This is a genomic window from Psychrobacter muriicola 2pS (assembly GCF_904846535.1).
Lineage (GTDB): Bacteria > Pseudomonadota > Gammaproteobacteria > Pseudomonadales > Moraxellaceae > Psychrobacter > Psychrobacter aquimaris.
The window spans coordinates 230,686-288,356 of the sequence record NZ_CAJHBC010000001.1; the positions used below are offsets into that span (position 1 = coordinate 230,686).

The 57,671-nt window shown below is 42.9% G+C and carries 47 protein-coding genes (2 of these 47 only partly in view); 26 read left to right on the top strand and 21 right to left on the bottom strand.

Annotated elements, in window-relative coordinates; all coding sequences use genetic code 11:
- The 5 genes from tolQ to JMX93_RS00985 all read left to right on the top strand — a co-directional run.
- A protein-coding gene (tolQ, locus tag JMX93_RS00965) for a protein TolQ (RefSeq protein ID WP_193012418.1) crosses the window boundary here: on the top strand, nt 1-124 show its 3' end. Its footprint begins 617 nt before the window's first position; the window shows 124 of its 741 coding nt (coding positions 618-741); the start codon falls outside the window, past its left edge; the stop codon is at nt 122-124.
- Nucleotides 125-128: 4 nt separating this feature from the next.
- A complete protein-coding gene (gene tolR, locus JMX93_RS00970) occupies nt 129-587 on the top strand; it encodes a protein TolR (protein WP_198331959.1) in 459 nt (152 codons plus the stop codon).
- 75 nt (nt 588-662) lie between these two features.
- Entirely contained in the window at nt 663-1,643 is a 981-nt protein-coding gene (locus JMX93_RS00975) for a cell envelope integrity TolA family protein (protein WP_443215753.1), read from the top strand.
- Nucleotides 1,644-1,685: 42 nt separating this feature from the next.
- Complete coding sequence (locus JMX93_RS00980; protein WP_443215752.1) at nt 1,686-2,069, top strand: cell envelope integrity TolA family protein; 384 nt, start codon at nt 1,686-1,688, stop codon at nt 2,067-2,069.
- 89 nt (nt 2,070-2,158) lie between these two features.
- A complete protein-coding gene (locus JMX93_RS00985; protein ID WP_193012422.1) occupies nt 2,159-3,466 on the top strand; it encodes a PD40 domain-containing protein in 1,308 nt (435 codons plus the stop codon).
- A 167-nt stretch (nt 3,467-3,633) separates the two neighbouring features.
- On the opposite strand, the gene JMX93_RS00990 is transcribed toward JMX93_RS00985, so the two are convergent.
- The 3 genes from JMX93_RS00990 to JMX93_RS01000 all read right to left on the bottom strand — a co-directional run bounded on the left by JMX93_RS00990 (nt 3,634) and on the right by JMX93_RS01000 (nt 7,643).
- Nucleotides 3,634-4,266 (bottom strand): c-type cytochrome, encoded by a 633-nt coding sequence (locus tag JMX93_RS00990; RefSeq protein ID WP_193012426.1) that lies wholly within the window; start codon nt 4,264-4,266, stop codon nt 3,634-3,636.
- Between the two features lie 89 nt (nt 4,267-4,355).
- Nucleotides 4,356-5,957, bottom strand: a complete 1,602-nt coding sequence (locus JMX93_RS00995; RefSeq protein ID WP_499203585.1) for a flavin monoamine oxidase family protein — start codon at nt 5,955-5,957, stop codon at nt 4,356-4,358.
- Nucleotides 5,958-6,173: 216 nt separating this feature from the next.
- Nucleotides 6,174-7,643 (bottom strand): c-type cytochrome, encoded by a 1,470-nt coding sequence (locus JMX93_RS01000; protein ID WP_499203586.1) that lies wholly within the window; start codon nt 7,641-7,643, stop codon nt 6,174-6,176.
- Between the two features lie 640 nt (nt 7,644-8,283).
- Here JMX93_RS01000 and JMX93_RS01005 point away from each other — a divergent pair.
- The gene (locus tag JMX93_RS01005; RefSeq protein ID WP_198331965.1) at nt 8,284-8,469 is read left to right on the top strand and encodes a hypothetical protein; all 186 of its coding nucleotides are present in this window, start codon (nt 8,284-8,286) and stop codon (nt 8,467-8,469) included.
- Between the two features lie 86 nt (nt 8,470-8,555).
- Here the strand turns inward: JMX93_RS01005 and JMX93_RS01010 are convergent, their stop codons facing one another.
- From JMX93_RS01010 to JMX93_RS01020, 3 genes are all read right to left on the bottom strand, one after another.
- On the bottom strand, nt 8,556-9,170 hold the full coding sequence (locus tag JMX93_RS01010; RefSeq protein ID WP_499203587.1) for a flavodoxin family protein: 615 nt from the start codon (nt 9,168-9,170) through the stop codon (nt 8,556-8,558).
- Between the two features lie 86 nt (nt 9,171-9,256).
- Nucleotides 9,257-10,222: a purine nucleoside phosphorylase YfiH/LACC1 family protein gene (locus tag JMX93_RS01015; RefSeq protein ID WP_443509869.1), complete on the bottom strand. Its 966-nt coding sequence runs from the start codon at nt 10,220-10,222 to the stop codon at nt 9,257-9,259.
- 106 nt (nt 10,223-10,328) lie between these two features.
- A complete protein-coding gene (locus tag JMX93_RS01020) occupies nt 10,329-11,582 on the bottom strand; it encodes an RluA family pseudouridine synthase (RefSeq protein WP_193011003.1) in 1,254 nt (417 codons plus the stop codon).
- A gap of 786 nt (nt 11,583-12,368) precedes the next feature.
- On the opposite strand from JMX93_RS01020, the gene JMX93_RS01025 reads away from it, so the two are divergent.
- The 12 genes from JMX93_RS01025 (at nt 12,369) to yfaE (ending at nt 28,440) form a co-directional block, all read left to right on the top strand.
- Nucleotides 12,369-13,568 carry an outer membrane protein assembly factor BamD gene (locus JMX93_RS01025; RefSeq protein WP_193011004.1) on the top strand — a complete coding sequence of 400 codons (1,200 nt, stop codon included), beginning with the start codon at nt 12,369-12,371 and terminating at the stop codon, nt 13,566-13,568.
- Between the two features lie 206 nt (nt 13,569-13,774).
- On the top strand, nt 13,775-15,937 hold the full coding sequence (locus tag JMX93_RS01030; RefSeq protein ID WP_499203588.1) for a DNA primase: 2,163 nt from the start codon (nt 13,775-13,777) through the stop codon (nt 15,935-15,937).
- A gap of 531 nt (nt 15,938-16,468) precedes the next feature.
- Entirely contained in the window at nt 16,469-18,385 is a 1,917-nt protein-coding gene (rpoD, locus tag JMX93_RS01035) for an RNA polymerase sigma factor RpoD (RefSeq protein ID WP_198331970.1), read from the top strand.
- Nucleotides 18,386-18,563: 178 nt separating this feature from the next.
- The gene (locus JMX93_RS01040; protein WP_496190539.1) at nt 18,564-18,770 is read left to right on the top strand and encodes a TA system antitoxin ParD family protein; all 207 of its coding nucleotides are present in this window, start codon (nt 18,564-18,566) and stop codon (nt 18,768-18,770) included.
- The gene (gene map, locus JMX93_RS01045; protein ID WP_499203589.1) at nt 18,763-19,536 is read left to right on the top strand and encodes a type I methionyl aminopeptidase; all 774 of its coding nucleotides are present in this window, start codon (nt 18,763-18,765) and stop codon (nt 19,534-19,536) included. The genes JMX93_RS01040 and map overlap by 8 nt, the downstream gene beginning before the upstream one ends.
- A gap of 189 nt (nt 19,537-19,725) precedes the next feature.
- The gene (locus JMX93_RS01050; RefSeq protein ID WP_198331973.1) at nt 19,726-20,652 is read left to right on the top strand and encodes a bestrophin family protein; all 927 of its coding nucleotides are present in this window, start codon (nt 19,726-19,728) and stop codon (nt 20,650-20,652) included.
- Nucleotides 20,653-21,286: 634 nt separating this feature from the next.
- The gene (locus JMX93_RS01055; RefSeq protein ID WP_319021046.1) at nt 21,287-21,607 is read left to right on the top strand and encodes a YbeD family protein; all 321 of its coding nucleotides are present in this window, start codon (nt 21,287-21,289) and stop codon (nt 21,605-21,607) included.
- A 506-nt stretch (nt 21,608-22,113) separates the two neighbouring features.
- Entirely contained in the window at nt 22,114-24,390 is a 2,277-nt protein-coding gene (gene nrdA, locus JMX93_RS01060) for a class 1a ribonucleoside-diphosphate reductase subunit alpha (RefSeq protein ID WP_198331975.1), read from the top strand.
- 173 nt (nt 24,391-24,563) lie between these two features.
- Nucleotides 24,564-26,162, top strand: coding sequence for a hypothetical protein (locus tag JMX93_RS01065; RefSeq protein ID WP_499203590.1), 1,599 nt, complete (start codon nt 24,564-24,566; stop codon nt 26,160-26,162).
- A 269-nt stretch (nt 26,163-26,431) separates the two neighbouring features.
- Nucleotides 26,432-26,803, top strand: a complete 372-nt coding sequence (locus JMX93_RS01070; protein ID WP_499203591.1) for a hypothetical protein — start codon at nt 26,432-26,434, stop codon at nt 26,801-26,803.
- A gap of 97 nt (nt 26,804-26,900) precedes the next feature.
- On the top strand, nt 26,901-28,034 hold the full coding sequence (gene nrdB, locus JMX93_RS01075) for a class Ia ribonucleoside-diphosphate reductase subunit beta (protein WP_499203592.1): 1,134 nt from the start codon (nt 26,901-26,903) through the stop codon (nt 28,032-28,034).
- A gap of 139 nt (nt 28,035-28,173) precedes the next feature.
- Complete coding sequence (gene yfaE / locus JMX93_RS01080) at nt 28,174-28,440, top strand: class I ribonucleotide reductase maintenance protein YfaE (RefSeq protein WP_198331980.1); 267 nt, start codon at nt 28,174-28,176, stop codon at nt 28,438-28,440.
- A 105-nt stretch (nt 28,441-28,545) separates the two neighbouring features.
- Here yfaE and JMX93_RS01085 read toward each other — a convergent pair whose 3' ends face one another.
- A complete protein-coding gene (locus JMX93_RS01085) occupies nt 28,546-29,874 on the bottom strand; it encodes a S1C family serine protease (RefSeq protein ID WP_443557060.1) in 1,329 nt (442 codons plus the stop codon).
- Between the two features lie 314 nt (nt 29,875-30,188).
- Between JMX93_RS01085 and JMX93_RS01090 the strand changes: the two genes are divergently transcribed.
- Nucleotides 30,189-31,022, top strand: coding sequence for a Nif3-like dinuclear metal center hexameric protein (locus JMX93_RS01090; RefSeq protein ID WP_499203593.1), 834 nt, complete (start codon nt 30,189-30,191; stop codon nt 31,020-31,022).
- A gap of 1,048 nt (nt 31,023-32,070) precedes the next feature.
- The gene (locus tag JMX93_RS01095) at nt 32,071-33,279 is read left to right on the top strand and encodes a transglycosylase SLT domain-containing protein (RefSeq protein ID WP_193011018.1); all 1,209 of its coding nucleotides are present in this window, start codon (nt 32,071-32,073) and stop codon (nt 33,277-33,279) included.
- Between the two features lie 139 nt (nt 33,280-33,418).
- On the opposite strand, the gene JMX93_RS01100 is transcribed toward JMX93_RS01095, so the two are convergent.
- The 3 genes from JMX93_RS01100 to JMX93_RS01110 all read right to left on the bottom strand — a co-directional run bounded on the left by JMX93_RS01100 (nt 33,419) and on the right by JMX93_RS01110 (nt 39,081).
- The gene (locus JMX93_RS01100; RefSeq protein ID WP_193011019.1) at nt 33,419-36,418 is read right to left on the bottom strand and encodes a LysM peptidoglycan-binding domain-containing protein; all 3,000 of its coding nucleotides are present in this window, start codon (nt 36,416-36,418) and stop codon (nt 33,419-33,421) included.
- A gap of 319 nt (nt 36,419-36,737) precedes the next feature.
- Nucleotides 36,738-37,232 (bottom strand): nuclear transport factor 2 family protein, encoded by a 495-nt coding sequence (locus JMX93_RS01105; RefSeq protein ID WP_193011020.1) that lies wholly within the window; start codon nt 37,230-37,232, stop codon nt 36,738-36,740.
- A 544-nt stretch (nt 37,233-37,776) separates the two neighbouring features.
- The gene (locus tag JMX93_RS01110; protein ID WP_443215303.1) at nt 37,777-39,081 is read right to left on the bottom strand and encodes a hemolysin family protein; all 1,305 of its coding nucleotides are present in this window, start codon (nt 39,079-39,081) and stop codon (nt 37,777-37,779) included.
- A 545-nt stretch (nt 39,082-39,626) separates the two neighbouring features.
- On the opposite strand from JMX93_RS01110, the gene yajC reads away from it, so the two are divergent.
- The 6 genes from yajC (at nt 39,627) to JMX93_RS01140 (ending at nt 46,537) form a co-directional block, all read left to right on the top strand.
- On the top strand, nt 39,627-39,953 hold the full coding sequence (gene yajC, locus JMX93_RS01115; RefSeq protein ID WP_193011021.1) for a preprotein translocase subunit YajC: 327 nt from the start codon (nt 39,627-39,629) through the stop codon (nt 39,951-39,953).
- A 400-nt stretch (nt 39,954-40,353) separates the two neighbouring features.
- Complete coding sequence (gene secD / locus JMX93_RS01120) at nt 40,354-42,231, top strand: protein translocase subunit SecD (RefSeq protein WP_499203594.1); 1,878 nt, start codon at nt 40,354-40,356, stop codon at nt 42,229-42,231.
- A gap of 9 nt (nt 42,232-42,240) precedes the next feature.
- On the top strand, nt 42,241-43,482 hold the full coding sequence (gene secF, locus JMX93_RS01125) for a protein translocase subunit SecF (RefSeq protein WP_193011023.1): 1,242 nt from the start codon (nt 42,241-42,243) through the stop codon (nt 43,480-43,482).
- Nucleotides 43,483-43,885: 403 nt separating this feature from the next.
- The gene (locus JMX93_RS01130) at nt 43,886-45,307 is read left to right on the top strand and encodes an MATE family efflux transporter (RefSeq protein ID WP_499203595.1); all 1,422 of its coding nucleotides are present in this window, start codon (nt 43,886-43,888) and stop codon (nt 45,305-45,307) included.
- A gap of 143 nt (nt 45,308-45,450) precedes the next feature.
- Nucleotides 45,451-46,182: an AzlC family ABC transporter permease gene (locus JMX93_RS01135; RefSeq protein WP_499203596.1), complete on the top strand. Its 732-nt coding sequence runs from the start codon at nt 45,451-45,453 to the stop codon at nt 46,180-46,182.
- Nucleotides 46,172-46,537, top strand: a complete 366-nt coding sequence (locus tag JMX93_RS01140) for an AzlD domain-containing protein (protein WP_198331986.1) — start codon at nt 46,172-46,174, stop codon at nt 46,535-46,537. Before JMX93_RS01135 ends, JMX93_RS01140 begins: the two co-directional genes overlap by 11 nt.
- A 146-nt stretch (nt 46,538-46,683) precedes the next feature.
- Here the strand turns inward: JMX93_RS01140 and purF are convergent, their stop codons facing one another.
- From purF to JMX93_RS01195, 11 genes are all read right to left on the bottom strand, one after another.
- Nucleotides 46,684-48,219 (bottom strand): amidophosphoribosyltransferase, encoded by a 1,536-nt coding sequence (gene purF, locus JMX93_RS01145; protein WP_198331987.1) that lies wholly within the window; start codon nt 48,217-48,219, stop codon nt 46,684-46,686.
- A gap of 304 nt (nt 48,220-48,523) precedes the next feature.
- Nucleotides 48,524-49,021: a CvpA family protein gene (locus tag JMX93_RS01150; protein ID WP_443509884.1), complete on the bottom strand. Its 498-nt coding sequence runs from the start codon at nt 49,019-49,021 to the stop codon at nt 48,524-48,526.
- Between the two features lie 136 nt (nt 49,022-49,157).
- Complete coding sequence (locus JMX93_RS01155) at nt 49,158-50,192, bottom strand: quinone-dependent dihydroorotate dehydrogenase (protein ID WP_499203597.1); 1,035 nt, start codon at nt 50,190-50,192, stop codon at nt 49,158-49,160.
- Between the two features lie 277 nt (nt 50,193-50,469).
- The gene (locus tag JMX93_RS01160; protein WP_443509885.1) at nt 50,470-51,015 is read right to left on the bottom strand and encodes a DUF4870 family protein; all 546 of its coding nucleotides are present in this window, start codon (nt 51,013-51,015) and stop codon (nt 50,470-50,472) included.
- Nucleotides 51,016-51,180: 165 nt separating this feature from the next.
- Nucleotides 51,181-51,747: a type II secretion system protein M gene (locus tag JMX93_RS01165; protein WP_198331990.1), complete on the bottom strand. Its 567-nt coding sequence runs from the start codon at nt 51,745-51,747 to the stop codon at nt 51,181-51,183.
- Nucleotides 51,748-51,795: 48 nt separating this feature from the next.
- Nucleotides 51,796-53,049 carry a type II secretion system protein GspL gene (gspL, locus tag JMX93_RS01170; RefSeq protein WP_443215283.1) on the bottom strand — a complete coding sequence of 418 codons (1,254 nt, stop codon included), beginning with the start codon at nt 53,047-53,049 and terminating at the stop codon, nt 51,796-51,798.
- A gap of 225 nt (nt 53,050-53,274) precedes the next feature.
- Nucleotides 53,275-53,733, bottom strand: a complete 459-nt coding sequence (locus JMX93_RS01175) for a SixA phosphatase family protein (protein WP_499203598.1) — start codon at nt 53,731-53,733, stop codon at nt 53,275-53,277.
- A 39-nt stretch (nt 53,734-53,772) separates the two neighbouring features.
- A complete protein-coding gene (locus tag JMX93_RS01180) occupies nt 53,773-55,065 on the bottom strand; it encodes an NAD(P)H-dependent glycerol-3-phosphate dehydrogenase (protein ID WP_443215281.1) in 1,293 nt (430 codons plus the stop codon).
- A 162-nt stretch (nt 55,066-55,227) separates the two neighbouring features.
- A complete protein-coding gene (locus tag JMX93_RS01185; protein ID WP_499203740.1) occupies nt 55,228-55,815 on the bottom strand; it encodes a nitroreductase family protein in 588 nt (195 codons plus the stop codon).
- A gap of 279 nt (nt 55,816-56,094) precedes the next feature.
- The gene (zapE, locus tag JMX93_RS01190) at nt 56,095-57,195 is read right to left on the bottom strand and encodes a cell division protein ZapE (protein ID WP_198331995.1); all 1,101 of its coding nucleotides are present in this window, start codon (nt 57,193-57,195) and stop codon (nt 56,095-56,097) included.
- Nucleotides 57,196-57,323: 128 nt separating this feature from the next.
- Nucleotides 57,324-57,671 carry the 3' portion of an alpha/beta hydrolase gene (locus JMX93_RS01195; protein ID WP_499203599.1) on the bottom strand. Its footprint extends 312 nt past the window's final position, so only the last 348 of its 660 coding nucleotides appear in the window; its start codon lies off the right edge, out of view — the gene reads right to left on this strand; the stop codon is at nt 57,324-57,326.

Sequence of the window (57,671 nt, forward strand, 5' to 3'; positions counted from 1 at the left end):
TTTATTTTGTGATGAAATGACGGGCATGCTCCAGCGCGAGACCAGTGCAGAAAGCACTGTTGGTAGAGACAGTATCGCTACGAGAGAAACGCCATCTACTGCCACTCAGGCACAAGGACTATGAAATCATGAAACAAAGTCCCTATCGCCGTGAAAAAAAAGCGCTCAATGCGGAGATGAATGTCGTTCCTTATATCGACGTGATGTTGGTGCTGCTCGTCATATTTATGGTCACAGCGCCCATGCTGATTACGGGCGTCGATGTTGACTTGCCAAAAGAGCAAACCAATACTATGAGCCAAAGCCAACTACCGGTCATTGTGTCCTTGACCGATAGTGGCGAGATTTTTATCAGTTATGAAAACAATGTCGACCTGCCGATTAGTGAACCAGAGCTGATTGACACTCTATCCAATTTACAAAATCAAAGTAGCGATGCTGGGGCGCAGCCTTTACAAGTCATGATTAATGCCGATCAAAACAATCAATATGGCGCTATCATGACACTCATGGCCACCTTACAACAAGCAGGCATCCAAAAGGTGGGATTATTAACAGGCGCACCCTTACCCACACCATCATTATAATAAATCCTATTCAGCACTCAGCTTGCTATAATAAAGTAGATAATTTGATGAACCTCGTCCTTGAGTATCTTTACCATGCATAAAGCTCCTGTCGTTTATGTACCGACCCAACCTGAAGGCAATGGGCTAACGTTGCCTACGTTACTTAGCGTGCTGGCACATGGGCTTGTGATTGGGATACTCGTTTATACTTATCAACATACTAACACCGACACTGTGGAAAGTATTGAGACGGTCATGGTCTCACCTGAGCAATTGGCTGCAATGCAAGGTCAAATCCTTGCCAATCGTGCAGCGGCAGCTAGCGCGATGCAAGCTGAAACTGGTGCAAGCAGTGCATCGAGCACCTCATCATCAGAAAGTTTTAGCGATAGCACCAGCCAGCCAAACTCTCAGCGCGTGCCTGTCTTTACGCGCTCTAACGATCCTGCCAGTCAACCAATGCTGATGAGTGAAGAGCAGCATCAACGCTTACTTGAGCAAAATCAAGACTACGAACGTCGAATGGCAGAGTGGGCAGCACAATTAGATGAGTCGGTGACAGAAGAACATAGTCAGGTGGAGCAAAACAAAAAAGAACAACTAATAGAAGAACAAAAACAGCTGGGCGATTTCCGTAATAAACAAAATAACCCGCCTAAGATTACACGCCCCACTGCTACCGATCGAAACCTGAAAATTGATACAGGTGGTTCAGGTAGCGCAGGCCAGACGCTTAGCTTACGAGATGACGGACAGTCAACTGCATCAGGAAGCGCCTCTACTAATCAATCTAGTGATAGTAGTGGCAAACCTTCGATAGGTGACTTTAAGCGTGCTATCGCTGATAAAATAGAACAAAACCTTAATGCCCCAACTGAAACTCAAGGGCTGACTGCTAAAGTAAGGCTTAAATTAGATTCAAGAGGCAATGTAATATCTGCCGATGCTAGTGGTTCTAATTCAAAGGTCAATAAGGCAGCAGAAGTAGCGGCATTTGCTTCTAGTCCATTGCCCATTGATTTAGAAAATTCTTCTAGTTTTTCAGATCTTATAATCAATGTCACCGTCAATTAGCATATCAATCATAATTGTTTCATAAATACTCTGGTTTTTTCTATGAAATATAATCCTACAAACTTATCTCTAATGCTTTCTTTGCTATTATGTTCCACTCCTACCTCAGCTACCATACCTGAGAAAGCTAAACTAGAATCTCATAATGACATTATAAAAGCTCACTCTATAAATGACTTTCAATTACTTATAATAAATAAGATAAGTCGTAACCTAGACTTACCGATGGAAACTCAAGGTACAAGTGTGAAGCTGCGACTTAGGTTAGACCAAGTCGGTAATATAATATATGCTAAAGCTGATAGTTCAAATGTACTTGTTAATCAAGCAGTAGAAAGAGCAGCTATTGAATCTAACCCTTTACCGATTGATTTAAACCGTTCTGAAATGTTTGAACGTATTATCATGAACATCAAAATAAAATAACTGGGGCAAGAGTAGCTTACATCACAGAGTTAACTTACTATAAGTAATATTTATACCCATATAACAGCTTTCTTTTTAGAGTATTTTTTATGAAACAAAGTACCTCATTTATCATGCGTAGTATTTCAAATATATTATTATTTTCACCCCTACTTTTAGTACCAACCTATGCATCTACCGCGGCTCCCATAGAAATTGATGTTTCTACTACAGCGCCAAGACAACAAAACCAAGTCGCGTTTGTACCGTTTGCTGGTGATTCTGTGTTGTCACCCATTATAGTCAATGACTTAAGCAAAGAAGGTCTAAAAATTACTAGCCAAAACCTACCGCAGCAGCCACGCAGTAGTAGCGAGCTGGCGGGTACTTTGCCAGTATGGCAAAATTTAGGTATTCCGTACTTAGTAATCGGTAGCACGCGTACTAACCGAGGTAAAATTATCACAGATTATGAAGTCATTGATGTCAAATCGGGGCGAATTCTTGAGGGCAAGCAAACTTCGACAACAAATAAAGATCCTGACAGTATGCGTCGTGCTGGACACGTCATTGCCAATAAAATCTACGCATTGATTACTGGTAATCCAGGTGACTTTTCAGGGCGTATTGCTTATATCGAAGAAGTGGGTGCTGGAAAAAATAAAAAATCGCTACTTAAAGTTATCGATGCTGATGGCGAAAATGCCAGAACCATTACTGAAGTAACTGGTTCTATCTTTTCTCCAACATGGTCGCCAGATGGCAATCGCATCGCTTATTCCGTACAACGCGATAAATCTTATCCCGTTATTTATGTACAAAGTGTGAGCGGTGGCGGTGCAACCCCGTTAACCCCCTTCCCTGGCAGCAATCTCAGTCCATCATTTTCACCAGATGGCAACAAGATATTATTTTCTAGCAGCTTTGAAGGCAGTGCCCATATTTATGAGATGAGCGCCAGTGGTGGTCAACCGAGAAAACTGACCAATTGGCCCAGCAGCGAAGTACAACCAAACTATGCACCCGATGGTAAATCCTTTGTTTTCGTCAGTGACCGCGCAGGATTTAACAAACCACAAATTTATCGTTATGAGTTTGGTTCAGGACGTACTACTAAGGTCTCAAGTAGCGGTTATGCCACTAGCCCGCAATTTAGTAGCGATGGCTCACAAATTGCCTTTTTAAATGGTCGCTCAGCGGCTATTATGAATAGCGGCGGCGCGGTCACTGCTAATTTGGGCAATACGGGTATCGATGAAGCGCCAAGCTTTTCACCCAGTGGCAGAAATGTAGTTTATGCCTCAAAACAAGGCGGCAAAGGTAAATTAACAATTAAATCTTTGAGTAGTGGCCAATCATTTGACATACCTGTACAAGGCATTGCTCGCTCACCAATTTGGTCATCTAGCCCTAAATAAACCATATTTATCATTATCTTTCTTAATTCATAAAGTCTTGCTTATAAAAAAGCGCCTAATAAATAATTAGGCGCTTTTTTACTTTTACCTTGCGGGGAATGGTTAAGCAATGTTTGTACGAACCATTTTGCTTAAAAAACTATTAGCTAAAAATTTAAATAATGGTGTTATTCATCACTCGGATCACCCGCTGATGGATTGGCATGCCGCAGTTTTGCCACATCTTCAGCAGTAACGGTATCGGTAAAACCATTTAGGTCACTGACCACATATTGAGTAACCGCAGCCATCTGCGCATCGTTCATCATACCATGGAATGACGGCATACCACGAAAGCCATTAATCAAGATATCGATGATGTAATACTTTGATTGCATCTTACTGTTATTCGCCAGTGGCGGATAATAGCCTGCCCCGTAAGCACCCTCGCCTTTATGCATGTGGCAAGCCGCACAAGAGTCGTGATACAGCTTTTTGCCATCTGTCGTCACAAAGGCATTTGTGCCTTCAAACTTTGCGTCCCACTCAGTAATGCTTGGGTCATCTTCCATATTGGGCAATGAGCTGTCGTCGACAATATTGATAGCAGGTGCAGTAAGCTCCTCACGGCTCATATAAACGCCGCCCCACGCACCCGTATTTCGGCTTGCTTGATAGTCATTGGTTGTTAGGGAATCCTGATCTTGTACACTGGAAACCGTCACTTCATCATCTGACTGTTGACTACAGCCCAACAGTGCTGTACTACTTATCCCACTCAGCAGCATCACCGTCAGCAGTTTGAGTGTCATATTTTTCATGACTTTTTTCTTCAAGATTGCCTTCTTCGCGATTGCATTGTCCATGATAGCCTCTGAATCTTATAGTTATTCATATTAACCAAGCGTTATTAAACAAGCATTTTTGCTTTTTTATGTAGGCGCTTTGCGGCATCCATACCAGATAAAATAGCACCTTCTTGCCATGCCGGAATGTGTGAGCAATGCTCGCCCGCTAGTACAATACGATTATCAATACTGCACAAGGTGTCGTAATGCTGACGACGGGTCGACTCATTCCAAATACCATAACAGCCAAGCGTCCATGGAATACGGTGCCAGACAACTGATGTCCCTGCGCGGAATTCTTTTGGATACTGAGGATGGATGTATTTACCATAAGCAAGCGCGACATTAATACGTTCTTGCGGCGTTAAGGTATTAAACTTATAAGACGTTGGACCATAACCATAAGCGCCAAGTAGCACGCCAGTACCATCTTTAAACATATTTTGTGAAGGATAGGCAATCTGCGCAATGGGCATATCGGTATAAGTCAGACCACCAAATATCCACTCGTCTTCTTCCCAAAAGCGGCGGTTGAACTCTAGACCAACTTTATAAGAAGTTTCATAAGGTACAGCGGCCATCGCCTGCTTCATCGGTTTTGAGACATTGATATCAAGCTGCGTCAGTACAGTAAGCGGAATATTGCACACGCACCAATCTGCACGAATGGTTTTGGTGGCACCATTTGGACTGTTGCTGTCTACATAATCGACCGTTACGCCACTGTCATCTTGATGGATTTTAGTGACTTTAGCATTAAACTCAATCAGATCACGGCATTCACGAGTGAACGCATCACCGATTTTCCCCATACCACCTACTGGCTGAAACATCGTCGGTTGATGAGCATACGTCATATGGTTGCCATAAATATCTGCCCACATACCCGAATCTAATATCTCACTGATCGGCAAAGGTTTTGATGGTGTCGCATCAGGCATCAAGCCACCGCCCGGAAACACACTAAAACCGCGATGTTTACTGGTCTCATTACTGGCGCGATAGCGATAATCTTTATCAAGCACACCCCAACCTTTTAAACCTTCTAATAGCTTTTCTTTATCCTCAGTATTGATCGAGCGATCAAGACCACCGACGTTGACTGATTTCGATAGCAGCTCCGCGACATGACCTTGGATATCGTTTTTCACATCGCCCAAACGCTGAGGTACGCCGTTGAAATGAGTACTTCGATGCAAATAAGCACGATCATTGGTTTGAATAAAGGGCTGCATTTCAACACCGAACTGTTTGCAATAATGGAAGACGGCATAATGATGGCTTGGCAGACGCCACGGTCCACCATTAAAGTAATTGCCCTCTTCAAAATCACAGGTGACTTCTTCGCCGCCAAGCTCGGTATATTTATCACCGCTGTTCAATGTCCAGCTACGACCGCCGCCACGATTTTGATATTCGAGCACTTTGACATCGTAGCCCGCTTTACGTAACTCATAAGCCGCGGTCAGCCCGCCAAGACCCGCACCAAGAATGACGATACTAGCGCCCGGAGGTGCACCCTTAAGATCCATGGTCTCTTTAAAACTTGACTCTGACGCAAATCCTAATGTCGTCATCGCCTGATACATCGCGGTCGCGCCTGCTGTTTTACCAATCATCGAGAGCAGTTGGCGCCGCGTTGGTGATTGAAGCATATCTTTCATAATAATGTCCTTAAAGTAGACGTTCGTGCAAGACGGTAGGTGCTCTTTTTATTAATAACGACTCAATTTCATTAATCTACTTGGCTTAGTTTTATCTATATTTGCCAATTTATAGCACTCTACCTTGCTGCCCTTCGTCCTTGTTTGATAATAACCATGCGAAATGTATTTATAATGTTCGTTACTGCACTGTGTTATTAAATATAAACATTCAAATTAACGACGGCGCCTAGACCGCAAGATTGCTCGTATAATAAATACAATGATAATAATAGCCACGATGATGCCGATTACTGCCAGTAAGCCCGCATATTTGATTAAAAAGGGCTTGTTAGCACTCGTCGTTGCGATACGATCAACATCACTAGCACTCACATCACTACTGGTAAGACCACCAAAATTCACACGTACATAATTGGTGATACCAGCGATTTGCTCACTATTTAGCTCGTCTGAAAACCCTGGCATGATGGGCGACGTATTAGTCGCTCCCTCTACCCCATGAAGGATCATATTGACCAGCGCATCAGGTTTTTCGCGGCGAATGCTGCTGAGTCCAACGATAGGGGCGTAACGCGCATCAGGCTGACCATAACCATCAACGCCGTGACAACTACCACAAGCTGCCAAATATAGCGATTCTGGTGAATTGCTTCCATTACTCACCTGTTCTTTGGCTTGGGCTAAATAATCTTTTTGCGCCAGTAAATCATGAGTGATAGATTCGCTAATGGGTGTTGGTAAACGCGAGACATCAACGGCTGCGACCTTATCATCTGTTTGGATAGCAGGTACCGCTTTTAGATAAGAAGCAATGGCAGTCAAATCTTCATTTTTTAGGTAGCGCGTACTATGCGCAACGGCCTCACCCATAGGACCACCCGCATAGGCGCGCTGGTCAAGCTCACCAGTACGCAGATAAGTGACAATATCTTGTTCACTCCAACTACCGATACCGCTCGACTCGTCAGGCGTGATATTTGGTGCATGCCAATGACCAAGCTGAGCACCTGAAAGATACATTTTTTTATCAAAACCCATGGTGCTATTACGCGGAGTATGGCAAGTACCGCAGTGCTCTAAGTTATTGACAATATATTCACCACGTTGCTGCGTCTCGGTGAGACCATCACGGTTTTCAGTAGACGGGACATTGAGAAAATTCCAGCCAATCATTAAGCTGCGAATGTTAAAGGGAAATGGCAAGTCTGTTTTATATTTTGGGGCTTCATCGACAGCAGGTACGGTTTGCAGATAAGCAAACAACGCACTGATATCTTCTTCTTTCATACCACTATAAGAAGGATATGGCATGGCAGGGTAAAGCATATGGCTTGGCGTACGACCTTTTTGCAACGCGTTCTTTAAATCCGTTTCGGTATAATTACCGATACCGTAACGTTTAGACGGGGTAATGTTGGTTGAATAGATATCCCCCATCGGCGTTTCGATCGCTGTACCGCCAGTATAATCTTCGCCGTGACATGCCATACAGTCAGCAGCACGGGCAATGTAGGCACCGCGGTTGACAAGCTCGCTATTGGCTGGACTAATATTAGGTAGACTGGCATTAGGCAAGCTAGCATTGGCTAGGCTCGTATTAACGACGCTTGCGCTTTCAGCCATCACAGCGCTGGAGGTCATACCAATGACGAGCATCAATAACATCACAGAAAGTGGCTTCATAATATCCTCATATAGCTGGCACCTAGGGTGTTGTAATTATTATTAGGACGAATTATTGAGACGAGACATTTGATATGGAGCAAGTCTTTATGACAGATTGATTGTTAGACTCAACTGATAATCCATTAAATGAGGTAGCAAATCATCCAGTAAATGCTTAATAAAATAGCGTGATAAAAACAACTCCAGAAAAATACTTGCTAGAGAATGTCTACTCACTCTACTAATGTAAGACTATTTCGCTACTATTACTTATGGAGTAACTTATTGGTCTCAAATTTTTACAAAACTTAAAGAACTACCTCATCGCTATCATTTTTTGATAATGTAGTATATTTTTTTATATTATAATAATAGACAATTTAAATAATATCTTTAAAATCAGCAATTAAAGCCCTATTTTTTGGTCGTATACCTTTTATAAAAGAGCTGTCATTGTAAGTAACTTTCACAAATGCGCTTCATTTTTTGTCATCACTGGTTTTAGCGGTACATAATAGATACATAGGCTTAAGTCAGAACTCGCTTTTTTTACCCGTCATATTGTGATGATGCTATGAAACAAGCTATTGCACCGCATCATATTTTGTTTATGATAGGCGCTATTTCCACGTTGCCGATCGCCGCCTGAGACACCACTATGAAGTTATCAATACTCGCTTATATATTTACATCAGCTCTATTACTGACAGGCTGTCAATCGTTTCAGTTTGTCGACAGCCCTATTCCTGTTAATGCCACCCCTATCAATAGCATACTGGTCAAAAATGCGCCTACCACCACTGTACAAAATCAAAATACTACCAGTACAAAAAATCAAAATTAGTGCCATCACACTCATAAAATAAACAAAAAAAGGCAGATATCGGTTTGATATCTGCCTTTAATATTTAATAAATGACTTTTAATGACTCAATAGCTACTCATTTCAGCGGCTGGCTGATGCTTGATAATTGTCTTGGCCAAATGATCGCCGAACCAAATAGCCGTATCAATATCTCCGGCTCCTGGTGTTTCCTCAGGTGGACCATCAAGTGACTGGGTCATCAAGCCCAAAAAGCTGGATAGACGGTTTAAATCATGAGCTTCATGGCCTGTCGGCATCAGCGGTAATCCAATCCAGTTCATACCGTGCTGCATCGCATATAAAGAGATCTGCTGCAATACCGCCAGTTTATCACCGCTCAGCCCACCAGAGTTGGCAAAAGCTGCTGCCCACTTGCCTTCCCATTTACGATGATACCAGCGCTTTGAGGTTTCATCCATAAACGTCTTAAATTCAGCAGTAACACTACCCATATATACGGCACTACCGAAAACCAGCAAATCAGCTTGATCTAAATAATCCCAGTCAACCTTGTGGACATCAACGGTTTTGGCCTGTGCTTCTGGCAATTGCTGGCGTGCCCCTTTGACGATCGCTTCAGCGACGCGCTTGGTATGACCGTAATTGCTATGATAAATAACGGCAATAGATACAGTCGGTATGCTATCAGTAGTTAAAGACGATTTGGCAGGTGTATTCATACAAACTCTAATAATGGCTATAAATGGTTAGATAAAAACAATATAAGTTCAACAGTTAATCGCATGCAACAGCAAATAGCGTAATCCTACGCAGTTCCACGTACAATGACCAACGCCATCCGCCCTGTAGCAGGCTGCTGCAGATGCGTTTGACGCCGATAAGAGTAATAGTGGTCATCAGCATAACTACAGCTGCTAGATAAGGTGTCATCTACTATAACATCCAAAGTGTTTAGCTGATCCGCTGCCAACTTTGGTAAGTTCAGCTTGATCTTACCCGAATCAACTGTAGCACAGCTTGACGGTTTATCAACCGTATTATGTAAATCCTGAGTGTTGCTATCGCCTTTAATAGCAGCCACAGAATCTATGACGTATAACGAATCAAAATGTTCAATGTTTGCTGTATTCAATAACTTATTTTCTGTGCAACCTTTTAGCAATTGGTTGCGGACTTGAGCGCCAACTTCATAGCTGTCTTGACTGATACAAACGCCAATCCAAGCTTTGACTTGTCCCGATTCCGTAAAGCGTTGAACAGTCGCTTGAATAACCCCGCAAGCCAGACCTTGCCAACCAGCATGAATCGCTGCCATTTGACCACTGGCTGGCTGATATAAGACTATCGGCACACAGTCAGCCGTCATTATCGCCAGCCCAAGGCCTTGTTGCCGACTGACCATCGCGTCAGCAGACATTGGCGTCATACATAGCGCTGTGCCATCAATATCATGAATTTGCTTGCCGTGAACTTGGTTAACCCAGTGCAAGCGTTTGATGGGTACATGTTTAGGGTCTTTCGACGATAAGGGTACAAGCTGCTCATTGATGGCAGATAATAAGCGCATGCGATTGCTCAGCACTTTTGCAGCATCGTCATTGACATGCAAACCTAAATTTAGCTCACCGTAATTCGCTTGACGTTGCTGTCGTACCATCTGTTCTGTGGGTTGGTCTTGTGAGTCAACATCATCGCTCGCAAAGGCGGCTGTTTGAAAAACAGCCACATCATCAATCTGTGCAAGCAATGTCATAGGAAAGTTATGAGTCATGGCTGATTTACCGTCTTAATGGGTAGTTTCTACGTCACGGATCGCTATTTACTTAGGCTCTCTGTTTTTTACAAGCGTATTTACACTCCTATTTACACAGAGCGGTCTATTCATCATCATAGCCGTCACTTAGCACAGCCATTAATTTCTGCATGTCTTCAGGCAGTGGTGTGGTAACTTCAATGTCTTCCCCTGTCGTTGGATGCACGAAACCCAGTGTATAAGCGTGCAAGGCTTGACGCGGAAAATTATTAATCGCTTGACGTTGCGCTTCTGTCAGTCCTGAGCGCAGTTGACGACGACCACCATAAACGCGATCACCCACTATCGGATAAGTAATGTGACTTAAATGCACCCGAATTTGGTGCGTGCGGCCCGTTTCAAGACCCACATCCAACAAGCAATAATTACCATTGAGGGCAGTCACATTTAATAAGTGGGTGACTGCTTCACGACCTGCCGTCATTACCGTCATTTTCGTACGCTGATTACGGTGACGACCGATTGGCGCGTCAATACGGCGGTGACGCAGTAAGCTTGCTGCATCGCCTGCCACCACACACTGATAATGACGATACACAGACTTATCTTTTAGCTGCTCCATAAGCGCCATTTGTGCTGGCTTGGTCTTACCAATCAGCAACAGCCCAGAGGTGTCTTTATCAATTCTATGTACCAGACCTGCACGCGGCAAATGGTGCTGCTGTGGATAGTGATACAGTAGTGCATTGACCAAGGTACCAGTTTGGTTACCCGCACCAGGATGCACCACCATACCAACAGGTTTATTGATGACCAACACTTCATCATCTTCATAGACCACATCGATGTCTATATCCTCTGGCTGATCTTCACCATGCTGCTCTAATGTCGTCGATAACTGCAGAACATCACCCGCTTTGACACGAATTTTTGGTTTCTGTACGCTACCGTTATACAGCAAGCTACCATCACTAATCCAACCTTGTAATTGGACACGTGAGAAATCGGTAAATATTTTTGAAGCCAGTTTATCAATACGTAAACCAGCTTCATCTTCTATAACAGTATGCGTCATATCTATAACTACTGGCACTACTTGACCGGCGACTGACGCTTCATCATCGTCGCTATCATCAATGTCGTCACCATCTTCATCGCTGCTATCTATCATATCGTCGTCAAGCATATCACTATCTTTTAACATAGCTTTTTCTGACACAGCATCTTCTAAAACATTATCGCCATGGCTTTGCTCATCAAGGACTGGCTGATTATCGTCAGGTAATTCACTATTATTTAAAACGTCATTTGGCATCGGTGACTCTTGTGCTGATGAATCAGTCTGTTGTGATTGATTCGGTGGTAAATGGGTAGTCATAGCATTATTATTCATAGCAGATTTATATATGGCAAAGCCCCTGACATGGTTCTGAAAGGCAGCTTTTGAGAAAATTTCTAATAAAATGTAAAGTGTTAAGCGTAACGCTATAAAAAAAAGGCCATTCGCTATCAATCGCTTATCATAAAAGCGATTGTCGTCGAAAAAAGCGGAGGCAATACCGTGCTAGTGTATCATGCCAAGCGCCTAAGCCCTATAGAAGCTGTGCGTTATCTGTCATTTTTTGATTATAACGCTATGCACCATACAGCTGTGCTTAACTCTCTAAAATATGACATTGCTGTAATTTACTGTATATTTGTCGGTGTCAGCGACATTCGATATCGCTCGTGACAGCAGCTCATGTTAAAATGCCAAACTGACATGCGCTGGTGTACAGATCATTGCGAGCAGCAGCATATCGCACCTGTGTTGCAGTAGACTAATAACTGTACGATACTGACTCAAATTCGATAAGTACAATTGGGTCAAGTACAATATAGATGGCGAAAAAATAGACGAAGCAAACGTTATTCTATAAAGTATAGCCATATTTTGCTGTATGCTATGCCACTGTATGCTTATCGAATTTTTTATTAAAAGCATTTGGTTTGATATAAACCCTATGCCATCAAGCGTTTTTTAATAACGATAACTGGTATGTCCGATGATTGACATAGTAGATGGCAGACCACTATTGATGCCTATGCATCGTTTTTTATCATTAACCTAATATCTAGTATGATAGCGTCGCTGCTATTATACGTCTTGTGTCGGAGAAGAAGTATGCAAGCTGTTGGCAATACGTTTATCAAACTGTCCTCAATAACCCTACTTGCGCTAAGCGTAAACTTAGTGGGCTGTCAGACTTTCAAAAACCTGACTGGCGGTAAAGACGTCGATGCGGTAGAAACTGCCGAAAAATCAGAGCAGAACTATTATAACGATGCCATTACCCAGATTGATAAAGGCCGCTATACACAAGCCATCGAAGATTTGACCAATCTGCGTACTTTTTATCCTACTGGACAGTACGCTGAGCAAGCATTACTCGACATGATGTATGCACAATATGCCAGTGGTAAGTATGAAATGGCAGCCGCCAGCGCTGAGCAATTTATTAGCCTATATCCTTCTAACCCGCAAGTCAGCTACGCTTACTATGTGCGCGGTGTGGCCAATATGCAAGGCTCATCAGAAGGTTTGAAACTGTTTAAGCTAAATCAAGCTGAGCGTGATACCGCCTATTTACGTATTGCCTTCGCTAACTTTCAAGAGCTTATTAACAAGTACCCTAACAGCCCTTACGCACCAGATGCCGCTCAGCGCATGACCTTCATCTACAATCAGTTTGCTGAAAGTGAGATGAGTGCGGCCAATTGGTATATCGAGCGTGAAGCTTATGTCGCTGCTGTTAACCGTGCTAAATGGGTGTTTCAATACTATCCACTTAGTGAATCGATCCCAGAAGCCATCGCGGTCTTAGCTTATAGCTATGACAAATTGGGTATGTCTGATTTGGCAAACGAATACAAAACCCTATTGCAGATTAATTATCCAAACATGTTAAGCGCTGATGGACGCGTTAAGCTCAACACCAAACGTGAGCGTTCTTTCATTAATAAATTGACTTTTGGACAGCTGAGTCGTTTTAACAAAGATACTTCAGTTGCGACAGGCGATTACAACGGTGCCACCAAAACCCAAATCATTCGTAATGCAAACCAATTAAGACTGCCTAGTGAAAACACTGCCACCGCCAATGCACCGGTAGCCAACACTGCTCCTACGCGTGGTAGTGGCATTAATGTGGGCTTAGGTCTGCCTGAAGCATCAACTGAGCGAGTTACTAGCCAATCGAGCACTGGCTCTACCGCTCGAGAAGCGAACGTTGATCCACAAAATATCAACCAAACGCGCCGTACCACGCTACCTAATCAAGGTGTTGATATCATGCCAGCAGATGTCGATATGAATGATGAATAAATGCGCTAGATTTGAGGCAGCGTCTCTCTTTTAATTCAAAGAACGTCTCTTCTTCTTAGTAAATCAACGCACATCATGAAAAATAAGGTCAACGATAGAGTTGGCCTTATTTTTTCTGTTTCTGTTCCATTATCTATGCCTGATATTGTTTGTGCCCAATATTGTCTATGCTTAAGATAATGCACCTATGGTAAACTGTTTTTTGCATGAGTATCCCAAATCATATTCTCGACCAATTAAATAGCCAAGCTGACTTAATCAGTATCATTGGGCGTCATACGACGCTTAAACGTGCTGGTAGTGAGTTTAAAGGCTGCTGTCCGTTTCATGGCGAAAAGTCGCCCTCTTTTTATGTCAATCCACAAAAAAACATCTATCACTGCTTTGGCTGTAGTGTCGGCGGTAATGCCATTAGCTTTTTACGCGATTATGAAAACTTAACTTTCATTGAAGCGGTTAATGAGCTATCAAAGCAGACGGGCATCGAAGTCCCAAAAGAAGAGCAACAAAACGTCAGCTACCAGCGCCGTGCACCCAAACCGATTGCACCACCCTCAATACCTAGTCCGGCTGTCAACGCTAAAAGTTCTGCTCAAACGGTGGACGCGCCTTCTATTAACGCAGCTTCGACTATTCAGCAACAAAGCCAGTACGGTGATATCGAGCAGCCCGCCTATCACGACAGTAGCAACAGCTACGATGATTATCCACCGTTAGATGCCTACGAATCAGTGCCTTATCCAGCAGATTCTTATGGCGCAGACTACCAAGATGATAATAGCTATCCGCTAGCATGGTTGACAGGTGCTGATACTGACGCTGCTGCATTGTACGATGATCATAGCGTTTCAGATAAAGACGGTAACCTGTATGAGCTGTTAGAGCAAATCCAGCAGTTTTATCAGCACAATCTCACCATTCATCCGCATGCCAAGCACTATTTTTTATCGCGTGGTATCACAGAAGACATCTTTGAGACCTTTGGCTTAGGCTATGCACCCTTTGGTTGGCAGCATCTTGAGCATCAGTTTCCACAAGATATTGAAGGATTAAAGGCGCTTGGTTTGGTGCGCCAATCAGAGTCAGGGCGCGATTATGATTTACTCCGTGATCGGGTTATTTTTCCGATTCGAGACAATCAAGGACGCACCATTGGTTTTGGTGGGCGGGCGCTCGATGATGAAGTCAAACCTAAATACATCAACTCATCTGACTCACCAGTGTTTCATAAACAGCATGTGCTGTATGGCTATTACGAATCACGCCAACAACGTGCCGACAGCTGGCTGGTGGTCGAAGGCTATATGGATGTGATTGCACTTTACCAAGCGGGTATCTATGGCGCTATTGCTTCCATGGGTACGGCGATCAATGAAAGCCAAATCTCGCGACTTTTAACATTGAATCCTACCCTGACGTTGAGCTTTGATGGCGATAGCGCGGGACAAAAAGCGGCTTGGCGTACGCTTGAAGTTGCCCTGCCGGTACTTGCCGATGACAAAGAGTTGCGGTTTTTGACCCTGCCCAACAATCATGACCCTGATACTTTTATTAAGAGTCAGGGCGGCGATGCCATGCGTGAGCAAATCGCTAATGCCATGCCACTATCACAGTATATTTTTGCCTATTTAAGCGAGCGCTACGATTTAACCTTGGCAGAAGGTAAAGCCAAGCTGATGTCGCAAGTACGCGCCTTGACCACTGCATTACCCAAAGGCAGTAGCTTTCGCTATTTGCTTAACAATGATGTCTATCAAAAACTGGGTGGTAAGCGTAGCCAAAATATCGAAGCAAAAGATGCGCTGCTAGATTTTGATGGTGATATGACCATCAGTCAGCAATTGCAGCTTTGTTTTTTGTTTCAGCCACGAGCCTTAATTGAAGACTCTATCGAAGCCATTTGGCAACAGGCAGGTATTAATGATTTACAGCTGCCAGCACACATCAAACAAAGAGCCGCGCCTGACATCTTGCGTCCGCTTGCTTGGGAAGATTTGCAAGATACCGCCTTGCTGGATATTGTCAGTACCATCAAACGCTGTCTGAAGCATTTACCCAAAGATGCCAACGCCGCCGCACACTTTATATTATCTAATGTCAAACCAATCACCCAAGAGACACTTAGCCGTAGCTGGGGCGGATTTTATAAAACGTTAACCGCCAGAAATATTTTGAGCTTGGATGAATTGATCGAAAACTTAGTGATGCAGTTGCTCAAATTACATCTGCAAAAAAAGATGCAAGAGCTGATAAAAAATCCTGATCATATCAAGCTGGCGATTGTCCGTAAGCAGTCGCAATTATTAAATGATTGGTTACGCGCGCAGCAAGCTGAGCAGTCAGCACAAATGGTTACCGTCCAATCTTAACGTTTGCCATTATTTTTGCTAAAAAAATTCGAACCCTTTAAAAGTATAGCGGCTGCCCCCACTACTAATGATTATACCCAGTAGCATGTATTGCCATTTAATCATTTGGCTAATAGAAAATAATCAGTAAAAAACGGTCGTAGATATCACTACCTCGTGCTTGATTACGGTGGTCTGTGTTAAACTATGTCGCTGTATATTGACAGCACTGCTTTCTAAATGATGATAAGCGGGCATCGTTAAACACAAATTTTAGATATTATTTTTAAGTATCCGTTTTTAGGTACTGTTATTTTTATATATTATTTTTTAGAGAATGTTATTTTGAAGATTTTTTAGCGTTACTAATTTTTAGCAGTTTTTTAGCATTGTAATTGTAGTATTTTGAGCCTTTATTCATATCAACTCATTTTTGATATTACTGACAACCTTTACGCCATATTTTGATGAATCGATTGATTATATCAACGCACTGAGCGAGCGATAGCGCGTCACAATATAAAAATGTCCGATGCAAGTAAGCGAGTATTTATGAACGATAAGTCAGTTTCTAAGTCCACATCTCAACTGGCCACCTTAATCCAAATGGGTAAAGAGCAAGGGTATCTCACCTATGCTGAGGTGAATGACCAACTGCCCGACTCTATTACAGAAAGCGATCAGATCGAAGATATTGTGCAAATGCTGACCGATGTTGGTATCAAAATCTTTGAATCTGCCCCTGATGCCGATGACATCTTGATGAACGACGATTCAAGTGATGATGACATGGCAGCGGATGAGGCAGCGGCGGTATTAGCCTCTGTTGAGACTGAGCCGGGTCGCACCACTGACCCTGTGCGTATGTATATGCGTGAAATGGGTACGGTTGATCTCTTGACCCGTGAAGGTGAGATTGCTATTGCCAAGCGTATCGAAGAAGGTATTCGTGACGTACAGCATGCGATGTCTTATTGGCCGGGCACTGTACAGTTCGTCCTTGATGAATATCAAAAAGTACAAGATGGCGAGAAGAAGCTTTCTGACGTCATTACTGGCTTTTTAGATCCTGAGACCGAAGAAGACAAAATCGCAGCCCAAGAAGCAAAAGAGGCGGCAAAAGAAGAACGTGAGCGCATTAAAGAAGAAAAAGAAAATCCACCTGTGATCAAAGCCAAAGCCAAAGCAGCGGCGCTTGATGATGATGACGAGGATGAAGACGACGTCGAAGAGGAAGCTGAAGAAGAAACCAGCGGCATCGATCCTGAAGAAGTACGTCTGCGTTTAGAAGAAATCGAACATTTATTTATCAAAGCCAAACAAGCCTTGCTAGATTATGGCCGTGGTAGCACAGAAGCAGACGCCGCTTATGCCCTACTTGCTGAACGCTTTATGATGCTAAAGTTGAACAATCGCTTGTCAGACCAAGTGATGGCTATCATGCATGATGTCTATGATGATGTGCGTAAGCAAGAACGTCAAATCATGCGTTTGGTCATTCGTCGTGGTCGTATGCCGCGCGAAGAGTTCCGTAAAACCTTCCCTAGCAATGAAACCAACGTCGATTGGCTGATTGAGCGCATAAAAGGCAAACCTGCATTTGCTGGTACGCTAGAAAAAGTCACTGATGATGTTATTTTATTGCAACGTCGCATTCGTGACTACGAGCAACAGCTCGATATGAAAATCCACGATATGAAAGACGTAGCGCGTCGTATGGCAGTCGGTGAAGCAAAAGCTCGCCGCGCCAAAAAAGAAATGGTCGAAGCTAACCTACGTCTGGTTATTTCTATCGCGAAGAAATATACCAACCGCGGTCTACAATTCTTGGATCTGATCCAAGAAGGTAATATCGGTCTGATGAAAGCGGTTGATAAATTTGAATACCGCCGTGGTTATAAGTTCTCGACTTATGCTACATGGTGGATTCGTCAGGCAATTACTCGCTCTATCGCTGACCAAGCGCGTACCATCCGTATTCCTGTGCACATGATTGAGACTATTAACAAAATCAACCGTGTTTCTCGTCAGTTGCTACAAGAAATGGGACGCGAGCCGACACCTGAGGAATTAGGCGAACGCTTAGAGATGGACGAAGTTAAAGTCCGTAAAGTACTAAAAATCGCCAAAGAACCTATCTCTATGGAGACACCAATCGGTGATGATGAAGACTCGCATCTAGGCGATTTCATCGAAGATGGTACTATCTCAAGCCCTGTTGATGATGCAACAGCGGCAGGTCTGCGTGAAGCGACTCGTGATGTCTTGGGTAATCTGACTGAGCGTGAAGCGCGCGTGCTAAAAATGCGCTTTGGTATCGACATGCCAACCGACCATACCTTGGAAGAAGTGGGTAAGCAGTTTGACGTAACACGTGAACGTATTCGTCAGATTGAGGCAAAAGCACTGCGTAAATTGCGTCATCCGTCACGCTCTGAGCACTTGCGCTCTTTCCTTGAAAATGACTAATAATAAAGCAAACTAAGCACCAATAAAAAAGCCGAGTTTATCTCGGCTTTTTTGTGTCATCGATTTGATGGCTCGAGTGCTATCACTACATATCTGCATCAAGGAATACAAGAACGAGCTTGCAATGGCACTATACAATATATATGATTTGTATACATTTCATATACTAGGCAAAGCAATGGGTATTGTTAAAATTGATGACACACTACACGAAGAGCTTCGTAAAGCCAGTGCGGTAATGGTACGTTCGATTAACGCACAGGCAGAGTATTGGATAAAGATAGGTATGTTAGCCGAGGCCAATCCTCACAGGTCTTATACCGATATCATCAGCGAGCAGTTAAAACGAGCAGATGTTAATACGGGAAACCTCATCGATGGCTAAAATCTCGCTAAAAACTACTGAAGAATTGGCCATCATGCGTGAGTCTGGACGCTTATTGGCATCGGTTTTTGCTTACCTAGATACGCACATGGTCGCTGGCATCTCCACAATGACTGTCAATGATTTGGCCGAGCGCTATATTGTAGATGTTTTACAATCACGACCTGCCAGCAAAGGTCAATACGGCTACCAATACGTGCTCAACACGTCTGTCAATCAAGTGGTTTGTCATGGTGTACCCTCAAGCAATCAAGTCCTAAAATCAGGCGACATCATAAATGTAGACATTACTTTAGAAAAAGGCGGCTTTATTGCTGACTCTAGCAAAATGTATATGATTGGCGATGTTATGCCCTTAACAAAACGCCTCGTAGATAACACTTATGAGGCCATGTGGGCAGGTATCCGTGTGGTTAAGCCCGGCACAACGCTTGGTGATGTCGGGCATGCCATTCAAAGCCATGCCGAACAGTACGGTTACTCTGTCGTTAGAGAATACTGCGGGCATGGTATCGGTCGCGAAATGCACGAACAGCCTGAAGTTTTACATTATGGGCGCGCAGGTGCAGGCTTGATTTTAGAACAAGGCATGACCTTTACTATTGAGCCAATGATTAATCAAGGCAAAGCCAAAGTAAAAATAAAAAAAGACGGCTGGACGGTGGTGACTGCAGACAAAAAGCTTTCTGCCCAATGGGAACATACCATCGCGGTGACTGCCGATGGTTATGAAGTGCTGACGCTGCGTGAAGAAGAAACGCTTTAAAGCGTGCTTACAGTTTTCCTTAATGCTGCTGCGCAATACAAGAGTGATTCAAGTATTTAAGTATCTTAGTATCATCTTGTTATTGCCATATTGGTAACTACTGATATCATAGGTCGCGATGATCTGAGTATATGCTGATTGATACCTCTGCCATCGCTTTTTTACACATGCCATTGCTAGGAAACTGACATGATTGTCCGGCAAAACCCAAACGCCCTCAAGATATTTTTTACCCTGCGCGGCTCCATCATTCCAAAAATCTATCCACAAATTTTGCTGATCACTCTTCTTAGCACGCTTATAACCATTATTCAACACTGGCTTCCTGACTCTTTTCCTTATTATGGTATGGCTCCTTTTACCTTGCTAGGAATCGCGTTGTCGCTATTTCTCGGATTTCGCAACAATGCCAGTTATCAACGTTGGTGGGAAGCTCGAGGACTTTGGGGTCAGCTTGTATATGATTCTCGTAGCTTAACGCGTCAAGTGCTTTCTTTTATAGATGCTGATGCCGAGACTGGGCACGAGACTCAACGAGCGATGGTTTACCTGAACATTGCTTTTGCGCATGCTGTACGCCATCGCCTGCGCGGATCGTCACCTTGGCAGGATGTCGAGCCTTTTGTCGCATCAGTACACCATGACAGTATGCGCCAAGCACGTAACCTACCTGACTATATCATGCGCCTCATGGGTAAACAGCTCGGTGACATTCGGCGTCAAGGACTGGTGTCAGAGCAAGTCATACAGAACATGGACGAGCGCCTGACGTCTATGACCATTGTACTGGCGGCCTGTGAGCGCATTCATAATACACCGCTGCCGTTTGCTTATATGCTGTTGGTCCATCGCACGACCTATCTGTACTGCATCATGTTGCCTTTTGGCTTGGTGGCCTCGCTCGGTTGGGTGACCCCACTGATTTGTGCCGTGATCGCTTATACCTTTTTTGGTTTGGATGCCCTCAGTGAAGAGCTAGAAGAGCCTTTTGGCTTAGCAGCCAACAAACTACCCCTGACTGCATTGTCGCGTACTATCGAAATCAATCTGCGAGAAGCACTAGGAGAGGCAGATATTCCGCCTGATATCACTCCTATCAATGGCTATTTACCGTAATGGTTTCACGTAGCTTTTAGATATGAAATAGAGATGTCATAGAAATGCAGTAGAGCGATAGAACCGACTAGGGCGTGTCTTCATTTTCAAAATAGAGATAGAAATGAGATAAATTGCCGGTAAACAAGGAAAATAGCGCCGTTAATATCAGGATATTACCCAGCTATTTGACGATGGTTGACAAAATTTAGCCATTTTCAGCCCATTTAAAGGTTCATTAATTGAATTGAGGACATTTCCTAAATACAGAGGTAACTTGAATAATCACCCATATACCACTATAAACAATATATATTCTATGCCCTAATAGATCGACCAATTAAAATACAATTGATGACCATACTGAGCATGTCTCGGATTTTTGGCGTTGTTAAGGCAAATATTTCACTGATTGACTTTTTATACCCACTATTTCCTAATTAATTACCTATTTACCTATTTACCTATTTACCTATTTACCTATTTACCTATTTACCTATTTACCTATTTACCTATTTACCTATTTACCTACAAAAGTGAGGCACACATCATGAGTGATGATTCAAAAGACACCAATCAAGACGCTAATAATCAAAATACTGATAATCAAAATAGCAACCAAGACCAAGCATCAGCAAATGAAAGATCGGTCAAAGTGACTGATTTGACGCCCAATAAAGGCGCATTGGTAGGCAAAAAGACGGACATTCAAAACCCAGAGCTTTGGGAGTTCCCGATGAACTATCCACTGAGCATCATCGGTCATGAAGGCGAGCGTGAGAGTTTACTGAATGAAGTGAAGCTAATCTTGGGTAGCCAATTCCCTGATTTTGATTTGGCATCTATAGAAGTCAAGCCGTCTAAAACAGGTCGTTTTCACTCAGCACGCGTCAATCTATATCTAACCACTGCTGAGCAAGTGAATGAGCTTTATGCATCATTGGACAATGCAAAAACGGTGCGCATTGTTTTATAAAAGACGCAGAAAAATTTAGCCCCTTTTTAATCCAATTCGTCACTCATATGGGTGGCGATTTTTTATGGTTTGCTGTACAATCTGCGCCCTTATTATTATTGTCACCTGCACCCTTATTGGCGGGTCATTTACTCGCGAATGAAAAGCAAATGCTCGTGAGATTTTTACAAAAAATTTATTATTTGAGTCAATCGCGTCTAACCCTTACCCCATCGTCCTTTGCCAAAATTTGGACACAGCACAACCTCACAGCAACATAGTTTGACCCTAAAATCAATATAGCATTTTCAAAATTTTCCCGCTATATTGTGCCTACCTACTAACAAACACGCTATATGTAGTACTCAGTGAATTTAATCGTCACTATGAGTAGTGGTAGCTTTTTGCCTGAAAAAAGAGCAGCTAACACCATCATTCAACGTGATTTGATAAATAGTGTGATAAAAAACGTTGAGCGGGTTTTACCGCTTCACGAATAATATAAGCAACCAAAAATAGAGGCCAGCATGACACATATCGACAAAATCAAAGTGACCAAACGTGACGGACGATTAGAACTTATTGATTTGGATAAAATTCATAAGGTAATCGAGTGGGCAGCTCACAATTTGGATAATGTGTCGGTATCACAAGTTGAACTAAAGTCGCACATCCAATTTTATGAAGGCATCAAAACTCGTGACATCCATGAGACCATCATCAAATCTGCTGCCGATCTCATTTCTGAAACAACCCCTGACTATCAGTATTTAGCCGCGCGTTTGGCTATCTTCCATCTACGTAAGATTGCTTATAATAAATTCACCCCGCCGCACCTATATGATCATGTCAAAAAACTGACAGACGCTGGCAAATATGATGAGCATATCCTAGCGGACTATAGCCGTGCTGAATTTGACGAGTTAGAAGAGTATCTCGATCACTGGCGCGATATGAACCTTGCCTATGCGGCGGTTGAGCAAATGGCAGGTAAATACTTGGTACAAGATCGCGTGAGCAAGACTGTCTACGAAAGCCCGCAGTTTTTGTACATGCTGGTCGGTATGTGCTTGTTTAGCCGTTACGAAAAATCAGAGCGTATGAACTATGTGAAGCGCTTCTATGATGCCACCTCACAATTCAAAATCTCACTACCGACGCCAATCATGTCTGGTGTGCGTACGCCATCGCGCCAGTTTAGCTCGTGCGTATTGATCGAATGTGGTGATAGCCTAGACTCAATCAACGCGACCACTAGCGCCATCGTACGCTATGTGTCACAGCGTGCTGGCATCGGCATCAACGCAGGTCGTATCCGCGCCCTTGGTAGCCCAATTCGTGGCGGCGAAGCGCAACATACTGGCTGTATCCCATTCTACAAATTGTTCCAAACTGCCGTTAAATGCTGCTCACAAGGCGGCGTACGTGGTGGTGCTGCGACATTGTTTTACCCATTATGGCATTTAGAAGTTGAGTCATTACTGGTACTGAAAAACAACCGCGGCGTCGAAGACAACCGTGTCCGTCATATGGATTACGGCGTCCAGTTAAACAAAACGATGTACACGCGCCTGATTAAAGGTCAAGACATCTCGCTATTCTCACCAGGTGACACCCCTGGCTTGTATGATGCGTTCTTTGAAGATCAAGACAAATTCGAAGAGCTATACACCAAGTACGAAAATGACCCTGCTATTCGTAGCCGCCAGATCCCAGCAGCAGACTTGTTCAGCCTAATGATGCAAGAGCGCGCCAGTACTGGTCGTATCTATATCCAAAACGTCGATCATTGCAACACCCATAGCCCATTTGACCCAACGGTTGCGCCGATTCGCCAGTCAAATCTCTGTATGGAAATCGCTCTACCAACTAAGCCACTTGATAACATCAATGACGAAGAAGGCGAAATCGCCCTATGTACGCTATCAGCGGTCAACTTGGGTAAAGTCGAAAACGTCAGCGATATCGAAGAGCCAGCTGAGCTAATCGTCCGTGCGCTTGATGCCCTACTCGACTATCAAGACTATCCAGTCAAAGCCGCTCAAAATGGCAGCATGCGTCGTCGTACGCTAGGTGTGGGCGTGATTAACTATGCTTATTACTTGGCTAAAAATGGCGTGCGCTACTCAGACGACAGCGCGCTTGGTCTGACCCATCAAACGTTTGAAGCGTTGCAGTTCTATCTCTTGAAAGCGTCAAACAAATTGGCAAAAGAGCAAGGCGCGTGCCCTGCGTTCAATGAGACCACGTACTCACAAGGTATCTTGCCGATTGATACGTACAAAGCCGACTTGGACAAAATCTGCCAAGAGCCGCTACATCTAGATTGGGAAACGCTACGTGGCGAGATCACTGAGCACGGTCTACGCAACTCTACCCTAACCGCCTTGATGCCGTCTGAGACCTCTAGTCAGATCGCCAACGCGACCAACGGTATCGAGCCACCACGCGGTCTGGTCTCTATCAAAGCGTCGAAAGATGGCATCTTAAAGCAAGTCGTGCCTGAGATTGATAAGCTAAAAGATCAGTACGAGCTACTATGGCAAATGCCAAACAATGACGGTTACCTAAAGCTGGTCGCTATCATGCAAAAATTCGTCGATCAAAGTATCTCTGCCAATACCAACTACGACCCAGTTCGTTATGCAGGTGGCCGTGTACCGATGAAGATATTGCTAAAAGACTTGCTAAACGCTTATAAGATGGGTGTGAAGACGTTGTACTACCATAATACGCGTGATGGTGCGAACGATGCCCAAGCGGATATGGAAGATGATTGTGCTGGCGGGGCTTGTAAGATTTAGGTTTGCAAGAGAAACTCTTTGAATAGAATTTCTGATGGATGGCGGGTTTGGCTTTTGGAGCTAATCCCGTCAGTCGCCTGTATGTGCTTTGCCAATAGACTACAAACTAGCGTGAATTTTCACCGTTATAATTCAATACCTTATAATTAACAAAAATCACATGGTTCTAAAAAATGCCTATCGACTTAAATGAAGTACTTAAAAATCCAGCTACTTTATCAGTCTTAGGAGCTATAGGGGCATTTGTACTTTCTACTTTTCTAGCACCAAGGCTAGGAGAAATTATTAAGTCATTTACTGCCTTTATTTTTTTAAACATTAAACGTTTTATTTCTTTTATAATTTTAAGTGCTGTTTTTCATTTTATTTTAAAAATACCTGTTTTAATAAATATCCCCTTAACCATAACTGCTATAACCGTAATATCATTATTTATAAGCTTTAAGAGCTTTTCAAAAAAACCAACTTTTCTATACTTCGGTTCTTATTATGATAATGACAATAGTTATCTTGATAAGAAGATCAAAACAGAGAAAATAGACAGTGTAGTTGAGCAAGAAATAGAGTTTTTTGAAAGGAACAGTTATCTTATAAAAATGGGATTCATAAGAACTGAAAGCATTCAGGTACCGAGATTTTTTACTTTAATCAATAGCTATAAAAGCTTAAATAAAATTTTAAGGAAACTTATAACTAAAAATCGAGTTTTTGGTTTTTCATTTTTTATTGAATCAGAATCTATTCTTTATAAAAGTTATCTAAATATTAATAAAAGTTCTAATTCAACTATTTTCAATGAGAATATAGAAGTTATACAAGGTGTACTTGACTCAAGTGACGTTAGCCAAGATGTAAAGCTCAGCCTCACTTTAAAAATCAACTTTATGACATTATCTCAATCTTTGAACGACCTGTTCATAGGTATTAGTGACATACCGAGCCTTAAATATTCATTAGAAGATAACTTCAAATTAATTAGTATAATTAAGAATGATATCGAGAAAAATAATATAAGTTCAGTTAAAACAGTTGAGTTCATAAAGTTTCTAGAAACTTCTTACCATAGATACTATGCAATGCTTATGTTTATGCAGAAAAATAATAAGGTAGGAATTAAAAAAATATTTGATTGTCTGAAAATCAATGCATACTTTCCTTATGATAACTATGAGGATTTTAAAAGACATTTCGCCACGAGATATTATCTAGAAATATTACCTTTACTGTTAGATGAAGAAAATAAAGACTCTGCTTTGTTTGTAGATGTAATGTCAACTTATGACATATTATCATCGAGATTAGAGGATAATATCATATTATTCAATATAGATGTTTTTAGAGAGTTTGTAGAAGTTGAAGATTTGAATGATGCAGATATTGAGTTAATTGAACTTAAGCTAAACGAATTAGACAATAATGTAGCAAATTTGCTGTTTAAATCTGAAGTTTTAAAATTCCTACCAAAAGGTAATGAAAAAGTTTATAAAATATACGTCGATAGGATTGAAGATTGCATTATAGCTTTGGAAAAAATCATTCAAATTGACCCATCGTTTCCCTTAATTCATCAGAAGATTGGAGTTCTTAAGTTATTCCAATCTTTATCGGTAGATGATGAAAGTCTAATCAATGAAGCTACTGAATCCTTAAGAATAGGATTCAATGAGATTAGAAACCTTGGTGTAAATTTAGTCAATGACAGTGAAGAGCTGGATAGCAATATAGATGAAGCTACGTTTTCATGGTTTCAAAGTAACACAACTCACGATTGAATATCGTAGAATACTTTAAATACACTAATAATATAAGTTGAGCTACATATAAAGTCACGCCCTAACACGGTCGTTTAGCCCCGACTATAGCGGTATCCTGCTGACGACGATGGCGATGCAGTCGGTGGCTGAACGTAGTGTCGAGGCAACAGGAATGCGGTCAGACACAATAGACTGCACGCCAACGGCTAATCAGATACAAGCGGTAGGCGGGATTGGCTACTGTTATAATTAAAACCTACAGACAGAACTAAAACGACGGAGGTCATGTGCAATATACCGCAATCATCAAAGACGGTGGTTTGTTTATCCCAAACGTATTTTCAGACCTAAACGATGGTGGCTCGCATATCGTACAAGTCGAGGTTGATATTGCAGCGGTGCGTCAGCAGTTAGGTGTGGACGAAGCGCCAAAAGCAGCCGTCACCAAAAAAAGCGTGGCAAAAGCGGCCAAAAAACCAGCATCGAGAGCAGCTAAAAAAGACACAAAAACAGCAGCGGAAGAGTCGGATGTGAGTACCCTACGCAAAAGCGCACTTGATGAACTAGAAGCACTCGATGATAGTGAGCTGAGCGAGATATTCAAAGCCTATATGAACGATGGACAAGAGTCCTCACAGATATCACTAGAGAACCTCTAAGCTAAAAAGCTATAATCCGAAAACGTGTCATAACATCAAATCAAAACCAGTCAAACCACTATAAATTAATAACCGTATCAATTATAAAGGCAGTCCCATGACTTACTCGATTTTTTCTCAAACGCCAAACAATGCGCTAAAAGAGCCGATGTTCTTTGGTCAGCCCGTTAACGTGGCACGCTATGACCAACAAAAGCACCCTATCTTTGAGCAATTGATTGAAAAGCAGCTATCGTTCTTTTGGCGTCCAGAAGAAGTCGATGTATCACGCGATCGTATCGACTTTAGCAATCTGTCCTCGCATGAGCAGCATATATTTCTGAGCAACCTCAAGTACCAGACCCTACTCGACTCTATCCAAGGTCGTAGTCCAAACGTGGTGCTATTGCCACTGGTGTCTATCCCTGAGCTTGAGACATGGATTGAGACATGGTCGTTCTCTGAGACTATCCACTCGCGCAGCTATACGCATATCATTCGTAATATCGTCAATGATCCCAATATTATCTTTGATGACATTATGCAAAACGAACACATCTTAGGCCGTGCCTCTGATATCGCCCAGTACTATGATGAGCTGTACCGCAACTCACAGCTATATAGCTTGTACGGTCCAGGTACGCACAACATCAATGGCGAGCAAGTGACTGTTGATTTAAGATCTCTGAAAAAGCAGATGTATCTGTGCATCATGGCGGTCAACGTTCTAGAAGCCATCCGTTTCTATGTATCGTTTGCCTGCTCGTTTGCCTTTGCTGAGCGTAAATTGATGGAAGGCAATGCCAAAATCATCAAGCTCATCGCTCGTGACGAAGCGCTGCATTTAACTGGTACGCAGCACATGCTGAACCTCATGCGTAATGGTCGTGACGACCCTGAGATGGTCGAAATTGCCGCAGAGTGTTTCGATGAAAGTATTGAAATCTTCCGCAAGGCTGCCGAGCAAGAAAAAGAATGGGCAGGCTATCTGTTTAAAGATGGCTCGATGATCGGTCTAAACAAAGACATTCTGTGCCAATATATCGAATACATTACCAACTTGCGTATGGAAGCGGTCGGCTTGCCAGCGGTATTCCCGAAATCAAAATCAAATCCGATTCCGTGGATTAATACGTGGTTGTCCTCTGATAACGTGCAAGTTGCGCCGCAAGAAACCGAGATTAGCTCATACTTGGTTGGTCAGATTGACTCTGATCTCTCAGACAGTGATTTTGATGACTTTGAGCTGTAAAAATCTGAATTATAAGAGCTTTGAGCTATAAAGGCTTGAGCGGTAGAGATTTTAAGTTATAAAATTTTTGAGCTGTAATCTTCTTATAGGTTAATAGTAGGGATAGCAATAGCACAGACATATCCCAATAGGATTAACGATGACTTGGGTAATGACCAGTAAAAAGCAGTTCTATCTACATGATGACGAAAGTCTACTGGATGGACTGCTACGCACAGGGCATGATGTGAACTATCAATGCCGCGAGGGCTACTGTGGTAGCTGCCGAGTCAAGCGTATTGCCAGCTCGCATACGGTCGACTATCCGTTTGACCCGCTCGCTATGATTGAGGACGACGAGATCCTACCCTGCTGTTGCCGTGTGCGAGGGGTCATCTACATCAATCACGAGCCTACTATAGAGTAATACTAGCAAGAGTAGAGCTAAAGAAACAAAAAGCGCGTTATCTTTAAGATAACGCGCTTTTTTACTATCTATAAAACGTTAAAGCCATTTTGATTAAGCTTAGCGCTATAAAGGTGCGCCATCTCTTTCAAACAACTGCAACAGCTCTTCACGCATACGGTCACGCTCGGCTTCTGACATCATGGGCACTTCTTGTCTTTCACCTTGTAGGCTTGGATCTTCCATACCGCCAAGCGTTTCATCGTGAATCACGACAGGGCGCGCCATTGGCTCTTGCGCTGGACGTTCCTCTAGCAGAATTTTGACTTGGGCATTTTTGCCACGGCGTAATATTTGCGCATTAAGCGTGGTATTCGGTGCTTTACGAGCGACATACTGAATCAAGGTATTTGCATCGGTCATCTCAATGCCGTCAATCGTCAAAATAATATCACCGATACGCAGACCACTTTTAGCAGCAGGACTCTTAGGTATGACGTTAAGTACTTCTACCCCAGTTGAGGTTTCAAGCTGTGTTGGGTCACGTAATTGTGACTGTATCTCAATCCCCAACCAACCACGGCTCACCTTACCATCTTTGATAATAGCATTCATCACTTGCTCAACGATAGCGGTAGGGATGGCAAAACCAATGCCCATAGAGCCACCAGAACGTGAGTAAATAGCTGTATTAATACCAATCAACTCACCATGAGCATCAACGAGTGCGCCGCCTGAGTTACCTGGATTGATAGCCGCATCGGTCTGGATAAAATCTTCAAACTTATTGACCCCAAGCCCAGTACGTCCTGTCGCTGAGATAATCCCTTGCGTTACTGTTTGGCCGACACCGAATGGATTACCAATCGCTAATGCGACATCCCCCACTTTAATAGGTTCTTTACGGAAGCCAAGTGGCGTCAGACCCGTCATATCTACTTTAATCACCGCCAAATCACTGTCTGGATCTGTGCCAACGATTCTAGCTCGGCTCTTGCGACCATCATTAAAAGCGACCGTAATTTCATCGGCTTTTTCGATCACATGGGCGTTGGTCACGATATAACCATCTTCTGAGACAATCACCCCAGAGCCTAAATTGGTATTGCCCTGATCTTCTGATGGTGCACCATGGTACTCAAAAAAGCGGCGCAACATGGGATCATTCATATAAGGATGCTCTGCCATCGTTTGCGTGGTGTAGATATTCACGACGGATTGTGAGGCGCGAGCAACCGCATTATGATAAGAAGAAATCGGTGCGGGTGTATCGGAAACAGGTGCCGACGCTTGCTGCTCCGCAGGCGTGGTTCTGGGCGGCTCCCATGCCTGCTCTGATGCCTTATTCATACTCACAAACAACCAGATAAATGCGGCAATCACTATTAGCAATAAGACCCAAGGCAACCATTTTAGTAAAGACGCCTTGCTGCTGGTATTCCGAGATGACGACATATAAACCTCTATAAATTTGATACAAACAGACGAAGATAAGTAAGGTGAGAAGCGTGTTGTATATTAGGACGCATTGAGCAGCATTTATTAACCGTTAACATCTGAACAAATAGCTATTATTGCGCACTATCTATGCCGCAAGTTCACGTATGTAAATTATAACCGCCAATACTACCCAGTTGTAACGTATCGTGTACCATTTCAGTGAGTAGGATTGTCTATCCTACTATAGCCACATGTTAAAATACTCATTATCAAAACCCATGTCTTAGCTATAAATGCTTGAACCACTGAAACAATTATAAAGGAATACCATGACCACACACAATATCTCAATCGACCCCTCAAACACCGCCATTACCGCCCAAGCGCTAACCACATTCTGTGATGATTACTTATTAGCAGATGCTTTTAAAGATTATGCCCCTAATGGTTTACAAGTAGACGGTGGTCAACCTATCAAGCGAATCGTCACTGGTGTGACAGCTTGTGAGGCATTGATCGATGCGGCTATTGCTGACAATGCAGACGCCATTATGGTGCATCATGGTTATTTTTGGAAAGGCGAACCTGCACCCATCACGGGTATGAAAGGCCAGCGTATTCGTAAACTCATGCAGCATGGCATCTCTTTGATTGGCTATCACCTGCCACTCGATGCCCATCCTATCATTGGTAACAATGCCAAACTGGCTGACGCATTAAATATGACCATTATCGGAGCTTTATATCCTAGTGAATCGCATCCCGTTGGTAATATCGCCACTTGTACCCCGCAGAGTGCTCAAAGCCTTATTACTCATATTACTCAGGCACTAGGACGATTACCATTACATATTTCTGCCAATTATAGCGCACTGAATAGTACAAACGCTAATATCGATAATAACAGACTTATCGAACACGTGGGCATTTGTACGGGTGGCGCACAAGATATGATTGAACAAGCCGCATTGATGGGCTGTGACGCCTTTATCTCTGGCGAAATATCAGAACGTACCACACATATTGCTCGTGAGCTGGGCATTGACTATTTCGCTTGCGGACATCACGCGACAGAACGTGGCGGTATTCAAGCACTCGGCAACATAGTCTCTCAAACATTTGGCATACCAGTGACTTTCGTAGATATTGATAACCCTGCTTAAACAATACCCTCAACTCTGATGACCACTATCTAACTTGTGAATGAATGTCAGAAAACAAGGCTAATAACAATCAGCCTTATTACCCAAAATTGATGTTTTTTGCTGTTTTAATTTTCATCGGTCTATCAGTAACAAGGCTATTTTTAACCGTCTATAGCCCAATTGTTAAGTTTTATCGCTAATTTCTTAACCACACTTGAATAATCCAAGGAATATCCGCATATTACTACCCGAAGAAAGAATGTCTTGTCATGAGGCTTCCCATTTATTACAGCTTCCGGTTATGGTACTTAAATGAGTATAACCCTTTAAAATTTCACTATGTTATATAGCTATCGACGTTGTATAGATAGTGAGGCTTTAGGTGGTTTACCAGTAGATACACTGTGCATGATATATTTTCAGCAGCACGGTATGTCTTAATTTGAGTATCGCGATACTTGATGAGTAACCGCTAACTAATAGAATATTAGCGTAAATTTTCTATTAGTTTTTTTATTAATAATGAAAATAGCGACTTGCTTGCCTTTATTGCTGGACAAAAATATTAATCACTATTGACTCTATTACCAATAATTTAAAGCGTCACTGGTCATTAATATGAGCGTGGAAAAACTGAGTGCATGAGCGCCCCGTTCACTCTACGTTTTTGTCTCAATAACTTAGTTCATGACCTTACCTATGTTTAATATATAGTTGTTTTATTCTTAGCCCTATCTATTCATCGATGAAGGAATCATCCGATTTATATCCTTCGCGGTGTTGTGCGTTCATAATTTTTATATTGACACTTTATATCGATATTTTGAGAGATCTCTTAGTCCTCATACGTGATACGCCAATAGATAAATAGCTAATTAAAAAACTGCACGGCTACATTTGATAAAACATTCATTAGCGGCACTATTATTGAGCAGGGTGACGACGCACTTATCCTATGAGGAAGTGCGCTGTTATCTAAAATGTAATACCGATGTATGACGATTTTATAAGCATACATTCACAAGCATTTTACGGTAAGCAGGATGGCTAAAATCAGGAGACATCCATGCAGCGTATTACTTATCGTGTGAAAGTATCTGCGCAAGGGGCCAAACGCCGTATTTCTTATTTACTGCGTCCATCTAAACGCCTACTGAACACTAAAAGTAACATCGTTTCATCCGTTACCCCAACGACATCAAGTCGTTTTTCTAGAACTAAAAAGCTCGCGCAAGTTTCTAGTATTGCCCTTCTCTCTTTACCTGCTGAGAGTCTGACGACGATGAGTGCACCGGTGCCAGCCTATGCTAATGTCATGCTGGAAAGCACATTAACCATCGCTGCCGTCCCGGGTGACAGTACTTATTTCGCGACTGATGGTTTTCAACACGGCTTTGGTTTTGATCTGGTACGTACGTATGCTGACGAGCTTGGCGTCGATATCGATCTAAAAGCTTATGCCAATGAAGAAGCGGCATTAAAAGCAGTAAGATCAGGTAGCGCTGATATGGCGTTGACCACTGCCAGCACCAAACTCAAAAGCCAGTTGAACCTATCGTCTGTTAATGTCAGCTGTGGTTATGATGCCAGTTTGACAAAAAATGGTCTGCACCCAAAAGTTAGCTGGACATTTAGCTCACCCAATGATCCATTATCACAAAAAGCCAGTTACTTTTTATGTGATAGTATCAAGCTCCAAAACACGCAAAAGCTGGCTGCCTTTTATAATCAAAACTTGCTAAAAGATGCCTATAGCCAAGATCATTTCCAAAAAACCCTGACCGAAAAATTGCCTGATTATCAATCTTCTTTCGAAGAGCAAGCGCGCAATTACAATCATGACTGGGAATTATTGGTGGCCATGGGTTATCAAGAATCACACCTCGATGCCAATGCCGTATCGCCAACTGGTGTGCGTGGTCTCATGATGTTGACTAACAATACAGCAAAAGCTATGGGCGTCTCAGATCGCGTCGATCCCTATCAAAGTATCGGCGGCGGCGCGCGTTATTTAGAGCAAATGAAAGATGACTTTTCTGATGTGCCAAAGACAGATCGTATCTGGTTTGCTCTTGCTGGTTATAATATGGGACCAAATGCGGTGAAAAGCATTCAGCGTAAATTAAGAAATCAGGGTATTGATGATAAAAGCTGGGCGAACGTTTATGCTTACTTAGCCGACAATAAAGCTTCCAATAGCCGATACGGGCAAGCGATGCATTATGTTAGCAACATCAGAAGTTATCTTGAAACCATCAAAACTCAAACTGTCTAATTAATAAATATTATTAGATATTTTGAGAATTGGATTTTACAGATAAAAAAAGCTGCTCTTTATAAGAGCAGCTTTTTTGTGGGGTATGATTTATCGAAGCAATATCTATTTGGATATTAGTCCAATAATTAACTTTTTATTAGCGATTAGGTACGGTGAGGCGCTGACCGCGCTGTAACATCGTATCCGCGGCAATATTATTCATCTCAGCCAACTCTTGCGTAGAGACGCCATATTTACGCGCTAAACCAATTAAACTGTCTCCTGATCCAACAGTATAGCTGACCGTAAGCTTTGGTACTTTAAGCGTTTGTCCACGCTGTAACTGGGCATTGGTCGCGAGATCGTTAGTTGCCGCCAAGTCGTCTATCGAAACACCAAATTGACGTGCTAGAGCAATCAAACCATCACCTGATTGAACTTTATAGTTCTCAGTGTTGCCCAATTTTTTACCACTACTTGCTGTGCTAGTCATGGCAGTGCTACTAGCCGAACTACTGCTTTGTTTATTACTACTAGAGGTCGCTGTAACGCTACCACTGGCAGGAATCGTAATCGTACGACCGAGTATCAAATTAGAGTTGGTTTTCAAGTTATTCGCTGTTGCCAAGTCACTAAGTCCAATATTATAACGTTGAGCCACGCCTGTTAACGTATCGCCTGACTTTACTTTATAACTGATGGTTTTGTCGTTTAGCTGACGATCAACCAATGCTTTAGAAACCGGTACTTTGATGGTCTGACCACGTTGTAAGCGTGCTTTTGCATCAAAGTTGCTATTCACCGCCGCAAGCTCTGCTGGACTAATACCCACACTATTAGCAATGCCAATTAAAGTGTCGCCAGATTTAACTTTATAGTTGGTGGTCGCCACTGAGCTTGTGCTACTGGCACTGCTACTAGAGCTTGAGGTGCTTGCTGCATCAAAATCGACATTGGCAGGCACTTTTAGAGTTTGGCCAACATATAGTGAGCTTGTAGTGCCCATGTTATTGAGACTCGCCAATGTATCAGTTGAAACATTGAACTGACGTGCGAGAGCAATCAAGCCATCGCCCGCTTTTACCTTATAGTTTTTAGTCGCAGTCGATGATTTCTTCGGCTTAGTTGAAGGAGCAGCAGGCGTGGTCGCTGGCGCAGTTACTTTACCTGGTATCAACCATAGCTTTTGACCACGTAATAAATCTGCTCTACTGCTCAAATTATTGTAAGTTGCTAACTGCGTCACCGATAAACCAAAGCGATTAGCAGTACCAATCAGCGTATCACCGCTTTGTACTACATAGCTGTCTGGTTGGCTTGCTGCGGCGTTGTTAGCTGTGCTCAACGGTTCGATGGTTTTCGCATTGTATAAGTATAAGGTACTGCCTGATAGCAGCTTAGAGCTGGCATCTATTTGATTCCATTCTGCGATATCGCGCCAGCTGACACCAGCACGACTAGCGATATTAGACAAGGTATCGCCACGCTTGACGGTATAAGTTGTACGTGCACCTTGAGGTTTTGGTTTGCTTACTGATGTTTTTGCAAAGCTAAGTTTTTTCTCTTCGCCACTGGCTTCTAGAATAGATTGCTGTGTCTGTACTGCTGATAGATTAATATTGCCATCAGCATTGACTACGTTGGTTTCAGGTGTGTTGCTGCGAATTTGATTGGCAATAAAATCACGCTCTTCTTTGCTTAGTGGTGGTTCTTGGACAATCGTATTGTTCTGTGTGATTTGCGCCGAAGTGGTCGGTAGACTGTTGCTGCTTTTTAGCTCAGCATTGATCTTGTTGGTTTCTGCCGTACTCAATGGTGGCTCAGTGCGCACCGAGGCATTACTACTGTAAACAGAACTGCTAGTAGGTGTGGCTGACGGTGATATATAACTGGTCGTTTGCTGCGGCACGCTAGCGCTTGCTGCGTAATCAGCCAATGCACTACCAGTCGATGGTAGTGAAGAGCCGGTATAGGGTTTGCTATTATAGCTTGGCGTTGTGCTCGTGCTACTTGGTGTGCTCGTATTGCTCGATGCAAGTATATTGCCCGTACCATTGCCTCTCAATGAGCTTAATTTGGCATCGGCATTAAGACTAACATCATTAGGAATGATAATACGCTGAGGGCCCGAAGAATCAACACGTCCTGAGGTTAATGCGGTATTTAATCTTTCTAATTCGTCGTAACTAACGCCTGTCATTTGTGCGACTTCAGCTAAGCTAACACCATAATTCACTGGCACACTACGGAAATGCTGACGGTTGGCAATAGCGGGCAAGTAGACACCATATTGCTCAGGCTTAGCAACGATTTCAGCAACTGCCAAAAAGCGCGGCACATAGTTCATGGTTTCAGTAGGCAGTCTAAGTGACCAATAATCTGTTGGCAGTCCGCGCGCAGCATTGGCATCGATGGCCTTTTGTACACGACCAGGACCCGCATTATAAGCAGCCAATGCCAGCTCCCAACTTCCGAACTGATTGTGCAGCGCCGTCAAAAAGTCATAAGCGGCGCGTGTTGATTCGATGACATCACGTCGACCGTCATAGGTACCGCTTTGGTTCAAACCATAGATACGACCCGTACTTGGAATAAACTGCCACAAGCCTGCTGCTGCTGCACTACTGGTACCACTTGGATCGTAAGAGCTCTCAATGACTGGCAACAAAGCCAGCTCTGTTGGAATATTACGACGCTCAGCTTCTCGTACCGTGTGATAGATATAGCGACTGGCACGTGCTGTCAAACGGTTTAAATAGTCTTGGCGACTGGTAAACCAGCTTTTTTGCCCTTCGATACGCTGATTGTAAGTCGGCTGACCGCCATTCATGCGATAACCCGCACGCAAGCGATTCCATAAATCACCATACTGCTGAATAGCAAGTTTGTTGCCTTCTACCATTGTCATGTCAGTGGCTTCGAGTAAATCAGCTAACTCATCCAAACTCTCCGCATCCAAATATGCCGTTGAATAGTCCGTACTGCTGCTTGATGTAGGCGCTTTATTGGCGGGACGTTTGGTAATGACAGATGAGCTATTGGTCGCACCCTTTTTTACCGTTGACGTATTGCTACAAGCACTGATAAGTAGAGTTGATACCGCAAGCGTCAATGGCAACGCAATAAACGAGCGAGATTTTGATAGCACAGTAGACATGATATTGGAAGTTTCCTAACGACAGAAAGTGATAAGATAAAGTTACTTGCTAGTATAGTATGCAATGTGAAGCAAAGACCAGCCTAATATAAAAAGATAATCACCATAAGTTGAGTCCATTTTTAGACCACTCACCGGAGGCAATCAATCATTTTAATAGTCGACATTATGAATCGGTATAGCTATTTATGATGGAGTATTTTGTTTTCGGATAGTCTCTTGGGGTTACTATCCTTTTTGATTATCCAAGGATAAATATATTTTTCAATCAATGCCTAATTGCTGACTAGCTGATGCTTAATGAATATTTAATTAACGGTTAATTAATCGTTACTTGTGATACGGCACGTAGTAGCACCGCATTACCAGTCGATAACGTCAATGTCACTCTTGACGTGGTAACAAATGAGACATTTCTCCCATCTTTTACCCAGCTCTCATTGGTCGTCACATTGGCTTTGGCCTGATCGCCCGTAATGACGATATTATCAACAGAAATATCATAACGATAATTAGAGGTATTATTCCAACTGTTTTGCAGCAACTTTAAATAAGCATCTTTATCTAAGCTGGTAGACTTACCTTTTCTAGACATTGAAATCAGTGCATCGTCAGAGACAAGACGAGCGACCTGATTGACATTTTGGCTATTTGCTGCTGACTTCATTGCGGCTGCATAATTTTGTACCAAAGCTTCGGTCATGGTTGCCGCTTGCGCACTGATACTCACAGTACTTGCAACGGTCATTACCGCCGCTACGCTGGCACTTTTTACCAATAGTGCCAAAAGCCCTTTTCCCCATAATCGTTTCATGATAATCCTTAGCGATGCTGTTGTCGTTGTTGTCATATATTGACAATGAACGTTTTTATTGACTAAAACATAGTACCCGTTTATTACTCATTGACATAATGATAAATGAATCGAGCGCTATCGCTCACACTCTTCATTTACTTGTGAAGAATGTCTTTTTAATAATCACTTGCTCATTAATGATAACGGCGTACTTTTATCATTAGAGTGAGACTATCATTCAATTCTCACAGCTATGTGACACCCTGTGTAATTATTGCGAATGCTAGAATACTAATCATACGGCGCCATTGGTTCTGAAATATGAGTCATTGCCCATCATTACAATAGATACAAAAAATATTAACTGAACCGCTTATCGCCGTCCATAACTCAGTTTTCGCTCTAATGTTGATTCATTTTTTGTTAATCTAAACCCAATTTAATAAGTCGCACTAGGCTGTGTTCTCATTTTAAAAATGATGATAAAAATGAGAGAAACTGCCGCCAAACAAGCAAAATAGCACAGATAATATTAGGGTCTGTTGCAGACATGCCCTATATGCTACTTAGCGTCCGTACTATTATCTTCGTACTGCTCATCATCACTAAGTTTCATACCCAAACGCTCTACTCGTCTGTCCATCATTTGTCGAGCCAGTGCTTGCATATCTTCGACGCGGTCTATTTCATCCACAATTTCAAGTCCTAACAGGGTCTCAAACACATCTTCTAAAGTAACCAAGCCTTTAACTTCACCATATTCACCGACCGTAATCGCAATATGAATACGGTTCTTTAGCATCAGCTCTAACAAATCAAACAGTTTCATTTTTGAAAATACAAAAGTGATGTCACGTTTGAACTGAGTCAACGGCTTGTGCATTGCATGGTTTACTTTGGCCAGCAGCATGTCTGTCTTTAGGACAAATCCAGTAATATTATCCAAGTCGCCATCGTAAATTGGCAGTCGTGAAAACGTCAGTTTTGGGCGATCAACCAATAATTCGGCGACTGTTTTATTTTCTTCAAACGCCAACATCACCGAACGCGGGGTCATGATATCTTCGACTTTAATCGCACCAAATGCGAGTAAATTGCGAATAATACGAGATTCTAATGGGTCGATTTGTCCTGACTCTTCACCGATACTGGCAAGCGCAGCAAACTCACGACGGCTAAATGCTTGTGGTTCTTTGCCACGTACCAGCAGTTTCGTTAGCCGCTCCGAAATCCAAATAAGCGGATAAAGCAGCAAGATGATACCGCGCACAAAGTAAGCAACCATACCACTTAACTGACGCCAATATACCGTTCCAAGTGTCTTTGGGATAATTTCAGATAAAAACAAAATAGCCAACGTCATAATGGCAGAAAACAGCCCAAACCAAGCACTACCAAACACAATCGTAGCCTGAGCACCCGCTCCGATAGAACCTAACGTATGAGCCACTGTATTCAAGGTCAAAATAGCGGCCAACGACTGATCAATATTATCGACCTTTAAGCGTCTTAGCATATTTGCTTTTTTTGGATTGCGTTCTTGAACATCCGCAATATAGGATGGTGTCATGCTCAGTAATGCGGCCTCTGATAAAGAGCACACAAATGAGATACCGATGGCAACAACCACAAAAAATATCAACAATAACACACTCATAGCAGTCGGCTCTGCTACTAGACTTTCTGTTACTACGCCCCCCGCTGCAAAAGCGGAATGAGGCAATAAAAACATCAGCATTGCTAGTAGTGCCGACAGCCTAGAGACTGATTTAGTAAGGCTAAGACGCTGTAAATAGCGTGGTGTCGGAGGAGGTTTAGCAGACGCTTCTTTAAAAGCGCGCGGACGACATAAACGAGGTACAAACATAAAGGAGGTAAACAAGTTAAGTAACCTAAACAGAAAAGAGGAAAAGGAATAATAATATAATGAGCAAGTGATGCTAAACCCTTAAAAGGCAAACAACAAAACAAGCATAGTTAGTTATCTGATAAAACGACTGTGACTCGCTGCTCAAAACTGATTTAACACCAGATAGTAGGATCTATTATATACTAATAAATCGTGTGCTAAATGCAGGAAATTATTGCCATTTGATAGTAGCATTGATGATGCTATTTCACAATAAGACGCTATTGTTAAGTCTTTGCTTTTTGGTATCCTTGATCATACCCTTTAATTAATACTCTACTATTACCTAGCATCCATTCGCTGCTTGAATTTTGTTATACTCTCAGCGCTTCAGCATTATTTATATGATGTGGCAAAAATATTGCCGCAAAAAGTAATGACTGCTAGCACGCTATGACCTTAAGAAAAACCTACCCCGCCTATGATTAACAGTTACCAAGTTTGGAATTTTTTGTTACTATGCGTTTAATTTTATTATTATCCATGACTTACTGAGAGAAACTATGTTGTTATTTATCCAAGCTGCTCATGCTGCTGAAACTGCCGGTGCCGCATCACTGTTCGGTCAAATCTTATTGCCTGTCGCTTTTTTTGCGATTTTTTACTTTTTGGTGATCCGTCCGCAGTCTAAACGTACCAAAGAACACCGTGCAATGGTTAATTCGCTAAAGGTTGGTAGTGAAATTATCTTTGCTGGTGGCTTGATGGGTCGTATCAAAGCCATAGAAGGTGACTATGCGGTGGTCAGCCTAAATAACAATACTGATGTTAAAGTACAACGTGCTTCTGTGATTTCAGTATTGCCGGCTGGCACGATTGAAAGCGTTTAATGATTAATTGAAAGATTGGTCGCGTTTTATTGATGATTATTAACCTTTCTATCATTAATAAATATAGTGATTAATACAGTAACTAAGAATGACCGTACCTTATTTACGGTCATTTTTCGCTATAGAGCAATGACGTAACAACAGTTTCATAGAGTATAGACAGTTTATGTGTATGCTTTTGAGCATGCTGTCTTTATTGATTTTATCAGTGATATTATTGATGACTATACAAAGATACGTCTGTATTATTTGCTTTACTGTTTTACTATCATCGCGGATGATCGCAATGGTGCATGATGACGACTGCTAAATACAGCACTCAACCATTGCTATCACTAACTTCCCATCTGCTAACTTGTGGCCTACGTCGCCAGTCGTTTATCAACTTAAAGAAGTGATTATGCAATATCCCGCTTGGAAATACTTACTTATTGCCGTCGTGCTAATCATTGCCGGTCTATATGCTGCTCCTAACCTCTACCCTGATGAACCTGCCGTACAGATTACGAGCGCCGCTGCAGGTACACAGCTGTCTGAAGGTATCTTAACTCAGTCTCAAAGCTTGCTTGAAGAGGCTGGTATCAATAACCACGATGGGACGTTTGAGGACAACAGTGCACTGGTACGTCTTGACAATCCAGTCGATCAGCTAAAAGCTCAGGAAGTACTGCGTCAAAACTTGGGCGAAGACTATGTGGTCGCGCTTAACTTGGCGCAAACGACACCGCAGTGGTTACGTGATATCGGAGCAAAACCGATGAAGCTTGGTCTTGATTTACGTGGCGGTGTGCGTTTTGTGCTAGAAGTCGATATGGACAAGGCACTTGAACAACGTTTGACCAGTGCCAGTCGTGACATGCGTCGCGAGCTACGTGCTGAGCGAATTGCGATCAAAGGCATTAAGACTGAAGATCGAAGCGTGGTACTACATTTCGCTGATACAGACACTCGTAACCGTGCACAGAACGTCCTGCAAGGCTCGATGGGCAATACATTTAACTTGCAATCCTCTATTGATGAGCAAGGTCCTGCACTAATTTTAGCGTATAACGATGCCACTTTAGATGAAATCAACAGCTATGCGGTCAATCAAAACTTAACGACCCTTCGCAATCGTATTGCTGAGCTGGGTGTGACTGAAGCTTTAGTACAGTCTCAAGGTGCTAGCCGTATTGTCGTCGAACTTCCTGGTGTACAAGATACTGCTGAAGCAAAACGTGTCTTAGGGCGTACCGCAAATCTTGAGTTCCGTATGGTGGCAGAAGACGCCGATACCTATACGGGCGGAATCCCGCCAGCAGGTACTGAGGCATTTCCATTTGAGACACTCGATGGTCCACCGGTATTGCTTGAACGTCAAGCGATTGTCACTGGTGATAAAGTCACCAATGCACAAACTGGTGTGGATGAAAGCGGCTCGCCTGAAGTCAGCATTACTTTAGACAGTGCTGGTGGTAAGCTCATGCAAAATGCCACCCGTACAGCCGTTGGCAAACAGATGGCAGTATTGTTCATCGAAAACAAGCAAAGAATCACTTACGAAGAAGACCCAGAGACTGGCGAGACTGTCGAAGTCAGAACGCCTTACGCTGAAGTCAAAGTCATTAACCGTGCCAATATTCAAGCGGTCCTTGGCTCATCCTTCCGTATTACTGGTCTAGATAGTAGCGCTGAAGCTGCCGAGCTTGCACTACTACTACGCTCAGGCGCACTTGCCGCACCGATGTACTTTGTAGAAGAACGCACCATTGGTCCATCATTAGGTCAAGACAATATTGATAAAGGTCTATTCTCTACGCAAGTCGGTTATCTATTAGTGTTTGCGTTTATGATTATCTTCTATCGTCTATTTGGTGTGATTGCCAACGTGGCGCTGGCCGTGAACGTTATTATCATCATTGCTATTATGTCAATCTTAGGCTCATCACTTACCTTGCCTGGTATTGCTGGTATCGTTTTGACCATCGGTATGGCCGTCGATGCCAACGTACTGATCTTTGAGCGAATACGTGAGGAGCTAGCAAACGGGGTACGGCCCAAATCCGCCATCGTGGCAGGTTTTGATCGAGCCTTTAGTAGTATTTTCGATGCCAACATCACCACCCTATTGATTGCTTTTATTCTATTTGCAATTGGCACGGGTCCGATTAAAGGCTTTGCGGTTACATTGGCTATTGGTATTGTCAGCTCACTATTTACCGCTATTATGGTGACACGTGCGCTGGTACAGATTGCTTATGGTAAGCGTAAATCTATCAAACGTTTGAGCATCGGTTAGGAGAATATTATGACGATTGATAAGAACAATCCTTTAGAACAGCAGAACAATCCAGATCGAGATGGTTCAAGTGGCTCAAATGTTGAGGCAAGCACACGCCGCCGCAAAAAACCACGCCGTGATGGTAAAGGTAGTAATACCAAAGCCAATAACCCGACTACCGCTACATCAAGAAAAAATAAAACGTTGAGCAGTGGTAAGGACGCGGATCAAGCACTGGCCACTCAAGCAGCCAATCCTGATTTAGAATCGGGTGATGCTGCAGATGATGCCGCTGCAATCGCTGAAGGCGGTATCAAAGCCGTTGGCAATCAGCGTATCATTCCGTTTATGAAGATAGAAAAGCCAATGGCACTTTTATCTCTATTGATGGTTATTGGTAGTATCATTGCTATTGCAGTGAACGGTCTAAACTTAGGGCTTGATTTTACTGGTGGTGTGTCGGCGGATGTCCGTTACGATCAGCCTGTCGAGCAGGTTGAAGTCGTACAAGCATTGGCTGATAATGGTTTTGATGATGCTGTAGTACAGTATCTCGGCACTCGAGAAGAGCTATTGGTTCGCCTTCCTCCTCAATCGGATAGCGTTGACGGATTGAATGCCAGCCTTAATAAAGCCTTGTCCCTGCCTAATAATGACGTCGAAATCAGTAATGTTAATATTATTGGTAGCCAAGTTGGTAATGAAATTTATCTAAACTCAGTCATGTCACTCGTGTTGGCATTGGTCTGTATGTTGGGCTATGTTGCCTTACGTTTCCAGTTTAAACTCGCTCTTGGTGCGGTATTATCGCTGTTTCATGATGCTATCGTGACCATTGGTGTTTTTGCCTTATTTGGCTTTCCTTTCGACTTAACCGTCTTGGCGGCCGTCTTGGCACTGGTTGGTTATTCTATCAATGATACAATTGTTGTGTATGACCGTATTCGTGAGAATTTCCGTCGTGTCCGTGGTATTACACCACGCCAGACAATTGATTTGTCTTTAACAGAGACGCTGCGCCGTACCATTATGACTATCTCTACCGTGTTATTGGTTGTTTTAGCAATGTTGTTCCTAGGCGGCGATGGATTGTTCTGGTTCTCAGTGGCATTGTTTATCGGGTTACTGGCGGGTACTTACTCATCAACGTATATTGCAAGCTCGATTCCATTACATATGGGTCTGTCACGCGATGACTTTATCGTGAAAGTAAAACCTGAGTTTGAAGAAGAAATTGTCACTTTCAATGATCCAAAGATGTTTGAATAACACAATGTCTAATAAGGACAATGCTTAGTTAAAGTAATGCTTAAGTAAAACAGTATGTAGCGATGTGCCATTATGCTTAATTAAGATATTCATTAAAACTGCGCTTCAGTAAGGTTAACATCCGTTTTTATCACGTTACTGACGTTTAAATCAAAGCACCTGACTCGTGAATAATGAGTCTAGGTGCTTTTGTCTTTGTAGCTATTTTTGCCTTGAATATCAACCCTGCAAGAGTTAACTCCATTTACAAGAAGGTCAAGGCAACAGAGTCAAATATATAAGCCATACTTCAAGCAAGGTTAATGCCATAACTTTTTTATAGTGAGCTGACTATACGGTAATGTCATAGCGTTCATGAGACTAACTCCGCCTTTCTTGTTTTTCAGCGATAAACGAGCCAAAAATGCCAATGACTACCTCGCCACCTAGTGCTATGCCACCGATTGATACTCGCTATACACGTATCATTGCTATTGCGTTGCCAGTATTATTGGCCAACCTAGCCATGCCACTACAAAGCGTCATCGATACCGCGATTGTGGGCAACATGAATGACACAGCTAAGCTTGCTGGGATGGGCTTGGCTATACAGTTATTGTCTTTATTACTCGTGAGTTTTAACTTTTTGCAATATGCGTCGTCTGGGCTGTCGGCTCAAGCGCTAGGACAATCGGCCAATCATGTTGATATTTCTACTCATATCACAAAATCGTCAAACCTAATCCCATCACCCCTACTATCAATCTTGCAACGTGCCTTATTATTAGCATTTATTATTGGCGCCATTCTGTTACTGGCAAAACCTTGGTTGATAGATTTTGGTTTGCAAGCCCTATCAGCCAACCCCGAAAGTGGGCAAGCAGCAAAAACCTATTTGGATATACGCTTTTGGGGCGTCATCGCTGAACTAATGAACTTTGCCTTTATTGGTTGGTTTGCTGGTCAAGGTAAGACTCGTTACATGCTTTACCAACAAGGCTTTATCGCCATGCTGAATATCATTCTGACTTTGTTTTTTGTCTACGGTATGCAGATGGGATTGGTTGGGGTGGCGTTAGGAACCACTATTGCCTTTTGGCTGGGCGTGATACTGGCATTGTGGCTTAGCCGTCAGCATTTACAAATATCTTGGCAAGCCTTGTTCACTGCCGACAAGCAACATTTTTCTAAAGTACAAATGCTTAGGCTATTTTCGTTAAATAAAGACATTTTTATCCGTACACTTATTTTGACATTGAGTTTCGCTTGGATTACCCGCCTGTCAGCTCAAAGTGGCGATGTCATCTTAGCTGCCAATGCTATTTTGCTGCAAGTATTGAGTATCTCAGCCTTTGCTCTTGATGGCGTGGCGGTATCGGCTGAGACGTTAAGCGGTCAAGCAGCAGGACGACGGGATTGGCCACGTTTTCGTATCATCGTCAAGCGCACGGGCGTCGTCAGTTACGGTTTAGCCATCACCTTAAGTGCCATATGGTGGCTTGCGATGCCAACATATTTGCAATTTATGACCAATATCGAATCCGTTTTTACGCTGGCTTATGAGTACCATCTTTATGCCGTATTACTACCTCTCGTTGGCGTTGGTGCCTATTGGCTAGATGGTATATTTTTTGGCTTAACTGCGGGTAATGTGATTCGTAACGCCGCTTTGATACTAGCCGCTATCTTTTTTCCACTCAGCTGGTTGCTCTACCAACAGTGGGATATGACTGGTATTTGGCTAAGTGTGTGGTGTTTGTTATTACTTCGGCTGATTATTTTAGGTGGCTTCTTGTACCGAGCTCATCAAACAGCCAGCTATGAAAAACTCCAGCCAACTGTGTAATGTTCTTTAGATCAAGTGTGTTTTTGCTAGGGTGCTTTTGCTACTACTCGGACTTATCTTCATTTTAAACCCATTTTTCTAAAATTAATCTTTAAGTAAAAAAATTAATAATAACCAAAAGACAGTAAACATTAGGATGTCATGTGACTACTCATTCAAAAGAATTACATCAACACCATGAGACCAGCTACGACTGGGTGGCGGGCTTCAAAAAAAGCCTACCTGTGGCGATGGGCTATTTACCTGCGGGTATCGCCTTTGGTGTGCTGGCACAAGTTGCCGGTATTCCTGTATGGGCAACGATTATGTTGAGTGTTGTACTGTATGCGGGCGCCGCTCAATATGCTTGTTTGCCGATGCTGAGTGTGGGTCTTCCGATTGGTAGCATCGCAACCAATATTGCCGCTATTAATTTACGTCATGTATTTTATGGTATGCCCTTGTTGCAATACCTACCAGAACATAAGCTTGCCAAAACCTATTGCCTATTTGCCCTGACTGATGAAACTTTCTCTGTTATGACCAGTTTACCTAATGAGTCAAGACAAGCGTTGATACTGCCATTGAGCTTATTTAATCAAAGCTGGTGGGTACTAGCCAGCACTATTGGTGTCATGATCGGCAGTACTCTCAGCGATTTGGTACCACATTTGGATTTTGCCTTAGTCTGTCTGTTTGCGATCTTAGCTTATGAGCAGTTTCAAAGTATCAAACGTTATTTCCCAATTGCTATTGCTGTCATTTCTTTAGCAGTTGCCTCCTTATTTACCAGCAATTGGTTATTATTGGTGGCGATTACCATTTGTATGCTATTAATTTTAGCTCGTGGGTTTTGGACCCAGCGTAATATGACGGGTGCCAATAATGACCAGTAGTTACCTTATTTTTGCAACTTTTGCGATGGCCGCTGTGACCTTTATTACGCGTGCTCTACCTGCCTTAATACCCAGAAAACTGTTAGATACACCTTGGCTGCATCGACTCAATGAGAGCTTGCCACTATCAGTGATGGTTTTGCTTATTTTGACCAGCCTTTCTTATCAAAATTTATCGGCAGCGACCGGGCTAAATAGTGCTGAACTGCATTTATTGATGGCACAAATTGGGGCCCTTATTTTGGTGTTATTCGTTTATCATATCAGCCGTCAGTTATTGGTCAGCATGGTCGTTGGTATCGCCGCAATCAATGGCTTGCTGTGGGTATTTACTAATTTTTTAAGTGGTTACTAGAAAACTGACAAATGCGTGAATGGATGACATGCGCTAGTTAATATGAATAAGTTTAAACCATATAACGGGACTATATTTTAAATAAAAAAGGCTGCATTCTAATGAGAATGCAGCCTTTTTCGAAAGTATTTTTTAACCAGAGCTATTTACATCTCTTCGATACCCATCATATCAACTGGGGTATCAGCCACTATTTGTACGCCTTTTTTACCCGTTTTGGCAGTGTCATTGCGTTGCTCTTGTAAATGCTCAAGATACGCTTCATTGATTTGCCCAGTGATGTAGCAACCATTAAATACGGCACAATCAAAGCCTTCAACTTTACTATACTTGGTATCTTTTACCGCATCAATCAAGTCATCCAAATCTTGGAAAATCAATCTATCAGCACCGATGATTTCACGCACCTCTTCTACCGTATGACCTGAGGCAATAAGCTCACTGCGGACTGGCATATCGATACCATAGACATTTGGATATTTAACCGGTGGCGCGGCGCTAGCAAAAAATACTTTGTTGGCACCAGCATCGCGTGCCATTTGGATGATTTCATGGCAAGTGGTACCACGAACGATAGAATCATCCACCAACAGTACGTTTTTACCTTTGAACTCAAGTGGTACGGCGCTGAGTTTTTGACGAACTGATTTTTTACGTTGCTGTTGACCTGGCATGATAAAGGTACGACCGATATAGCGGTTTTTCATAAACCCTTCACGGTACTTAACATTCATTTTTAGTGCCAGCTCCATCGCTGACGTACGCGAGGTATCTGGAATCGGAATCACCACATCGATATCGTGATCTTCGCCCCATTCAGCAAGGATTTTATCAGCCAGCTTTTCACCCATACGTAAGCGGGCTTTGTAAACTGAGATGTTGTCCATGATAGAATCTGGACGAGCAAAATACACATATTCAAAGATACAAGGCGTGTATTCTTGCTGCTCAACGCACTGATGGGTATGTAATTTATGATCGAGATCAATAAAGATGGCTTCGCCAGGTTTCACATCACGGATAATACTGAAACCTGATCCTGTCAGTGCTACTGACTCTGAGGCAACCATATACTCGGTGCCGCCATTCGGTGCCATGCGCTTACCAAAAATAAGCGGACGAATACCGTTTGGATCACGAAAAGCAAGCAGACCATGACCCGTAATCAAAGCGACTACGCCATAAGCGCCTTCGCAGCGACTATAAACCGCTTTTACTGCTTCAAAAATATCATCAGCCGTTGGATGGGTTTTGCCCAAATTTTGCATCTCATGTGCCAGTACATTCAACAATACTTCAGAGTCTGAATCTGTATTAAGATGGCGACGATCTTCTATATACAACTCTTTGGCCAATGTCTCAGCATTGGTTAGGTTACCATTATGCGCAAGCGTAATACCATAAGGTGAATTGACATAAAATGGCTGAGCCTCGGCACTGCTAGAAGTACCCGCCGTTGGATAGCGCACATGACCAATACCGAACTTACCGACCAGCTTTATCATATGATGATTCAAAAAAACATCACGTACCATACCATTTTCTTTACGTAGATAGAGTCGTCCATCCTGCAAAGTGACGATACCTGCTGCATCTTGCCCACGATGCTGTAACATCGTCAAGCCATCATAAAGAATCTGATTGACTGGCTCATGAGCTGCAACCCCAACGACTCCACACATAGTTATATCCTATTTTGACTCATACATTAGTACTACAATAACGGCAAAATTTCTGACAGTTCACTATTTAGATGTGAGCTGTCACTCACCGCCGACCTGATGATTGTTGTTCAGAATTTAACGAATATTTATCTTTTGACTATTAGAAAAATGCACTATTCATTGGCATTTATGGTCCCTAAATGTGATCAAATAAATTTTTATCAAGGATAAATTACAAAGACGATATGATAGAAGCGATAACCTCTAGCACCATAAACCCAAGCTAACAGCATCGAAGCATTAAAGGTTAACCGTAAAATGCTTACGACTGATTGACTTGATCCCAAGCCATACCTAACACATCTGAGACCAACGCTTTACCCATCGGTGCATAAGGCAATAGCTCAGGCGCGAGCACTGACGTTTGCCATTGTGGCATTTGCACCAGTAACGGCGCACTGACGCTAAGCACGACTAAGACCATCAGTATATTTTTAGCGGCACCCAGTACACCACCTGCCATTTTGTCAACGATACCCAAGCGTAAGGTTTTAAGCACTCCTGAGAATACAAATGCCACTAAGTGCATGATGGCCAATATGACTATCACCACCAATAAAAATGCCATTGCCATTTGTAAAACGGGGTTTTGCACGATACTTGATAGTTGCGGCGAAACCACTCCTGCCAAACGCGTGGCAGCGATAAGGGCAATAAACCAGCCAACCAAACCAACGGCTGTTTTAATCAATCCGACCTGAAAGCCGCGCCATAAGCCGATCAAAACAACAATAGCAATCACGATATCCAGACCACTCATGTTCTACGCCTCATACCTTATTGATTTTTATTGGATGTTTACTTCAGTTTTTGTGACACGTTAATCTTTGATGACTCAACCCAAAATACAGTTGTCTTGTGTATCTAATAGGTAATGAACTAGGAGTGTTGATGCGTTAGAGCTCCATCGCATCATAATAGCCACCGATTGCTTGAATACAAGACTGTACCAGCCCAGGACCACGATAAATAAGCCCCGTATAAAGCTGCACCATGTCGGCACCCGCTTCGATTTTTTTGACGGCTTTCGCACCACTGTCAATACCGCCGACGCCTATTAAAGCGACTTTACCATCTAGCTGATCGGAGAACTGTTGTAAAATTTGGGTACTAATGTGGCTGACTGGGCGACCGGATAGGCCACCTGCTTGGTCACCATCAGGTAGGTCTTCAACACCAACACGGCTCAACGTTGTATTGGTCGCAATCAACCCATCAATTTCAAAATCGAGCAATTGCTGCGAGATATAGTCCACTTGTAGCGGCTCTAAATCAGGAGCAACTTTCAATACCAGCGGCACATAAAAACCGTATTCAGTGGCTAATTGGCTATGACGGTTTTTGATCGTATGCAAAAGCTGGGTCAGTGCCTCACCACTTTGTAGATCACGTAAATTCTTAGTGTTTGGTGAGGAGATATTAACGGTGATATAGGAGGCATGCGGATAAGCACGCTCTAAACAATAGACATAATCGTCAGCGGCTTGCTCTACTGGCGTATCGGCGTTTTTACCAATATTAATCCCAATATTGCCTTTGTATTGACAGCGCTTGACGTTTTCGATCAGATAATCGATACCTTGGTTATTGAAACCCATTCGATTGATGATAGCATCTGCCTGCTTAATTCTAAACAGCCTTGGCTTATAATTGCCTATTTGCGGTCTTGGCGTGACCGTGCCCACTTCTATAAAACCAAAGCCCAGCTCAGCCAGCGCATCGATATAATCACCATTTTTATCCAGCCCTGCAGCTAGGCCGACCGGATTGGTGAATTGCAAGCCCATACAATCTGTGGGCTGCATTGACTGACCGTATACTAAACCTAAAACACGCGCTTTATGAGCTTTATCTAATAAAGATAAGGTCATTTCGTGGGCGTGTTCTGGATCCATCTTAAACAAAAAAGGGCGAAGTAAGGCATAAGACATAGTAATGGCAGACCCTGCTCGAAAGAAATAGTGAGTGAATAGTGCGAATAAAATCAAGCGCTGCGATTATATCAGCTTAACAGAAATAAGAGCAAAGTTTCATGCGCTAAATTTTGATATTGAAACAGCATTTGATTGAAACAGCGTTTGGATACCTAAATATTATGATGGGCTGCTGCCACATATCGTCAGCTACGTAAAAAAACAAGAGAAAAGTCCGCATTCGCAGCCCTATCTAAAACGTAGACAGCACCTTATATACCAATCATGGTGATAATTAAGGCACGGGGCGACCATCAGTCAATGCTATCCAACCACGGACGATACGATAAAGATGCCATATAAAGGTAAAAATCATGATTAGTAGGCCAAATACCGCTAATAGTACCGAACCAATAGCGATATTACCGCTATCAGCCAGCATGCTGAGGCCAAACCCACCTAGTGCAAAGGTAATGATAATAATACCGACAAAGAAGAATACGATGCTATACCAAAAGGTCTTAATCTGCCAATCGAAATGCGTGGCCAGCCACGAACCCTCTGCATCATGGCGCTTCGCATAGTTCATCACAATTGGCACAATCCAAAGTAATCCCGCAGTAAAATAGCTGATTATGTATAGAAAATACGTAATGTGGTTATAAGTGATTAAAGAACGGCGCTTACCATTGCTCATATTGTCGCTCGCCCCATAGTCCTGTCTTTGCTGAGTTACTTCATAATCAAATGCAGCTTCGACTGACGCATTATCTTGGTGTTCAGCAGTTCTGGTCTGCTGATGGATACGCGTGTCCGGTTTGCGATCAGAAGATTGATTCATCTTAAATATCCATCTCTGCCTGTGTAATAATTAGTTAATTGTGCCAAACATGCAATTTTTCAATGACGCTAACGACAAATGACTATTTTAGAAATTGATAATCGATAAATTTGGGGCTGTAGTAGATCAAAATTAAAATACATCCAGTTTCAATAGCCTATCGATTTATGAGATGACAGTCGCTTGCACTTGAATGGCTTTGGTAGCCAAGTCTTGCTGTATCGATAGCTGAGTGAACTGCCAGCCTTGCTGTTCAAGTTTGCCAAGTGCTGTGCTAACCACCGCTTGACTGGCATGATTAAAGCTCAGTTGCACGGCATCACCCGTCGCAACGACTTGGGCGTTGGCAATACCTGAGTCGTTTAATAATACACTGATACCATTGGCAGGTGGCATGGCGGCTTCACCATCCGCCGTATTCATCGCATTACTATCGATGTTACCCGCTTGGGCGCGCAACCAAAAATAATCAGCCACTTGCTCTTGATAGTCGCGCTTACTGTCGTTTGCTGCTTGATGAATACTATAGCCACCGTAGCCACCAATAAACAATAATAAAAACATAGACAATACGGCCAACGCCAACTGATCACGCGGCGAAAGTGCCTGCCAGCGTAACGATAGCACCTGTTGGAAGTTGCTTACACGCGCTGACAGCACGTTGGCGCCAATACTTTTACTGGTCTCTGGAGTGATGTTATTACGTTTGGTGCGGCGCTGTAATCGTTTCATTTTCCAACCTTTTTGACTTTTATTACCACTGCCTAGTTGGCAAATAAATTATGATGCCGCCACATTGGTTTGTGTAGCGTCATTTTCTACGACATTCACCGTCACTTGACCACTAAACTGCCCTTGCTCATTACTGTTTACTTGTGCAAGCTTGGCATTTAAACCCTGCGCAACAAGTGTGCTTGTAAATTGATCAAGACTATTACGGTCAGGGGCAATCAAAGTAAAGCTGAGTGCTGATGGCTGCATCACTAACGCTTGTGCCCGCAGTGAAGACTGTTTGATTAACGGGGATATGCGAGTCAATGCTGCCATGTGTGAGGCTGGTGCTTGGCTGTCACTGCGCAGCTTTGGTTGCAATTGCACTTGCAGTTTGGTGCGCGAGCTTAATGGCTCATTTGGAAACCAAGCTTGATACTGCGCCGCAATCTCAGCTTTGGTCGCTACCGTCGCCTTATTATACTGATACCACTGCACGCCATCGGTCGCCATCTGTAATACCAGTGCCGATAACGCTACCATCGCTGCCACACGCAAATACGGTGAGAGCTTTGAGTCCGTTGATTTAATAAAGAAATTAAGCGCGTGACGCTCAGGGCTGGCAACAGGCTTGGGCGTCGTGGTCAATGTGGTTAATAACAGCTGGTGATCTGCAACAATCGCGGCTGTTTGCGCCATAAAGTTCATGGGCATGGACGAATGTGATGGCTGTGAAGTCTCATTTGTAGCCGTTATGGGCGGCAATAGGCTCACTTCACTTAAATGCGGGAAACGTTCAAAAATTAAGGGTAAATAACTGACAGCCATGCCTTGTCGCAATGACTGACGCAGTAGCATGGTTTGCGCATCCTGATACAGTGTTACTTGCTGACCTGCTCCCTCTTCTGGCGTTGGCAGCAATAGAAAATCAGGCAGTAACGCCGTGATGCTCATGCCAGCGAGCTTAGCACTCTGCTGCCATGACTCGATATCGCTTTGCGCCAGTGCATACAGTTGGTGATTGTCCGCTTCACTGATTTGCCGAATGGCCAATTGCTCGACAGGGGTCAAGGATGTCTCTTCAAACAAGTATTGCTTGCCACTATTGCCCAGCTGTTTAAGCTGAGTCGTATTAAGCTCAGTATCTACCTGCAATATATGGCTTGATGGAAAATATAGACACAAATTTTTCTGTACATTGGTTTTATAATTGCCGTAGACCGTTTGCAGCTGTTGCCAACCATCAACCGTTTGCCATTGCTGAATATCTTCATGCCAGACAGCTATCGGGCTATGCTGCGCTCGTAACCAAACATGTAACACTAAGCGTGTCCTTAATTATTAAAGCTGTTTTAAAGGTAAGATGTAGACAATTTCATTCTGATGCAGGTTGGTTGGCTGACTGTCATCATTGCTATCTTGTCATAGCTAAAATCTGATGATTTGGTGGCTAAATTTTTAATAGCCAACCCTTATTTAGCCCAGTTTAACACCACTAAGTGTCAATAGACTAAGCGTCAACAGGATCACTGACGATTCGACCTAATCTCAATACGGCTGCTCAGGCACAAAACGGTCAATCTCTTTTGCCATACCTGCCATTATAAAGTCCATCTCAAACACTCTTGCTTCTGCAAGAGAAAATGACTCAGGATAATCACCAGTTAATAGGCCAGCGATATAAGCAACGATAGACATATGACACACCACGACCAGACACTCAGCGTCAATATCCGCAATATCTATTAAAGCTTGACGCGCATCATCAGAAGGCGTGATATTTTCCTGTACGATTGCTGGAACCTCGGGCGCGCGCGACTGAAATGCTGCTAGCGTCTGCTGCGCCCTATCATAAGGACTGACGACAAAATAATCAGGATGATAGTGAGTCATCACATACTCTGCCGTCTGCATTGCTTGCTGTTGACCAAAGTCAGTTAACTGGCGGGCGCTGTCTGGGCGCGACTCATCTTCTGCTTGACCATGACGTACTAGTATAATTTTCATAACCTTCCTTGGTGCACTACATTTGTCATAACAATGACATTATTGATTGTCCGCATTATCGTCATCTTTGGCGCTGTCACTTGATGTTTTCATCTGCGCAGTCAGCGCCGCATTACTATGATCATGTGCCATCACAAATTCAACATCACTACGGAAGCCCGCTTCCATGAGATGTAACGCCACACCTAGTGCTGCTTTATCTTCATAAATGACCGCATACAACGCATGGGTAATAGGCATATAAATGCCTTCTTTGGTGGCTTTCTCATGCACTTGCTGAATGGTATTGACCCCTTCAGCCGTTTGACCAAGTTTTTTCACCGCGGCATCGATACTCATACCGCGACCGAGCATGTTACCGATACGATAGTTACGACTGAGCTCCGAGCTACAAGTGGCGTATAAATCACCAACACCTGACAACCCTAAGAAGGTAAGCGGGTTAGCGCCCGCCTCAACCCCAAAACGGCTCATCTCTGCCAAGGCACGAGTTAATATCATCGCCTTGGTATTTTCACCAACATCATAAGCCGCTGCCATTCCCATGGCAATCGCATAAATATTTTTTAGTGCACCGCCAAGCTCCACACCTTTGACATCATCACTGGCAAATACTCGAAAAAATGCACTATGTAACGCAGCTTGTACGGCATGGCGCAATGGCTCAGACTCACTGGCGATAACGGTAGCCGATGGCATGTTTTTCATGATTTCTATCGCAAGGTTTGGCCCCGACATGACACCAAAATTCACTTCAGGCAGCTCATCTTTAATAATGTCGCTCATCATGGCAAAAGTATCTTTTTCCATCCCTTTGGTTAATGACACAATAGACTGACCACTAATGAAAGGAGCAATATTCTTTAGGGTCTCCCGAAAAGCCAAACCCGGCACAGCAATAAAAATGATGTCTTTGTCTTTAACAGCTGCTGCCAAGTCATGGCTATATTTAAGGCGATCATCAAGCTTATAACCTGGTAAATATTTTTTATTGGTCTTCGTTTTTACCATCGCCTTTACCGTACGCTTGTTACGTACCCACAGCGTGGTATCACAGCCATTGCGTGCAGCCAAGTTTGCCATTGCTGTACCAAAACTACCACCGCCTAAAAACGCCAAACGTAGCTTGGTAGGATTACTGTGAATATCCGCCATATTTTTTGCCACTGCTGACTCTACTGCACTAGGATTGAGTTTTTTACGGCCAATACCCGATTTGGTAGCACGTTCGATGATACCTGCCAGCAGACTGTTTTGCTTTTCAGGTGCATTCATATCCATCTCAGTGTTATCGCTACTGATGTCTTTATTGCTATCATTAGGGCTGGTCATTTGCTGTTATCCGTATTGGCTGATTTATTATTAATAGAATTTATCATGATTTAGACGCTTTGGGATACTGAGTCTCTCTATCTTTTTACTATACGACCAACTGTCTTTTTAGAAGGCAGTATTCGTTAAGCGAAAAGACTCAGTAAACAGCGCTTAGATATATTATGACTCAAATCGCAATAAAGACTCGATATCAATCGGTTTACGGGCGGGTTCATTTTTAGGACTGGTGCCAGTATAAACAAAAGCCGTGACATAATCATCTGGACCAACGTCAAAATATGATTTAACAGCGGGTTCGTTACACAGCAGTCCCGTACGCCACACTGTACTAAAGCCTTGGGCTTTTAGCGCCAAAATCAGGTTTTGTACAGCCGCACCCGCACTTAGCATTTGTTCAAAAGGGGGGACTTTTTTATGCGCTTGTATTTTTGTGACAACCGTGATGATGACGGGCGCTCTTAATGGCATGGCCTGAGTTTTTGAGATGTCCTTTTCGGACAGCAGCGTTTCGCCCTCTTGCATAGCTTTGGCTTGGGCCGCTGTGACCAAGGCATCCCCCAATTCATGACGGGCATCACCCTGCGTCACTATAAAACGCCATGGGCGCAGTTTTTTATGATCTGGCGCGGTCGCCGCACACTCAATCGCTGTTTCAATTTGGGCATGTGTGGGTGCTGGCGTGTCTAAATTTCCCATACTGCGCCTTGAGTTGATCCAGCCAATCATTTCTTCACTGGTAATCGGCATACTGTCTGTGGTGATGTCTTTGGTCGACAGTTTTTTATCATTTTCATCGGATGTAGTCATTACCGCTCCTTATTTATTATTATTTTTTATGCAAAAAACTAATGCTTTTATACTTTTTTTTGCTCTCAATACTGTCAAAAAACACGCCTTGCCGAACGCATGCTAGGGCGTGTGCTCAATTCAATCAATGAACATTTACCCTAGTATTGAGTGTGAGTGATTTGAATGGAAGACCATGAGCGTTTTAATCGACAACTTGTAGATTACCATCGGCTTTGATTATGCTGCATCATCGACCCGATGCTCCATGCGCAGATAATCCTCTGACTGCATCTCAAGCAGGCGCGAGCGTGTCCGTTCAATCTCAAACGCCAATTTCTCTCCTTGATACAAGTCCAAAATCGACTGCTGTGCTCTAACCAGCAACTTAACACGGCGATCATAAAACTCATCAACCAGATAAATAAACCGACGGGTCGGATCACGTAAGTCATCATCTAAGGCGGGCACGGCATTGACCAATACTGTGCTGAACTGCTTAGCGATTTCAATGAAATCAGACGCAGAACGCGGCTCCATACATAAATGACGGAAATCACAGAATAAAATATCTTCAGTGCGAGCATTTATTCTGATTTCGCGGCCATTAATCGTAATTGGCTCATTACTGATTTTTTGGTTATTAGATAAACTGGCAAAACGGTTGGCTAACCAATGGTGATTCGCTTTCGTCATTGGCGATTCATATAGCTCTGCCTGCTGCAATACGCGCAAACGATAGTCGATACCAGAATCGATATTCATCACCGTAGTATGACGCTCCACTTCAGCGATAGCGGGCATAAAACGGTCACGATGTAAGCCGTCTTTATACAATCCTGATGGCTCAATATTTGAGGTGGCGACTAATGTAATACCACGATTGAACAGCATGGTAAACAAATCACCTAAAATCATGGCATCGGAGACGTTAGAAACAAAGAATTCATCGAAACAGATAATAATTGCTTCTGCATGAATAATGTCGGCGACTTTTTCTAACGGATCGCTCTCACCTTGTAGCTTGTTTAGCTCTTGATGGACGCGCTGCATGAAATGATGAAAATGCAGACGCATCTTGCGATCAATGGTCAATGAATCATAAAACATATCCATCATCCATGTTTTACCACGACCTACCCCGCCCCACATATACAAACCCGTTGGCGCTGTCGGCTTAGACTTTAAAAAGCTAAAAAAGCCTTTCTTCTGTGGCGCACTATTGATGAGCTGATGATGTATCTCATCAAGATAGCTCATGGCCTTAAATTGCTGCTCATCTCGAGTAAATTCGTCCGTACTGACGGCTTGCTCGTAACGTTGCAATGGAGATAAACTCATAATACGACTCATCATTAGACAAAATAAATAGTAAGGTAATGGTTGATTCTGCATGAACTCATCAAAGTAAAACGATCAGAGCTCATGACTTGATAGCGGGCTTCTATCCTAATATTACTAGGTAATAACTAAGAGTCGCTACCAAAAGTATGCTGTTCTAATAAACTTTTTAGCTCTGATAGACGTCCATGAAAAAAATGCCCTGCACCATCCACGACGCTGACAGCAATCCCTAATCGCTCCGCAAATGCTTTCATATTATCAGGGTCAATCACTTCATCAGCATTGCCATAAATCTCAAAAGTTTTATCGGCTGGTAAGCTTATATTACTGCTGTCGTTTTTTTCAACGGATGGCGCAATAAGAGCGATTTTAGTAATCTCAAAATCGTCTAGCCCCCAAATATGAGAGGCTTCAAGCACCTGCTCAGCCACCCGTGCTGTCACATAACCGCCAAAAGAGAAACCACCCAACCA

Coding starts and splice junctions, on each gene's coding strand:
- tolR (WP_198331959.1), top strand. CDS start 129: ATGAAACAAAGTCCCTATCGCCGTGAAAAAAAAGCGCTCAATGCGGAG.
- JMX93_RS00975 (WP_443215753.1), top strand. CDS start 663: ATGCATAAAGCTCCTGTCGTTTATGTACCGACCCAACCTGAAGGCAAT.
- JMX93_RS00980 (WP_443215752.1), top strand. CDS start 1,686: ATGAAATATAATCCTACAAACTTATCTCTAATGCTTTCTTTGCTATTA.
- JMX93_RS00985 (WP_193012422.1), top strand. CDS start 2,159: ATGAAACAAAGTACCTCATTTATCATGCGTAGTATTTCAAATATATTA.
- JMX93_RS00990 (WP_193012426.1), bottom strand. CDS start 4,266: ATGAAAAATATGACACTCAAACTGCTGACGGTGATGCTGCTGAGTGGG.
- JMX93_RS00995 (WP_499203585.1), bottom strand. CDS start 5,957: ATGAAAGATATGCTTCAATCACCAACGCGGCGCCAACTGCTCTCGATG.
- JMX93_RS01000 (WP_499203586.1), bottom strand. CDS start 7,643: ATGAAGCCACTTTCTGTGATGTTATTGATGCTCGTCATTGGTATGACC.
- JMX93_RS01005 (WP_198331965.1), top strand. CDS start 8,284: ATGAAGTTATCAATACTCGCTTATATATTTACATCAGCTCTATTACTG.
- JMX93_RS01010 (WP_499203587.1), bottom strand. CDS start 9,170: ATGAATACACCTGCCAAATCGTCTTTAACTACTGATAGCATACCGACT.
- JMX93_RS01015 (WP_443509869.1), bottom strand. CDS start 10,222: ATGACTCATAACTTTCCTATGACATTGCTTGCACAGATTGATGATGTG.
- JMX93_RS01020 (WP_193011003.1), bottom strand. CDS start 11,582: ATGACTACCCATTTACCACCGAATCAATCACAACAGACTGATTCATCA.
- JMX93_RS01025 (WP_193011004.1), top strand. CDS start 12,369: ATGCAAGCTGTTGGCAATACGTTTATCAAACTGTCCTCAATAACCCTA.
- JMX93_RS01030 (WP_499203588.1), top strand. CDS start 13,775: ATGAGTATCCCAAATCATATTCTCGACCAATTAAATAGCCAAGCTGAC.
- rpoD (WP_198331970.1), top strand. CDS start 16,469: ATGAACGATAAGTCAGTTTCTAAGTCCACATCTCAACTGGCCACCTTA.
- JMX93_RS01040 (WP_496190539.1), top strand. CDS start 18,564: ATGGGTATTGTTAAAATTGATGACACACTACACGAAGAGCTTCGTAAA.
- map (WP_499203589.1), top strand. CDS start 18,763: ATGGCTAAAATCTCGCTAAAAACTACTGAAGAATTGGCCATCATGCGT.
- JMX93_RS01050 (WP_198331973.1), top strand. CDS start 19,726: ATGATTGTCCGGCAAAACCCAAACGCCCTCAAGATATTTTTTACCCTG.
- nrdA (WP_198331975.1), top strand. CDS start 22,114: ATGACACATATCGACAAAATCAAAGTGACCAAACGTGACGGACGATTA.
- JMX93_RS01065 (WP_499203590.1), top strand. CDS start 24,564: ATGCCTATCGACTTAAATGAAGTACTTAAAAATCCAGCTACTTTATCA.
- nrdB (WP_499203592.1), top strand. CDS start 26,901: ATGACTTACTCGATTTTTTCTCAAACGCCAAACAATGCGCTAAAAGAG.
- yfaE (WP_198331980.1), top strand. CDS start 28,174: ATGACTTGGGTAATGACCAGTAAAAAGCAGTTCTATCTACATGATGAC.
- JMX93_RS01085 (WP_443557060.1), bottom strand. CDS start 29,874: ATGTCGTCATCTCGGAATACCAGCAGCAAGGCGTCTTTACTAAAATGG.
- JMX93_RS01090 (WP_499203593.1), top strand. CDS start 30,189: ATGACCACACACAATATCTCAATCGACCCCTCAAACACCGCCATTACC.
- JMX93_RS01095 (WP_193011018.1), top strand. CDS start 32,071: ATGCAGCGTATTACTTATCGTGTGAAAGTATCTGCGCAAGGGGCCAAA.
- JMX93_RS01100 (WP_193011019.1), bottom strand. CDS start 36,418: ATGTCTACTGTGCTATCAAAATCTCGCTCGTTTATTGCGTTGCCATTG.
- JMX93_RS01105 (WP_193011020.1), bottom strand. CDS start 37,232: ATGAAACGATTATGGGGAAAAGGGCTTTTGGCACTATTGGTAAAAAGT.
- JMX93_RS01110 (WP_443215303.1), bottom strand. CDS start 39,081: ATGTTTGTACCTCGTTTATGTCGTCCGCGCGCTTTTAAAGAAGCGTCT.
- yajC (WP_193011021.1), top strand. CDS start 39,627: ATGTTGTTATTTATCCAAGCTGCTCATGCTGCTGAAACTGCCGGTGCC.
- secD (WP_499203594.1), top strand. CDS start 40,354: ATGCAATATCCCGCTTGGAAATACTTACTTATTGCCGTCGTGCTAATC.
- secF (WP_193011023.1), top strand. CDS start 42,241: ATGACGATTGATAAGAACAATCCTTTAGAACAGCAGAACAATCCAGAT.
- JMX93_RS01130 (WP_499203595.1), top strand. CDS start 43,886: ATGCCAATGACTACCTCGCCACCTAGTGCTATGCCACCGATTGATACT.
- JMX93_RS01140 (WP_198331986.1), top strand. CDS start 46,172: ATGACCAGTAGTTACCTTATTTTTGCAACTTTTGCGATGGCCGCTGTG.
- purF (WP_198331987.1), bottom strand. CDS start 48,219: ATGTGTGGAGTCGTTGGGGTTGCAGCTCATGAGCCAGTCAATCAGATT.
- JMX93_RS01150 (WP_443509884.1), bottom strand. CDS start 49,021: ATGAGTGGTCTGGATATCGTGATTGCTATTGTTGTTTTGATCGGCTTA.
- JMX93_RS01155 (WP_499203597.1), bottom strand. CDS start 50,192: ATGTCTTATGCCTTACTTCGCCCTTTTTTGTTTAAGATGGATCCAGAA.
- JMX93_RS01160 (WP_443509885.1), bottom strand. CDS start 51,015: ATGAATCAATCTTCTGATCGCAAACCGGACACGCGTATCCATCAGCAG.
- JMX93_RS01165 (WP_198331990.1), bottom strand. CDS start 51,747: ATGAAACGATTACAGCGCCGCACCAAACGTAATAACATCACTCCAGAG.
- JMX93_RS01175 (WP_499203598.1), bottom strand. CDS start 53,733: ATGAAAATTATACTAGTACGTCATGGTCAAGCAGAAGATGAGTCGCGC.
- JMX93_RS01180 (WP_443215281.1), bottom strand. CDS start 55,065: ATGACCAGCCCTAATGATAGCAATAAAGACATCAGTAGCGATAACACT.
- JMX93_RS01185 (WP_499203740.1), bottom strand. CDS start 55,815: ATGCCGATTACCAGTGAAGAAATGATTGGCTGGATCAACTCAAGGCGC.
- zapE (WP_198331995.1), bottom strand. CDS start 57,195: ATGAGTTTATCTCCATTGCAACGTTACGAGCAAGCCGTCAGTACGGAC.